The 57671-nt window shown below is 72.7% G+C and carries 43 protein-coding genes, 6 tRNA genes and 1 riboswitch (1 of these 50 running past the window's edge); of the genes, 18 read left to right on the forward strand and 31 right to left on the reverse strand.

Annotated features, from left to right (window positions below):
- Positions 1 to 443 precede the first annotated feature (443 nt).
- Positions 444 to 989, reverse strand: a complete 546-nt coding sequence (locus ACF07V_RS33530; protein WP_392159463.1) for a MarR family winged helix-turn-helix transcriptional regulator — start codon at positions 987 to 989, stop codon at positions 444 to 446.
- Positions 990 to 1143: 154 nt separating this feature from the next.
- Here ACF07V_RS33530 and ACF07V_RS33535 point away from each other — a divergent pair, with 154 nt between their 5' ends.
- Entirely contained in the window at positions 1144 to 2418 is a 1275-nt protein-coding gene (locus ACF07V_RS33535; RefSeq protein WP_392159464.1) for an MFS transporter, read from the forward strand.
- 16 nt (positions 2419 to 2434) lie between these two features.
- Here the strand turns inward: ACF07V_RS33535 and ACF07V_RS33540 are convergent, their stop codons facing one another.
- The gene (locus tag ACF07V_RS33540; RefSeq protein WP_392159465.1) at positions 2435 to 4075 is read right to left on the reverse strand and encodes a SpoIIE family protein phosphatase; all 1641 of its coding nucleotides are present in this window, start codon (positions 4073 to 4075) and stop codon (positions 2435 to 2437) included.
- A 106-nt stretch (positions 4076 to 4181) separates the two neighbouring features.
- Positions 4182 to 5546, reverse strand: coding sequence for an NAD(P)/FAD-dependent oxidoreductase (locus ACF07V_RS33545; RefSeq protein WP_392159466.1), 1365 nt, complete (start codon positions 5544 to 5546; stop codon positions 4182 to 4184).
- Between the two features lie 356 nt (positions 5547 to 5902).
- On the opposite strand from ACF07V_RS33545, the gene ACF07V_RS33550 reads away from it, so the two are divergent.
- Both ACF07V_RS33550 and ACF07V_RS33555 read left to right on the forward strand, forming a co-directional pair.
- Complete coding sequence (locus tag ACF07V_RS33550; RefSeq protein WP_392159467.1) at positions 5903 to 6685, forward strand: TetR/AcrR family transcriptional regulator; 783 nt, start codon at positions 5903 to 5905, stop codon at positions 6683 to 6685.
- Positions 6686 to 6893: 208 nt separating this feature from the next.
- Entirely contained in the window at positions 6894 to 8975 is a 2082-nt protein-coding gene (locus ACF07V_RS33555) for a sigma-70 family RNA polymerase sigma factor (RefSeq protein ID WP_392159468.1), read from the forward strand.
- Here the strand turns inward: ACF07V_RS33555 and ACF07V_RS33560 are convergent.
- Together ACF07V_RS33560 and ACF07V_RS33565 are read right to left on the reverse strand one after the other, a co-directional pair.
- The gene (locus ACF07V_RS33560; protein ID WP_392159469.1) at positions 8962 to 12321 is read right to left on the reverse strand and encodes an ATP-binding protein; all 3360 of its coding nucleotides are present in this window, start codon (positions 12319 to 12321) and stop codon (positions 8962 to 8964) included. The genes ACF07V_RS33555 and ACF07V_RS33560 overlap by 14 nt on opposite strands.
- Before the next feature lie 365 nt (positions 12322 to 12686).
- Positions 12687 to 14870, reverse strand: a complete 2184-nt coding sequence (locus ACF07V_RS33565) for an asparagine synthase-related protein (RefSeq protein ID WP_392159605.1) — start codon at positions 14868 to 14870, stop codon at positions 12687 to 12689.
- A gap of 573 nt (positions 14871 to 15443) precedes the next feature.
- Between ACF07V_RS33565 and ACF07V_RS33570 the strand changes: the two genes are divergently transcribed.
- From ACF07V_RS33570 to ACF07V_RS33585, 4 genes are all read left to right on the forward strand, one after another.
- On the forward strand, positions 15444 to 16886 hold the full coding sequence (locus ACF07V_RS33570; RefSeq protein ID WP_392159470.1) for an MFS transporter: 1443 nt from the start codon (positions 15444 to 15446) through the stop codon (positions 16884 to 16886).
- A gap of 220 nt (positions 16887 to 17106) precedes the next feature.
- Complete coding sequence (gene lhgO / locus ACF07V_RS33575; RefSeq protein ID WP_392159471.1) at positions 17107 to 18291, forward strand: L-2-hydroxyglutarate oxidase; 1185 nt, start codon at positions 17107 to 17109, stop codon at positions 18289 to 18291.
- 217 nt (positions 18292 to 18508) lie between these two features.
- Positions 18509 to 19228 (forward strand): tRNA (guanosine(46)-N7)-methyltransferase TrmB, encoded by a 720-nt coding sequence (gene trmB / locus ACF07V_RS33580; RefSeq protein WP_392159606.1) that lies wholly within the window; start codon positions 18509 to 18511, stop codon positions 19226 to 19228.
- A 24-nt stretch (positions 19229 to 19252) separates the two neighbouring features.
- Positions 19253 to 20611: a PrsW family intramembrane metalloprotease gene (locus ACF07V_RS33585; protein WP_392159472.1), complete on the forward strand. Its 1359-nt coding sequence runs from the start codon at positions 19253 to 19255 to the stop codon at positions 20609 to 20611.
- 32 nt (positions 20612 to 20643) lie between these two features.
- On the opposite strand, the gene ACF07V_RS33590 is transcribed toward ACF07V_RS33585, so the two are convergent.
- The 9 genes from ACF07V_RS33590 to ACF07V_RS33630 form a co-directional block, all read right to left on the reverse strand.
- Complete coding sequence (locus ACF07V_RS33590; RefSeq protein ID WP_392159473.1) at positions 20644 to 21591, reverse strand: aldo/keto reductase; 948 nt, start codon at positions 21589 to 21591, stop codon at positions 20644 to 20646.
- Positions 21592 to 21638: 47 nt separating this feature from the next.
- Positions 21639 to 22736, reverse strand: a complete 1098-nt coding sequence (locus tag ACF07V_RS33595) for a M23 family metallopeptidase (protein WP_392159474.1) — start codon at positions 22734 to 22736, stop codon at positions 21639 to 21641.
- Positions 22737 to 22747: 11 nt separating this feature from the next.
- Positions 22748 to 22895, reverse strand: a riboswitch (cyclic di-AMP (ydaO/yuaA leader).
- Between the two features lie 201 nt (positions 22896 to 23096).
- Positions 23097 to 24311: a PP2C family protein-serine/threonine phosphatase gene (locus tag ACF07V_RS33600; RefSeq protein WP_392159475.1), complete on the reverse strand. Its 1215-nt coding sequence runs from the start codon at positions 24309 to 24311 to the stop codon at positions 23097 to 23099.
- Between the two features lie 136 nt (positions 24312 to 24447).
- Positions 24448 to 25650 carry an MFS transporter gene (locus tag ACF07V_RS33605; protein ID WP_392159476.1) on the reverse strand — a complete coding sequence of 401 codons (1203 nt, stop codon included), beginning with the start codon at positions 25648 to 25650 and terminating at the stop codon, positions 24448 to 24450.
- Positions 25647 to 26678 (reverse strand): PLP-dependent cysteine synthase family protein, encoded by a 1032-nt coding sequence (locus ACF07V_RS33610; protein ID WP_392159477.1) that lies wholly within the window; start codon positions 26676 to 26678, stop codon positions 25647 to 25649. The genes ACF07V_RS33605 and ACF07V_RS33610 overlap by 4 nt, the downstream gene beginning before the upstream one ends.
- Before the next feature lie 63 nt (positions 26679 to 26741).
- On the reverse strand, positions 26742 to 27119 hold the full coding sequence (locus ACF07V_RS33615) for a hypothetical protein (protein ID WP_392159478.1): 378 nt from the start codon (positions 27117 to 27119) through the stop codon (positions 26742 to 26744).
- Between the two features lie 86 nt (positions 27120 to 27205).
- Positions 27206 to 27946 (reverse strand): MerR family transcriptional regulator, encoded by a 741-nt coding sequence (locus ACF07V_RS33620; protein ID WP_392159479.1) that lies wholly within the window; start codon positions 27944 to 27946, stop codon positions 27206 to 27208.
- 107 nt (positions 27947 to 28053) lie between these two features.
- A tRNA-Met gene (locus ACF07V_RS33625) sits at positions 28054 to 28127 on the reverse strand.
- 65 nt (positions 28128 to 28192) lie between these two features.
- Entirely contained in the window at positions 28193 to 28687 is a 495-nt protein-coding gene (locus ACF07V_RS33630) for a rhodanese-like domain-containing protein (protein WP_351185415.1), read from the reverse strand.
- Positions 28688 to 28861: 174 nt separating this feature from the next.
- Between ACF07V_RS33630 and ACF07V_RS33635 the strand changes: the two genes are divergently transcribed.
- Both ACF07V_RS33635 and ACF07V_RS33640 read left to right on the forward strand, forming a co-directional pair.
- Positions 28862 to 29815, forward strand: a complete 954-nt coding sequence (locus ACF07V_RS33635) for a sigma-70 family RNA polymerase sigma factor (RefSeq protein WP_392159480.1) — start codon at positions 28862 to 28864, stop codon at positions 29813 to 29815.
- 80 nt (positions 29816 to 29895) lie between these two features.
- Entirely contained in the window at positions 29896 to 31206 is a 1311-nt protein-coding gene (locus ACF07V_RS33640; protein ID WP_392159481.1) for a DUF1254 domain-containing protein, read from the forward strand.
- A gap of 7 nt (positions 31207 to 31213) precedes the next feature.
- On the opposite strand, the gene ACF07V_RS33645 is transcribed toward ACF07V_RS33640, so the two are convergent.
- From ACF07V_RS33645 to ACF07V_RS33675, 7 genes are all read right to left on the reverse strand, one after another.
- Positions 31214 to 31795 carry a phosphatase PAP2 family protein gene (locus ACF07V_RS33645; protein ID WP_392159482.1) on the reverse strand — a complete coding sequence of 194 codons (582 nt, stop codon included), beginning with the start codon at positions 31793 to 31795 and terminating at the stop codon, positions 31214 to 31216.
- A gap of 29 nt (positions 31796 to 31824) precedes the next feature.
- The gene (locus tag ACF07V_RS33650) at positions 31825 to 33201 is read right to left on the reverse strand and encodes a diacylglycerol kinase family protein (RefSeq protein WP_392159483.1); all 1377 of its coding nucleotides are present in this window, start codon (positions 33199 to 33201) and stop codon (positions 31825 to 31827) included.
- A gap of 325 nt (positions 33202 to 33526) precedes the next feature.
- Positions 33527 to 33599: transfer RNA gene (locus tag ACF07V_RS33655), tRNA-Lys, on the reverse strand.
- 136 nt (positions 33600 to 33735) lie between these two features.
- Positions 33736 to 35925, reverse strand: a complete 2190-nt coding sequence (locus tag ACF07V_RS33660; RefSeq protein WP_392159484.1) for an FG-GAP repeat domain-containing protein — start codon at positions 35923 to 35925, stop codon at positions 33736 to 33738.
- 229 nt (positions 35926 to 36154) lie between these two features.
- Complete coding sequence (locus ACF07V_RS33665) at positions 36155 to 38446, reverse strand: DEAD/DEAH box helicase (protein WP_392159485.1); 2292 nt, start codon at positions 38444 to 38446, stop codon at positions 36155 to 36157.
- 197 nt (positions 38447 to 38643) lie between these two features.
- Entirely contained in the window at positions 38644 to 39318 is a 675-nt protein-coding gene (locus tag ACF07V_RS33670) for a hypothetical protein (protein ID WP_392159486.1), read from the reverse strand.
- A gap of 96 nt (positions 39319 to 39414) precedes the next feature.
- Positions 39415 to 39765 carry a metallopeptidase family protein gene (locus ACF07V_RS33675; RefSeq protein ID WP_369145485.1) on the reverse strand — a complete coding sequence of 117 codons (351 nt, stop codon included), beginning with the start codon at positions 39763 to 39765 and terminating at the stop codon, positions 39415 to 39417.
- Positions 39766 to 39869: 104 nt separating this feature from the next.
- On the opposite strand from ACF07V_RS33675, the gene ACF07V_RS33680 reads away from it, so the two are divergent.
- The 3 genes from ACF07V_RS33680 (at position 39870) to ACF07V_RS33690 (ending at position 40152) form a co-directional block, all read left to right on the forward strand.
- Positions 39870 to 39942, forward strand: a tRNA-Glu gene (locus ACF07V_RS33680).
- A gap of 40 nt (positions 39943 to 39982) precedes the next feature.
- Positions 39983 to 40056 (forward strand) — tRNA-Asp (locus tag ACF07V_RS33685).
- A gap of 22 nt (positions 40057 to 40078) precedes the next feature.
- A tRNA-Phe gene (locus ACF07V_RS33690) sits at positions 40079 to 40152 on the forward strand.
- A gap of 119 nt (positions 40153 to 40271) precedes the next feature.
- Here ACF07V_RS33690 and ACF07V_RS33695 read toward each other — a convergent pair.
- From ACF07V_RS33695 to ACF07V_RS33705, 3 genes are read right to left on the reverse strand one after another with little or no spacing between them, the layout of a single operon-like run.
- Positions 40272 to 41105, reverse strand: a complete 834-nt coding sequence (locus tag ACF07V_RS33695) for a cytochrome c biogenesis CcdA family protein (protein WP_392159487.1) — start codon at positions 41103 to 41105, stop codon at positions 40272 to 40274.
- Positions 41102 to 41878 carry a DsbA family protein gene (locus tag ACF07V_RS33700; RefSeq protein ID WP_392159488.1) on the reverse strand — a complete coding sequence of 259 codons (777 nt, stop codon included), beginning with the start codon at positions 41876 to 41878 and terminating at the stop codon, positions 41102 to 41104. Before ACF07V_RS33700 ends, ACF07V_RS33695 begins: the two co-directional genes overlap by 4 nt.
- Positions 41879 to 41933: 55 nt before the next feature.
- Complete coding sequence (locus ACF07V_RS33705; protein ID WP_392159489.1) at positions 41934 to 42299, reverse strand: hypothetical protein; 366 nt, start codon at positions 42297 to 42299, stop codon at positions 41934 to 41936.
- A 124-nt stretch (positions 42300 to 42423) separates the two neighbouring features.
- Between ACF07V_RS33705 and hrpA the strand changes: the two genes are divergently transcribed.
- The 3 genes from hrpA to ACF07V_RS33720 all read left to right on the forward strand — a co-directional run bounded on the left by hrpA (position 42424) and on the right by ACF07V_RS33720 (position 46953).
- Complete coding sequence (hrpA, locus tag ACF07V_RS33710; protein ID WP_392159490.1) at positions 42424 to 46392, forward strand: ATP-dependent RNA helicase HrpA; 3969 nt, start codon at positions 42424 to 42426, stop codon at positions 46390 to 46392.
- Between the two features lie 98 nt (positions 46393 to 46490).
- Positions 46491 to 46564: transfer RNA gene (locus tag ACF07V_RS33715), tRNA-Asp, on the forward strand.
- Between the two features lie 125 nt (positions 46565 to 46689).
- Positions 46690 to 46953: a DUF6274 family protein gene (locus ACF07V_RS33720; protein WP_392159491.1), complete on the forward strand. Its 264-nt coding sequence runs from the start codon at positions 46690 to 46692 to the stop codon at positions 46951 to 46953.
- A 342-nt stretch (positions 46954 to 47295) separates the two neighbouring features.
- Here ACF07V_RS33720 and bldC read toward each other — a convergent pair whose 3' ends face one another.
- Positions 47296 to 47502, reverse strand: coding sequence for a developmental transcriptional regulator BldC (bldC, locus tag ACF07V_RS33725; protein ID WP_003949541.1), 207 nt, complete (start codon positions 47500 to 47502; stop codon positions 47296 to 47298).
- A gap of 559 nt (positions 47503 to 48061) precedes the next feature.
- A complete protein-coding gene (locus tag ACF07V_RS33730; protein WP_392159492.1) occupies positions 48062 to 48922 on the reverse strand; it encodes a hypothetical protein in 861 nt (286 codons plus the stop codon).
- Positions 48923 to 49077: 155 nt separating this feature from the next.
- Between ACF07V_RS33730 and ACF07V_RS33735 the strand changes: the two genes are divergently transcribed.
- Together ACF07V_RS33735 and ACF07V_RS33740 are read left to right on the forward strand one after the other, a co-directional pair.
- Entirely contained in the window at positions 49078 to 50169 is a 1092-nt protein-coding gene (locus ACF07V_RS33735; protein ID WP_392159493.1) for a Leu/Phe/Val dehydrogenase, read from the forward strand.
- A gap of 288 nt (positions 50170 to 50457) precedes the next feature.
- Positions 50458 to 50712: a DUF3073 domain-containing protein gene (locus tag ACF07V_RS33740; RefSeq protein ID WP_225804330.1), complete on the forward strand. Its 255-nt coding sequence runs from the start codon at positions 50458 to 50460 to the stop codon at positions 50710 to 50712.
- A 153-nt stretch (positions 50713 to 50865) separates the two neighbouring features.
- Here the strand turns inward: ACF07V_RS33740 and purM are convergent, their stop codons facing one another.
- From purM to ACF07V_RS33760, 4 genes are all read right to left on the reverse strand, one after another.
- On the reverse strand, positions 50866 to 51933 hold the full coding sequence (gene purM, locus ACF07V_RS33745; RefSeq protein ID WP_392159494.1) for a phosphoribosylformylglycinamidine cyclo-ligase: 1068 nt from the start codon (positions 51931 to 51933) through the stop codon (positions 50866 to 50868).
- A gap of 43 nt (positions 51934 to 51976) precedes the next feature.
- Positions 51977 to 53503 (reverse strand): amidophosphoribosyltransferase, encoded by a 1527-nt coding sequence (purF, locus tag ACF07V_RS33750; protein WP_376591743.1) that lies wholly within the window; start codon positions 53501 to 53503, stop codon positions 51977 to 51979.
- 216 nt (positions 53504 to 53719) lie between these two features.
- Positions 53720 to 54526 (reverse strand): META domain-containing protein, encoded by an 807-nt coding sequence (locus tag ACF07V_RS33755; protein ID WP_392159495.1) that lies wholly within the window; start codon positions 54524 to 54526, stop codon positions 53720 to 53722.
- A gap of 39 nt (positions 54527 to 54565) precedes the next feature.
- Entirely contained in the window at positions 54566 to 55354 is a 789-nt protein-coding gene (locus ACF07V_RS33760) for a sterol carrier family protein (RefSeq protein WP_392159496.1), read from the reverse strand.
- A 68-nt stretch (positions 55355 to 55422) separates the two neighbouring features.
- On the opposite strand from ACF07V_RS33760, the gene ACF07V_RS33765 reads away from it, so the two are divergent.
- Positions 55423 to 55833 (forward strand): nuclear transport factor 2 family protein, encoded by a 411-nt coding sequence (locus tag ACF07V_RS33765; protein WP_392159497.1) that lies wholly within the window; start codon positions 55423 to 55425, stop codon positions 55831 to 55833.
- An 85-nt stretch (positions 55834 to 55918) separates the two neighbouring features.
- On the opposite strand, the gene purL is transcribed toward ACF07V_RS33765, so the two are convergent.
- Positions 55919 to 57671 carry the 3' portion of a phosphoribosylformylglycinamidine synthase subunit PurL gene (purL, locus tag ACF07V_RS33770; protein ID WP_392159498.1) on the reverse strand. The gene runs 497 nt beyond the window's last position, so the window shows 1753 of its 2250 coding nt (coding positions 498-2250); its start codon lies beyond the right edge, outside the window; its stop codon occupies positions 55919 to 55921.

Raw genomic sequence — 57671 nt, forward strand, 5'->3', positions numbered from 1 at the left:
CCTGTTTCCAGGCCCTCCGGGCGCTTCCTTCGTTTCCGACTCTATCAGATCTTTCCGATCCGATTTCCTCGGTGCTTTCCGGTCCCTTTCGCTTTCGCTCCGGGCCCTTCCGGCGTTTCCGACTCTATCAGATCCTTTCGGCGTCTGATTCCCAGTCAGGGGGGTTTGTCTTTCCGGCTGTTGGGCCGTTCCGACGTCTCAAACTCTAGCGGGTTTCCCCGGCGACTCATAATCGAGTCATTCGAAATGAATTTCGGCATGCCGAAATTCATCCCGGTGGGGAGTTCGTGCTGAGTAGAGGTGCCGCATCTGCGGCGGGATTGGTCGTCGAAGAACCGTTCCGGCTCCGTGACAACTCGGAGAACACTACGCATCCAGGAGGGGCGTGTCAACCCCCGCCCGGCGCCTGTCCGGCGCCCTGTCGGGCGCCTCTTCAGGTGGCGTCAGTCCAGGTCCGTCAGGCGGCCGCCGGCGTCCGGCTGGGTGAGCTCCACCCGGCGGAGGAGGCGGATGAGGACGTCACCGAGGACGCCCTTCTCCTCCGTCGTGAGGTCCTGGAGGAGGTCCTCCTCGAAGTAGGTGGCCATGCGCATGGCCTCCAGCCACTTCGAGCGGCCCTCGTCGGTGAGCTCGACGATCACGCGGACGCGGTTGTTCTCGTCGCGGTCGCGGGTGACCAGGCCCTCGCCGGCCATGCGGTCGATGCGGTGGGTCATCGCGGCCGGGGTGAGGCCCAGACGCTTGGCGAGCTCGCCGGGGCCCAGCCGGTAGGGCTCCCCGGAGAGGACCAGGGTCTTGAGGACCTCCCATTCGGCGTTGCTGATGCCGAGGTCGGCGAGCTGGCGGCCGTACGCCACGTTCATCCGGCGGTTCAGCCGGCCGAGCGCGGAGACGACCTTCTCCACCTGCGGGTCGAGGTCGCGGTACTCGCGCTGATAAGCGGCGATCTGCTCGTCGAGGCTCGGCTCCTGGGGAGCGGTGTCGGACATGCGGCGAGTATCCCACGGGCCTCGTTGGCGTTGAAGTCCTTCGGTGTGTACTGTTAAGAGGTTAACTTTAGTGTTGAAGTCTTCAGGGTTCAGGCGTACAGCTCTGAACCCGCGACCGAAGTGGGTGAGTGTGACCAAGGCGAGGGGCGCAGCGATGCGCCGCATCCAGGCAGGCAGCGCGCTGAGCGCGTTCGGACTCGGCTTCACCGTGCCGTACCTCTATGTGTACGTGGCGCAGGTGCGGGATCTGGGCGCTGCGACGGCGGGCATCGTGCTGGCCGTCTTCGCCATGGCCGCACTGGTGGTGCTGCCCTTCAGCGGGCGGGCCATCGACCGGCGCGGGCCGGTGCCCGTGCTTCTGGTGGCCTCGGTCGTCGCCGCCGTGGGTGCGGTGGGGATGGGCTTCGCCTCCAGCGTGCCGGCGGCCGTGGGGGCCGCGGCGCTGCTCGGTGCGGGTACGGCCGTGCTCCAGCCGGCCCTCGCCACGATGATCGTCTGGTGCTCGTCGCCCTCCGGTCGTACGCGTGCCTTCGCGATGCAGTTCTTCCTGCAGAACCTGGGTCTCGGTATCGGTGGTCTGATCGGCGGTCTGCTGGTGGACACGAGCCGGCCGGGCAGCTTCATCCTGCTGTTCTCGATCGAGGCGGCGATGTTCCTGGTGCTGGCCGCGATCGTCGGGACCGTCCGGATGCCGGGCTCGCCGGCGCTCCAGGGCGCCCGTCCGTCCGAGGGCGGGAAGCGCGGCGGTGTCCGCGCGCTGCTCGGGCACAAGGCGATGGTGCAGCTGTGCGTCCTGGGCTTCGTGCTGTTCTTCGCCTGCTACGGGCAGTTCGAGTCGGGCCTCGCGGCGTACGGCACGGAGGCCGCCGGCATCCAGCCGTCGACGCTCGGCATCGCCCTCGCGGCCAACACGGCGGTGATCGTGGTCGCCCAGTTCCTGGTGCTGCGGTTCGTGGAGCGCCGGAAGCGGACCCGGGTGATCGCGGCCGTGGGGCTGATCTGGACCGTGGCGTGGCTCATCGCCGGGTACGCGGGCCTCGGGCACGGCAGCCAGGCCATGGCGACGGCGGCGTTCGTCTCCACGTACGCCCTCTTCGGGCTCGGTGAGGCGATGCTGTCGCCGACCGTGGCCCCGCTGGTGGCGGATCTGGCGCCGGAGTCGATGGTCGGGCAGTACAACTCGGCCTTCGCCCTGGTGAAGCAGCTGGCGCTGGCCGTCGGTCCGGCCGTGGGCGGGCCCATGGGGGCCGCGCTGCACGGTCCGTACATCGCGACCTTCGTGCTGTTCTCGCTCGGGATCACGTTCCTGGCGATCCGGCTCGGCAGGCAGCTGACCCCCGAGCAGGACCAGCCTTCGCAGGCCCTCAAGCCGTCGAAGGTGGTCGTCCGGCACGAGCCCGTGCGTGAGAGCGAGACCGCCGCCGCCTAGTCCGGATCAGTCGGGATCAGTCCGGCAGGGCGAACTCGCACCAGACCGCTTTGCCGCCGCCCGGCGTGCGGCGGCTTCCCCAGGACGAGGCGATCGTCGCGATGATCGAGATTCCGCGACCCGCCTCGTCCTCCGTTTCCGCCCTGCGGCGGCGCGGCAGGTGGTCGTCGCCGTCCGTGACCTCGATGATCAGGCGGCGGTCGGTGCGGCGCAGCCGCAGGCGCATGGGCGGGGTGCCGTGCTGGAGGGAGTTCGCCACGAGCTCGCTGGTGGCGAGGACGCCCAGGTCGCGGAGCTCGACCGGGAACCGCCAGGAGGAGAGGACGCCGGACGCGAACGCACGCGCGCGCGGTGCGGCCTCCACCCCGCCGAGCAGTTCCAGGGCGGCGTTGTGGAAGAGCTCGGCGTCCGCGCCCTTGCGGGAGGGGTGCTGGACGACCAGGACGGCGACGTCGTCGTCGTGCTCGGCGGTGACGCCGAGGGAACGCAGGATCCGGTCGCAGACCACCTGCGGGGTGCCGCTGGCGCCGGAGAGGGCGCGGGCCAGGGCGGCGACGCCCTCGTCGATGTCCTCGCGGCGGCGCTCGACCAGGCCGTCCGTGTAGAGGACGGCGGTGGAGCCGGGCGGCAGGGCGATGGAGCCGGAGGCGTGCAGCCAGCCGCCGGTGCCGAGCGGCGGGCCCGTCGGGTCCTCGGCGCGGCGGACGGTGCCGTCCTCGTCCCGTACGAGGATCGGGAGGTGGCCTGCGGAGGCGTACACCAGCTTGCCCTCGTTGGGGTCGTGGATCGCGTACACACAGGTGGCGATCTGGCTGGCGTCGATCTCGGCGGCGAGGCCGTCGAGGAGCTGGAGGACCTCGTGCGGGGGCAGGTCCAGGCGCGCGTAGGCCCGGACGGCGGTGCGGAGCTGGCCCATGACGGCGGCGGCGCGGACGCCCCGGCCCATGACGTCGCCGATGACGAGCGCGGTGCGGCCGGCCCCGAGGGTGATCACGTCGTACCAGTCGCCGCCGACGGCCGCGTCCGCGACGCCGGGCTGGTAGGTGGCGGCGATCCGGAGGTCGTCGGGCTGCTCCAGTTCCTGCGGGAGCAGGGAGCGCTGGAGGGTGACGGCGGTCTCCCGGTGCCTGCGCTCGCTGGCGCGGAGCCGCTCGGCGGCCTCGGCGTGGTCGGTGACGTCGGCGGCGTGGACGAGGACGCCGCCGCCGTCGAGGCGGGGGCTGTCGACGGGCAGGCAGGTGACCGTGTACGAGCCGCCGTCCTTGGTGCGGCGGGACTTCACGGTGCGGGGCTTTCCGCTGCGCAGCACCTGGTCCATGAGGGGCAGCAGGCCCAGCTCCTCGGCCTCAGGGCAGGTGTCGGCGACGGTGGCGCCGGCGGGGCGGGGGCCGAAGGCGGCGGCGTACGCGTCGTTCACGTACGCGATGCGGTGCTCCGGGCCGTACGCGAGGGCGACGAGGCCGGGGAGGCGGCCGAGCAGCTCCCGTACGGAGAAGTCCTCCAGGGCGGGGACGTCGGCGGCCTCGGCAGCGCTGTCGGTGGGCTGCTCCCACTGCTGACCGTACTCACCGCGGGCGGCGGGCACGGAGCCTTCGGTCCCCCGCGCCGCGCGGCGCTGCGTGCCGGGGAGCCGGGCGCTCCAACGGGTGAAGTTCACGGATCTGTATGCCTCGTGGTGTCGGTGCCGTGCAGAGTCACGCTGTGCAGGTGTGAGCCCACCTATGGTCACACGTCCAGTGTGGACGAGTGCACTGACAGTGATGTCAGGACTGCGGCTTGTCGTCGTCGCCGGGGGGTGGTGAGGCGGCGAGTTCGAATTCGGCCCTGGGGTGTTCCAGTGAGCCGAGGGAGACGATCTCCCGTTTGAACAGGCCGGACAGGGTCCATTCGGCGAGGACGCGGGCCTTTCGGTTGAAGGTCGGGACGCGGCTGAGGTGGTAGGCGCGGTGCATGAACCAGGCCGGATATCCCTTGAGCTTGCGTCCGTAGACGTGGGCGACTCCCTTGTGGAGGCCGAGGGAGGCGACGGAGCCCACGTACGCGTGCGCGTACTCCTTGAGCGGCTGTCCGCGCAGGGAGGCCGCGATGTTCTCGGCGAGGACCTTGGCCTGGCGGAGGGCGTGCTGGGCGTTGGGCGCGCACTCCTTGCCGGGTTCCGCGGCCGTGATGTCGGGGACGGCGGCGGCGTCGCCGGCCGCCCAGGCGTGCGGGGCGCCCTCGACGGCGAGCTGGGGGGTGCAGCGGAGCCTTCCGCGTTCGTTCAGGGGCAGGTCGGTGGCGGCGAGGACGGGCGCGGGCTTCACGCCGGCGGTCCAGACGACGGTGCGGGTGGGCAGGCGGGTGCCGTCGCTGAGGACGGCGATCCGGTCCTCGCAGGACTCGAGCCGGGTCTCCAGGCGCACGTCGATGTTCCGGCCGCGCAGCTCGCGGACGGCGTACCGGCCCATCTCCTCGCCCACCTCGGGGAGGATCCGGTCGGAGGCCTCGACGAGGACCCAGCGCAGGTCCTCGGGCTTGACGTTGTGGTAGTACCGCGCGGTGTAGCGGGCCATGTCCTCCAGCTCGGCGAGGGCCTCCACGCCGGCGTAGCCGCCGCCGACGAAGACGAAGGTGAGGGCGGCGTCGCGGAGGGCGGGGTCGCGGGTGGAGGAGGCGATGTCCATCTGCTCGATGACGTGGTTGCGCAGGCCGATGGCCTCCTCGACGGTCTTGAAGCCGATGCCGTGGTCGAGCAGGCCGGGGACCGGGAGGGTGCGGGAGACGGAGCCGGGCGCGACGACCAGCTCGTCGTACGTCATGTCGACGGGGCCGGTGGCCTCCTCCGCGGTGGCGAGGGTGGCGAGGGTCGCGGTGCGTTTGGCGTGGTCGATGCTCTGGACCTCGCCGATGACGACGCGGCAGCGGTCGAGGACGCGGCGGAGCGGCACGACGACGTGGCGCGGGGAGATGGAGCCGGCCGCGGCCTCCGGCAGGAACGGCTGGTACGTCATGTACGGCTCGGGGGTGACCACCACGATCTCGGCGGTGCCGGCTCTGAGCTCGGCCCCGAGCTGCCGCTGAAGGCGCAGCGCGGTGTACATGCCGACGTAGCCACCGCCGACCACGAGAATGCGCGCAGGTTCGGTCACTGTCCCATGACGCACCCCCGTCCGTGGTTTGTCCACAGGCTCGGCAAATTGTGTGACCGGAGGGGTACGGAGGCGCGGGGTGGCGCGCAAGCGGGGCGCGGAGGGATCCGCGCAGGTCACACCGGGTGGGGCGGGTTCGGAGAGGGGTCGGAATCGGGAGTCTTCCGGGCCTTGCTCCGATCGGGGGGCGCACCGTACGGAACTCCCCCTTCTGAATTGACCCCGACTCAACTATGTTCGTACTTCGTCGGGGTGTCGGATCGGGCGCGCGTGGACCGAAAGCGCTCGTCCGCCGGAGGCCCCGTATTCAGGGCGGGGAGTCTCCGGGGGGAGACATCATGAGCGGGGGAACGCTTATGCAGATTCAGGATTCACGGTGGCAGTCGGGCGCCGGAACGGCGACCGTCGACGGGCATGCCCCGGGGACGGCGGAGGCGCGCAACGGCGTGCCGGTGGCGGGCGGCAGGTCCGCTCCGCTGCGGGTGGACGCCCAGCGCAATCTGGAGCACGTGCTGCGTGCCGCGCGCGAGGTGTTCGGCGAGCTCGGCTACGGGGCTCCGATGGAGGACGTGGCGCGCCGCGCCCGTGTCGGGGTCGGCACCGTCTACCGCCGCTTCCCCAGCAAGGACGTGCTGGTGCGGCGGATAGCCGAGGAGGAGACCTCCCGGCTGACCGAGCAGGCGCGGGCCGCGCTGGGCCAGGAGGAGGAGCCGTGGTCGGCGCTCTCCCGGTTCCTGCGGACCTCGGTGGCCTCGGGTGCGGGGCGTCTCCTGCCGCCGCAGGTGCTGCGGGTGGGCGTGGACGAGTCCGGGGTGCCGCTCGGGGCGGACGACGCTGACGAGGCGGCGCGGGTGCCGTACCAGCGGGGTGTCGCCGAGCAGGGCGACGCGCGTGTGGTGGCGCCGCGCGGTGTGCCGGCCGAGGAGCGGGACGACGCGGGGGCCTCGGAGCTCCTGGAGGTCGTCGGCCGGCTGGTCGACCGGGCGCGTGAGGCGGGTGAGCTGCGGACGGACGTGACCGTGGCGGACGTCCTCCTCGTCATCGCCACCGCCGCCCCGGCGCTGCCGGACGCGGCGCAGCAGGCGGCCGCCTCGGCCCGGCTCCTCGACATCCTTCTCGAGGGGCTGCGCTCCCGGTAGGAAGCCCGCGCTTCCTTCTTCATCACGGCCGCGGTTTTCGTGGTCCGGGCGGACCAACGAGCATGACACGAACGTGTGAGCGGTTACGCCCGGATACATGAAGTCGCCCCGGACGAGTGGTAAGTGGACTGGGCGCTTCGGCATGCCCGCGCTCTGTGGCAGGCTTGGCCAATATTCTGGTCTGGGCGTGCTTACGGGGGCTTCCGCGATGAGCGGTGACGGTCGGGACGATCCGCTGGGCAGCGGCGGCGGCGCGGAGACCGGGGACCTTCCCTCCGGGCAGGTTCCGAGCCAGGGCGGGCCGGGAGGCCTTTCCGGCACGTCGGCCGTACAGAGCGACCCGTTCGACCCGAGTGTGCCGCAGCAGCGCGAGGGCAGGCCCGGCGGACCGGGTGTCCGCGCCGCGGCCGTCGCGGGGGCGGCCGCCGGACCGGGAACCAGCGGACCGGGCGCGGGCGAGGACCGCGACGCGGACGCCGACCTCGACGAGCGGGAGTCCGCGCACGAGCCCGGGCACGAGCCCGAGGGCGTCCTCCCACCGCCGCTCGAACTGCCGCCCTCCGACGCCGAGCTCGTCCAGCTCATGCGGGACGGCGACGACTCCGCGTACGAGGAGCTCTTCCGCCGCCACTCCGACCCCGTCCGCCGCTACGCCAGGACCTGCTGCCGGGACGCGCACACCGCCGACGACCTCACCGCCGAGGTCTTCGCCCGCACCCTCCAGGCGGTCCGCGGCGGAGCCGGGCCCGAACAGGCCGTGCGCGCCTACCTCATGACCACCGTCCGGCGGGTCGCCGCCAACTGGGCCAGGACCCAGAAGCGCGAGCACCTCGTCGAGGACTTCGCGGTGTTCGCCGCGGACGCCGCCCGCTCCTCCGAGGTCTCCGACCAGGACACCCTCGACCTCGGCGCGGACGTCCGCGCCATGCACGAGGCCGAGCAGTCCCTCGCCATGCAGGCCTTCCGCTCGCTGCCCGAGCGCTGGCAGGCCGTGCTGTGGCACACCACCGTCGAGGAGGAGTCCCCGAGCGAGGTCGCCCCGCTCTTCGGACTGACCGCCAACGCCACGGCCGTGCTCGCCAGCCGGGCCCGCGAGGGCCTCAAGCAGGCCTACCTCCAGGCGCACGTCAGCCAGTCCCTCACCGCGGGCGGCGACTGCGCCCGCTACGCGGACCGGCTCGGCGCCTACGCGCGCGGCGGACTGCGGATGCGGGCCGAGCGCGGACTGCGCAAGCACCTGGACGAATGCGCCAAGTGCCGGCTCGCCGCCGGTGAGCTGGCCCATGTGAACGCCGGGATCCCCGCGCTCCTGCCGGTCGCCGTCATCGGCTGGTTCGCCGCCGGGTACTCGCTCAAGGCCGCCGGCGTCGTCGCCGGCGGCACCGCCGCCGCGGCCGGGGCGGGCGCCGCGGCCGCGGCCTCCGGCTCCTCCGGGGGCGCCGCCTCGGGCGGTGCGGCCGCCGAGGGACTCGGCGCGCCCGCGAAGGCCGGTATCGCGGCGGCCATAGCGGTCGCCGCGGCCGCCGGTCTCGTCTGGGCGATGGCCGGGGACCCGCAGCCCGTGGCCGCGCCCAGGCCCGCACAGCCGGTCGTCACCCCGCTCGCGCCGGAGCCCGCGCCCCCGGCTAAGCCCTCCCCGAAGCCCGCGCCCCCCGCCCCGGCCGTCACCTCCGAGCCGACGCCCCCGCCGCCCCCGGAACCCAGTCCCGAGCCGACGCCTCCGCCGAAGCCCACGCCCAGGCCGACGACGCCGCCGCCGTCCCCGAAGCCCAGCCCGAAGACCACGCCGACGCCGACACCGCCCCCCGCGAAGCCCGCGCCGAAGCCGACGGCCCCGCCGCCCGCGCCGCCGTCCGTCTACCAGGTCAACGAGCTGCAGTACGGGATCTTCGGCGACGGCACCAAGCCCGAGGTGTCCCTCTCGGACAGCAGCTGGATGTGGCAGCGCAACGGCCTGTCCATCGGCGGCACCCAGTACGCGCACGGGGTCAGCGTCCATGCGCCGTCCTCGCTGCTCATCGACCTCAACCGGCAGTGCACGAGTTACGACGCGGTCGTCGGCATCGACGACCTGAGCGCCCAGCTCGGCGTCGGCGGCGTCCGCTTCTCCGTCTACGGGGACGGGGAGCGGCTCTGGCGCTCCGACGTCGTCCGCGCGGACGACCCGCCCCTCCCCGTGCACGTCGACATCTCGGGCCGCTCCACGATCCGGCTCGTGGTGGAGGACCACACGCCGTTCGGCCGGGCCGCGGTCGCCGACTGGGCGGAGTCCCGGATCAGCTGCTCCTGACGGCCTTTACGGTGTTGTCGGCGTTTTCGGCCTTTTCGGCGCCGTCGGCCTTTTCGGGGTCCGGCAGGGCCGGGGCGAAGGCGGCGACGAGGTCGAGGACCTCGTCGATCCCCAGGCCCGTGCCGGCCGCGCGGGCCCTGGCCATGGCGGACGCGTCGAGCTGTGCGAGCGCCCGGGCCGTCACGGACTCGCTGTCCTGCAGCTCGGGGACCGAGCGGGGCGTGTCCCGGCGCCAGTGGTCGACGGCGGCCAGGACCCGTACCGCGAGATCGGCCTCGTCCGCCTCGGCCAGGGTGACGGCGAGCACCTCCCCCAGGCCCGTGGTGACGAAGTCCGCGCACTGCGCGTCCCGCGCGGTGCGGAGCGCGGTGATGGCCGTGGCGACGGCGGCCGCGCCCTTCCCCTCGTACGCCTCGACGCGGGCGGCGATTCCGGTCACCGCCGCCTCGAAGTGCGGGGGCGGGGTGCCGATGGCGACCGTCCGGCCCGCCTCCTCCAGCTGGGCGCGGGCCTCGGCGACGTCCCGGCGGTGGAGGGCGAAGGCGGCGCGGAGGAAGCAGACGTACGTCTGGGAGTCCCGTACGCGGTAGCGGTCGGCCTCCCGGGCGGCCTCGTCGAGGGTCCGCTCGGCGGTCTCCAGGTCGCCGGTGCGGTAGGACAGTTCGGCCAGGCGGGCGAGGAGGAACGGGGCCTCCGCGTGGGCGCCGACCTCGCGGGCGAGCCGGAGGGCCTCCTCGTACGCCTCGCCCGCGTCCGCGTGCCGGCCCCGCATCGTGTGGGCCTCGCCCGCCGCGCTCTCGATCTGGGCCCCCATCCAGCGGTCTCCGACGCGCCGGGCGAGGGCGCGGAGTTCGGCCAGGGCCTCGTCGACGCCGGGCATGCCGCCGGGCATGTCGACGATCATGTGCGTGCGGAACATGAGGCTGACGCCGAGCTCCCAGTCGCCGCCGTGGCGGCGGCAGTTGTCGACGGCGGTGTCGAGGAGGCCGCGGATCGTGGCCGGATCCTCGGTGAGGACCGCGGTGAACGGCCAGAGCAGGCCGGGGAAGCGGGCCGACTCGGGGCCGGGGTCCGTGCCGAACGCCTCGCGGACGCGCTTGACGACCGCGAGGATCTCCGGCTGCTTGAACTCCCCCATCGTGCTGTTCTCGACCGCGAGGAAGAAGTGCAGCATGCGCAGGTGCAAGCGGGGCCAGTAGCGGGGGTCGGCGGGGTCGTCCGGGTCCTCGCCCAGCGCGAGCGCGCGCTCCACCCAGGCCAGGCCCTCGGGGCGGTAGTTGCGCAGCCACCAGAACCAGCCCACGGCGAAGACGATCCGGAGCGCGGCGGCTTCGTCGGGAGCCGAGACCAGGGTGCGGTGCAGGGCGGCGCGGATGTTGTCGAGGTCGCGCTCCAGACGGTCGATCCACGGCAGCTGCTCCGCCGAACGGAGCCGGGGCTCGGCGGTCTCGGCGAGGGCGGTGAAGTGGGCGGTGTGGGCGGCCTCGGCGGCGGCGAGCAGCTCCGGTTCCTCGGCGGCCCGCTCGGTCGCGTACTCGTGGATGGTTTCCAGGAGCCGGTAGCGCATCTCGCCGCCGTCGGTGGGGGTGGCGACGACGAGGGACTTGTCGACCAGGGCGCCCAGGGCGTCGGCGGCGTACGGGGAGAGGGCCTCGGCGGCGGCGAGGTCCCAGCCTCCGGCGAAGACGGACACCTGGCGGAGCAGGGTGCGCTCGGCCGGGTCCAGCAGGTCCCAGGACCAGTCGACGACGGCGCGGAGGGTCTGCTGGCGGGGCAGGACGGTCCGCGAGCCGGAGGTGAGGAGGAGGAAGCGGTCGTCGAGGCGGTCGGCTATCTGGCGCGGGGTGAGGAGGCGCAGCCGGGCGGCGGCCAGTTCGATGGCGAGCGGCAGGCCGTCGAGGCGGCGGCAGATCTCGTCGACGGCCTCGCCGCCGTCCCTGGCGAGGTCGAAGGAGGGGCGCACGGTGCGGGCCCGCTCGGCGAAGAGGCGGTGGGCGGGGTCGGGCGGGAGGGGTTCGACGGGGCGGACCGCCTCGCCGGGGACTCCGAGGGGTTCACGGCTGGTGGCGAGGATGCGGAGCCGCGGGCAGTGGGTGAGGAGGGTCTCGGCGAGGGCGGCGGCCGCGTCGATCACGTGCTCGCAGTTGTCGAGGACCAGGAGGAGCGGTCGGCGGGCCAGGTGCTCGACGAGGTGGGCGGTGGGGTCGTCCTGGAGCGGCACCCCGTCGCGGGTGATCAGGTTGATCTCGCGGAGGCGGAGCGCGGAGAGGACGGCGCCGGGGAGGGCGTCGGGGTCGTCGAGGGGGGCGAGTTCGGCGATCCAGGCGGCGGGGCCGACGGCCCGGAGGGCGGCCTCCTCGGCGAGCCGTGTCTTGCCGGAGCCGCCGGGGCCGGTGAGCGTGACGAGCCGGGAGCGGTTCAGGTCGGCGTGGAGGGCGGTGAGCTCGGGCTCACGGCCGACGAAGGAGGTGAGCCGGGGGCGGATGTTGCCGGCTTCGGGGGCGGGTCGCTCGTCCGCGGGCGCCGGTGTCGACGGCGGGGCGGGCGGGTCCGTACGGCTCGGGGCGGGGTCCGTCGCGGGCGGGCGGGCCGGCGCGGAGGGGTGCGTCGGCGCGGGCGGGTGCGGGGGCGCGCCGGTGAGGAGTTCCTGGTGGAGGGCGGTGAGTTCCGGTCCCGGGTCGGCGCCGAGGGCGTCGGCGAGGGTGCGGCGGGCCGACTCGTACGCGGTGAGGGCGTCGGCGTGGCGGCCCTCGGCCCGCAGGGCGCGGATGAGCTGGGCGCGGAAGGCCTCGTCGTACGGGTACGTGGTGGTGAGCTCGGTCAGCTCCGGTACGAGTCCGTCGGTGGCGCCCCGGCGCAGATCGGCCTCGACGCGCTGCCGGAGCGCCGCGAGCCGCTGGGCCTCGGGGCGGACGCCCGCCGGGTCGGGCAGGTCGGCGAGGGCGGGGCCCCGGAAGAGGCCGAGGGCCTCGCGGAGGAGGGCGGCGGCGGTGTCGGGGTCGCCGGCGTCGAGGCGGGCGGCGCCTTCCCTGACCCGGCGCTGGAAGACGTACAGGTCGATGTCGTCGGGACCGGCGGCGAGCCGGTAGCCGGGACCGGGGGTGGAGTCGACGGCCTCCCGGCCGAGGATCCGGCGGAGGCGGCCGACCAGGGCCTGGAGGGCGGCGGGGGCGTCCTGCGGCGGGTCGTCCCCGTAGACGTCGTCGGCGAGCTCGCCGACGGAGACGGCGCGTCCGCCGCGCAGCGCGAGGGCGGCGAGCAGGGCGCGCAGCCGGGCGCCGCCGAGGGGAAGCGGGGTGCCGTCGGGACGAAGGGCCTCGGTGGTGCCGAGGATGAGATACCGCACCGGCCCATTGTGTCGGGTGGGCACGGGGTACGCCTCGGGGTTTACCCCGGTGGGTCCCCTAGAAGGCGCCGGTGTCCGGGTCGAAGCCGAGGGGCGCGGGCAGCGGGACGGCTGTCCCCAGCTTGTGGAGGGACTTGTGGCCGTAGTCGTCGCCCGAGGGACCGGAACGGACGACGGCCTCGCCGGCCTCGCGGTCGATGAGCAGGTAGATCGGGATGTCCGCGCGCGCGTAGGCGCGGATCTTCTGGACTCGGTCGCCCTTCGCTCGGGTGCGACGGTTTCAGCTTAGGTCCGGGCTCGGGTCGAAGTCCGGAACGCGTTCGCTCGAACGAGCGTGCTGTGACGCTCCATCCGCTCGGCGGACCTCAGGCCGGCAGGGATCTCGTCGTGCGGACCAGGGGGAGGGGGACCTGGACCGCGCGGTGGGCCCGGGGTTCTGTCGTGTTGGTCCAGCAGGAGCCGCGGCGGGCGAGGAGGCGGCGGAGCCAGAGTTCGGTGGAGACGAGGTCGGCGAGGCCGTCGAGGGGGACGGGGGCGCCGTCGGCCGCCGCGCGGAGGGCCTCGCGGACCACGCGGGCCTCGATCAGGCCCGCGTCCGCGAGGAGCGGCGCGTCGAAGAGGGCGAGGAGCTCGGGGAGCGCGGCGCGCAGGCCCGTGCGCGTGGCGGCGGCCGGGACGGCCGGGTGGGGGGCGCCCCAGCCCGGGGGGAGGTCGTGGACGCCGGCGCCGGACAGGACGGTGCGCAGGACGCCGGCCCGGGCGTCGGGCTGGACCCGGAGCGATTCCGGGAGGTCTCGGCAGGCCCGTACGACCTGGTTGTCGAGGAACGGGGCGTGGAGGCGCTGGCCCCGGATCTCCGCCGCCTGCTCCAGGACCCGGTGGTCGGCCGCCGCGCGGGCGAGGGCCGCACGCGCGCGTGCCTCGCCGGGGCGCTGGACGGACGTCGGGAGCGTCGCCGCCCGGTTCAGACGAACCGATACTTCAGCAAGGGCCTCGCCCGTCAGCCAGCGCGCCGCCGGCCCCGGACGCGACCACGCGAGCGCGGAGAGCGAGGCCTCCAGGGGGCCGAAGCCGTCCGGGGCCGTGCGGTTCGCCTCCAGGACCCGGCGGGCCGCCGCCTCCAGACCCGTCCGGTACGGGGTACGGGCCAGCTTCCGCGCCGCCCGGTAGACGGTCAGCGGCACCAGGAGCGACCCCGCCGACGGGCCCGAGGCCTTCGCCAGTGCCGTCACCGGCCGCACCAGGGAGCGGCGCCTGCGGTCCATCAACAGGTCGGCCAGGCGCGCCGGGTGCGCGTCCAGGACCTGCTTCGCGCCCATGCCGGTGAAGTGGTCGGCGCTGCCGCCGGCGAGGCGCCTGCGGTGCCGTTCCGCCGTGACGAGGGCGGGGCCCGGCTCGTCCGTGAGCGGCCCGTCCAGCGCCGCGTACGGCAGGGCCTCCTCGCCGCCCGCGACGACCACGTGGTGCAGCCGCGGGTCCGCGGCGAGCGCACGGGCCCGCTCCAGCTCCGCCGTGCGCCGCGCACCGGCCCTCGTCGCCAGGTCGTTGAAGGTGACGGCGAGCAGCCGCTCCCCCGCGCCCGTGCCGAGCCCGATGATCGTGCCCGGAACCCCCGGGAGACCCGCCGCGAGCAGGGCCAGCGTGCCGGAGGCGCTGCCGCCGGACAGGTCGGCGCCGATGCCGGGCGCCGGGCCCGCGCCCCGGGCCGCGCGCCGGTCGGCCGGACCCATGCCGGGGACCGGGCCGGGGTCGGGGAGCGGCATCTCGGGCGCGTGCCGGGGCGCGGTGAGCCGGGCCCGTACGGCCTCGACGAGGGCGTCCCGTACCCCTTCGACGGCCTGCCGCGGGTCGGCCTCGGGGGCCGCGACGGCGAGCGAGGCCACCTGCTCGTAGCCGGTGATCTCGCGCGAGCCCTCCCGCAGGATCAGCGCGTGACCGGGCGGAACCCGGCGGACCCCTTCGTACGGGGTGGAGTCGCGCAGCGCCTCGGGGGTCTCGGGGCAGGCGAGCAGGGCCGCGAGATGGCCGATGTCGAGCTGGGCCTCGACGAGGTCGGCGAGCGGCAGGGCGGCGGTGGCGTACGCGGTGCCGCCCGCCCACGGGGTGTGGAACACCGGCCGGGCGCCCGCGAGGTCACCGGTGACGGTGACGCGGCGGCCGGTCTTCACGACGGCGGTGTAGCTGCCGGGCCAGGCGGTCAGATGCCGCAACGCGCCCCCGCGCGCGGTGAGCAGGCCGATCCGCAGCTCCTCGTCGCTCGCGGCGCAGCAGCCGAGGACGGCGAGGCGGGTGTGGTCGTCGACGGCCACGACGCGGACCTCGTCGGGGCGCCAGTCGCCGACCGCCCAGAGCGGGTCGGGGTCGCCCCAGAGGAGCTGTGCGCCCACCGGCTGCACCGTGCGCCCCTCGGCGGCGCGGTCGGGTCCCGGGTCGTATCCGGGGTCGTACGGGGAGGACGAGCCGTAGGCGCCGTTCGCCGCTCCCGCCCGGCCCGCCGCGGTCGTTGCGAAGCTCGCCGCGACACTGCTCCAGCCCACCAGCCATCGCATCGGCGCCTCCACATCCGTTTCGGTGGAGGACATGCTGCCACGACAACGGCGCACGGGGCGGTGTCCGGGCGCACGCGCGCGAAAGCCGAATGCGCCCCTGGCATGGGCCAGTTGGCGAGCGCGGGTACACCGGCTTCACACCGGCGTCATTCGGCCAAATATCGATGCCCGTCGGAGGTTTCGGCGGGCGTCCGGGCGGAACGCCGGTCCTCGGCAGCCCGGGAGGCGCTCCCGCCTCCCGGCGCCGTCCGCCGCCCGCGGGGAATGGGGCGGCGGTGTCCCCCAGCCCACTGATCCGGGACTCCGCTCCCGGCCGAGCGGGCCGACCCACGCGCTACTCATGGAAGCGCTCCCCCACCCGGCGGACGAGAGCGCACGGCCGGGCGCACGGCCACACGGCCGGAGCACGAGCCGCTCCGCCGGGCCCGTCCGTCGCACGTTCACACAACAATCTCGCCATACGGAACACCGCCCCTTAACGGTGGGGATGCGGCGAACTACGCTGTGTTTACGAATGCCGCACGCCTATGCCCGGCGTCGTGGCGGCCGTCTGGGTTGTCGAGGGGTGGCGTCATGTCCAGGGAGCAACGCGGGCCGAACGAAAAGCTCGGCACGGTTCTCGCCCTCGCGGGAATCAGCAACGCCGGGCTCGCCCGGCGCGTCAACGACCTCGGTGCGCAACGGGGACTGACGCTTCGTTACGACAAGACCTCGGTCGCCCGGTGGGTGTCCAAGGGCATGGTGCCGCAGGGCGCCGCCCCGCATCTGATCGCCGCCGCGATCGGGCAGAAGCTGGGCCGGCCCGTGCCGCTGCACGAGATCGGGCTCGCGGACGCCGACCCGGCGCCCGAGGTGGGGCTCGCGTTCCCGCGCGACGTGGGCGAGGCGGTCCGCTCGGCCACCGACCTGTACCGGCTGGATCTCGCCGGACGGCGGGCCGGCGGGGGCGGCATCTGGCAGTCGCTCGCCGGGTCCTTCGCCGTCAGCGCGTACGCGACGCCCGCGTCCCGCTGGCTGATAACCCCCGCCGACCCCTCGGTGGAGCGCGAGGCCCCGCGCCCCGGCGCGGGCACGGGCACCGCGGCGGCCTCGGAGCACGCGCGCGTGGGCCACAGCGACGTCGCCAAGCTCCGCGAGGCCGCCGAGGACGCGCGCCGCTGGGACTCCAAGTACGGCGGCGGCGACTGGCGTTCGTCGATGGTGCCCGAGTGCTTACGAGTGGACGCGGCGCCGCTGCTGCTCGGCTCGTACTCGGACGAGGTCGGCCGGAACCTGTTCGGTGCGACGGCCGAGCTCACCCGGCTCGCCGGCTGGATGGCCTTCGACACCGGTCAGCAGGAGGCCGCCCAGCGCTACTACATCCAGGCCCTGCGGCTCGCCCGCGCCGCCGCGGACGTGCCCCTAGGCGGGTACGTCCTCGCCTCCATGTCCCTCCAGGCCACCTACCGGGGCTTCGCCGACGAGGGCGTCGACCTCGCCCAGGCCGCCCTCGAACGGAACCGGGGGCTCGCCACCGCCCGCACCATGTCCTTCTTCCGGCTCGTCGAGGCACGCGCGCACGCCAAGGCCGGCGACGGGCCGGCCGCGGCGGCCGCGCTCAAGTCCGCCGAGGGCTGGCTGGAGCGGTCCCGGGAGGGCGACGCCGACCCGACGTGGCTCGGCTTCTACTCGTACGACCGGTTCTGCGCCGACGCCGCCGAGTGCTACCGGGACCTGCGGATGCCGGGCGAGGTGCGGCGCTTCACCGAGCAGGCGCTGTCCCGGCCGACGGAGGAGTTCGTCCGCTCGCACGGGCTGCGGCTCGTGGTGTCGGCGGTGGCCGAGCTGGAGTCGGGCAACCTGGACGCGGCCTGCGCGGCGGGCACGCGCGCGGTGGAGGTGGCGGGGCGGATCTCCTCGGCGCGGACCACCGAGTACGTGCGGGACCTGCTGCACCGGCTCGAACCGTACGGGGACGAGCCGCGCGTCGTGGAGCTGCGGGAACGGGCCCGGCCGCTGCTCGTCGCCCCGGCGTGAGACGCGGCCCCGGCGTGGGACGCGGCCCCGGCGTGGGACGTCACCGCGGCGTGAGACGCGGCCCCGGCGTGAGACGCGGCCCCGGCGTGAGATGTCGCCCCGCCGTGACACCTCGACCCGGCGCACGGCGGCGCACGGAAGTGACACGCGTCCCACGGTGCGGGCGTTTAGCGGCATTGTCAGTGGGCCAGTGCACTATCGGGGGTGGGAGGTGGCGCTGGTGTTTGACTGTGACGTGCTGGTGATCGGCGGCGGGATCGTCGGTCTGTCGACGGCGTACGCGCTGACGCGTGCCGCCCCGGGCACCCGGGTCACGGTCCTGGAGAAGGAGCACGCCCTCGCGCGCCACCAGACCGGGCGCAACAGCGGGGTGATCCACAGCGGGATCTACTACCGTCCCGGGTCGCTCAAGGCACGGTTCGCGGTCGAGGGCGCGGCCGAGATGGTCAAGTTCTGCGCGGAGTGGGACATCCCGCACGAGGTGACGGGGAAGCTCATCGTCGCCACCACGCGCGAGGAGCTGCCCCGGCTGCACGCGCTCGTGCAGCGCGGCCGGGAGAACGGCATCCCTGTGCGCGAGCTCGGCCCGGCGCAGATCAGCGAGTACGAGCCGCGGGTGCGGGGGCTCGCCGCGATCCACGTCGGCACGACCGGGATCTGCGACTACGGGGCGGTCTCGGAGCGGCTCGCCTCGGCCTCCGGGGCGCGGATCCTGTACGGCGCGGAGGTCACCGTCATCGACCGCCGTCCCTGGGGCGTCGCCGTGCGCACGGCGGACGGCCGGGTGGTGCGGGCGAAGGTCCTGGTGAACTGCGCGGGGCTGCACTGCGACCGGATCGCCAGGCTCGCGGGTGACGACCCCGGGATGCGGATAGTCCCGTTCCGCGGGGAGTACTACGAGCTCGCGGATCCCTCGCTGGTCCGGGGCCTGGTCTACCCGGTGCCGGACCCGGCGTTCCCGTTCCTCGGGGTGCACCTGACCCGGGGCATCGACGGCGGTGTCCACATCGGGCCGAACGCGGTCCCGGCGCTGGCGAAGGAGGGGTACGGCTGGTCGGTCGTCCGCCCGCGCGAGCTGGGCGCCACGCTGGCGTGGCCCGGCTCCTGGGCGATCGCCCGCGCGCACTGGCGGTACGGCGCCGGCGAGCTGCACCGGTCGGTCTCGAAGCGGGCGTTCACGGAGGCGGTGCGGCGGCTGCTGCCGGTCGTCGAGGAGTCCGACCTGCGGCGGGCGGCGCCGGGGGTGCGGGCGCAGGCGGTGCTGCGGGACGGGACGCTGGTCGACGACTTCCTGATCCGCGAGGCGGAGCGGACGGTCCACGTCCTGAACGCCCCGTCGCCCGCGGCGACGGCGTCCCTCCCGATCGGCCGCGAGGTCGCGACCCGGGCCCTGGCCCGGCTGTAGCCCCGCGCGATGCGGACCGCCCGATGCGGACCGCCCGATGCGGACCGCGCCATGCGGACCGCCCGATGCGGACCGCGCGATGCGGACCGCGCGATGCGGGCCGCGCGGTCGGGCGAGGGGCCGCCGTAGAATTGGGCGCATTGTGTCTGAGCAGATTGAGAACGCCCCGCAGCCCGTCGCCGACCCCGCACCGTCCGTCGCGCGTCGCGGCAGTCGGATGTTCGCCCCCGGCGAGGGGCCCATGCCCGATCCCGCCGGGGCCCATCACGAGCGGCGGATCCGGAGCTTCCAGCCGCGCCGCAGCCGTGTCACGTACGGGCAGGCCGAGGCCATGCTGAAGCGGTGGCCCGACTGGGGCCTCGACATCGACGGCAAGCGGGCCCTCGATCTCGAAGAGATGTTCGAGGGACTGCCGGTCGTTCTCGAGATCGGGTTCGGCATGGGCGAGGCGACCGCCCAGATGGCCGCCGCCGATCCCGGCACCGGGATCCTCGCCGTGGACGTGCACACCCCCGGCCAGGGCAACCTCCTCGGTCTCGCCGACCGCAACGGCCTCACCAACGTCCGGGTCGCCAACGGCGACGCGATCATCCTGCTCCGCGAGATGCTCGGCGACGCGACCCTCGACGGCTGCCGGGTCTACTTCCCGGACCCCTGGCCCAAGGCCCGCCACCACAAGCGCCGGCTCATCCAGCCCGAGTTCCTCAGCCTCCTCGCGCCCCGGATGAAGCCCGGCGCCGTGCTCCACTGCGCCACGGACTGGGAGGAGTACGCCGTCCAGATGCTGGAGGTGCTCTCCGCGCATCCGGACTACGAGAACACCCAGGCCGACGGCGGCTACGCGCCCCGCCCCGACTTCCGTCCCCTCACCCGCTTCGAGGGCCAGGGACTCGACAAGGGCCACGTCGTCCACGATCTGCTCTTCCGGAGGAAGTGACAGAGAAGGTAACTCCTTCGCCCCATGTCGGTGGGGGTCGTTAGGGTCGCTCACGTGTCGAACCCCGCCCCCGCCGGAACCGAGGCCGCTCCCGTCCCGCACCGGGACACCGAGGAGCCGTCCTTCCCCGCCGCCGCCGACCGAACCCAGTGGCGCTACCGGCCGCGCCGGTCCTTCTGGCGCAGCCGGCTGGTCCGCGCGATCGCCCTCGTGACGCTGCTCGCGCTCTGCGCCCTCGTCATCCTGGCGCTGGTCCGCGAGCAGACCGGCACGCAGGGCTTCCTCGTCGGCCTGGGCCTCGCCGTGCTTCCCGTACCGCTGCTCATGTCGGCGTTCCGCTGGCTCGACCGGGTCGAGCCGAGCCCCTGGAAGAACATGCTGTTCGCGTTCGCCTGGGGCGCCTTCGCCGCCGCCCTCGTCGCGATCCTGGCGAACTCCTTCGCGGTCCGCTGGATCGCCACCGCCACGGCCGATCCGGACTCCGCCGACACGCTCGGGGCCACCGTCATCGCTCCGGTGGTGGAGGAGAGCGCGAAGGCCGCCGCGATCCTGCTGCTGTTCCTCTTCCGCAGGAAGGACTTCGGCGGTCTCGTCGACGGCGTCGTGGTCGCCGGTTTCACCGCGACCGGCTTCGCCTTCACCGAGAACATCCTCTATCTCGGCAACGCCTTCGGCGAGGACCAGGAGTTCGGCTCCTCCGGTCTCGGTTCGGTGACCGCAGCGACCTTCTTCGTACGGGTGGTGATGTCGCCGTTCGCGCACCCCCTCTTCACCGTGCTCACCGGCATAGGCTTCGGCTTCGCCGCCCTCGCGCCGCGCGGCAAGCGGCTGCGCCGGGTGCTGCTGCCGCTCGCCGGGCTCCTGCTCGCCATGAGCCTGCACGCCGCCTGGAACGGCTCGGCCACCTTCGGCGGCCCGCTGGCCTTCTACGCGGTGTACGGGGCGCTCATGGTCCCGGCCTTCGGCCTGCTGACCTGGCTGGCGGTGTGGAGCCGGCAGCGCGAGCTGCGCACGATATCCGGGGAGCTCCCGGCGTACGCCGCGGCCGGCTGGCTCGCCCCCACCGAGCCGCTCGCGCTGTCCTCGATGCGCGCCCGGCAGATGGCCCGCTCGTTCGCCGCCCGCACGTACGGCGGGCCGGCCGCGCGGACGGTCGGCGAGTACGAGTCCTTCGCGACGACCCTGGCGTTCCTGCGGGACCGGGCCCGGCGCGGCACGGCGGGACCCGACTTCCCGGCCCGGGAGCAGGAGCTGCTGCACCACCTCTGGCAGCGCCGCGCGGTCGCCTCCCCGGCCCTCACGTACGCGGCGCGGGCGACGGGCCGGGCCTGGGCGCCGCCGCAGTACCTGGACTACGACGGCTACAACCCGTACCGGAGTTAGGGGCTGTCCGGCGGGTCAGGGCCGGATGGGTTCTAGGCCTCCGAGGCCTCGGTCAGCAGCTTCAGCTCGGCCTCCGTCAGCTTCAGGTCGGCCGCCGCGACGAGGGCCGGGAGCTGTTCGACCGTGCGGGCCGAGGCGATCGGCGCGGCGACGGTCGGCCGGGCGGCGAGCCAGGCGAGGGCGACGGTGGCGAGCTCCGCCTCGTGCGCCTCGGCGACGGTGTCGAGGGCGGAGAGGACGGCCCGGCCGCGCTCGGTGTCCAGGTGCTTGGCGGCGCCCGCGGCACGGACGCTGTCGATGTCGGCACCGGGGCGGTACTTGCCGGTGAGGAAGCCGGCCGCGAGCCCGTAGTACGGGACGGCCGCGAGCCCGGCCTGCTCGACGGTCTCCAGGAGCGGGCCCTCGTAGGTGTCGCGGGAGACCAGGTTGTAGTGCGGCTGGAGGGCGACGTAGCGGGTGAGGCCCTCGGCCTCGGCGAAGTCGAGGGAGGCGCGCAGCCGCTCCGGGGAGATGTTGGAGGCGGCGACGGCCCGCACCTTGCCGTCCTTCACCAGCTGGTCGAGGGCGGTGACGATCTCCTCGACCGGGACGGACTCGTCGTCGAAGTGCGTGTAGTACATGTCGATGTGGTCGGTGCCGAGGCGGCGCAGGGACTCCTCCGCGCCCGCCTTGATGGTGGGGGCGGAGAGGCCCTTGAAGCGGGGGTGGGCGCCGACCTTGGTGGCGACGACGATGTCGGAGCGGTTGCCCCGGGAGGCGAGCCAGCGGCCGATGACGGTCTCGGACTCGCCGCCCTCGTTGCCCTCGGCCCACGCGGAGTAGACGTCGGCGGAGTCGACGAAGTTGCCGCCCGCGGCGGCGTAGGCGTCGAGGACGGCGAAGGACTCGGCCTCGTCGGCGGTCCAGCCGAAGACGTTGCCGCCCAGGGCCACGGGGAAGACGTGCAGGTCGGAGTCGCCCAGCGTGCGGAGAGAAGTCATGCGTGGATCAACCACGCCCGCCGCTGGGCCTATTCCGTGCGGGTGCCTCAGAGGCTGAGGCCCTTGGAGCGGAGCCAGGCCGCCGGGTCGATGCCGTCGCCGCCGGCGGTGTGGACCTCCATGTGGAGGTGGGCGCCGGTGACGTTGCCGGTGGCGCCGACGCGGCCGATGGTCTCGCCGGTGCTCACGGTCTGGCCGGCGCTGACCAGCATGGACGAGAGGTGGCAGTACCAGACCTCGGTGCCGTCCTCCAGCTCCAGGACGATCCGGTAGCCGTAGGAGCCGGACCAGCCGGCCGACTTGACGGTGGCGCCGTGGACCGCCTTGAGCGGGGTGCCCGTGGGGGCGGCGAAGTCGAGGCCGGTGTGGTAGCCGGAGGACCACATCGAGCCGGCCTGCATGTAGGTGGCGGTGAGGGTGTACGAGGAGACGGGCAGCGAGTAGCTGGCGGCGAGCTGGGCGAGGCGCTCGGCCTCGGCCGCCGCTTCCGCCTTCGCCCTGGCCTCCGCCTCGGCCTTCGCCTTGGCTTCCGCCTCGGCCTTCGCCTTCGCGTCGGCGGCCGCCTTCTCCGCGGCCGCTTCCTTGGCCGCGGCCTCCGCGGCGGCCTTCTCGGCGGCCGCCTTCTCCGCGGCGGCGAGCTCGGCGGCGTCGGCGGAGGCCTGCTGCTGCTCGGCCTGCTGGAGGATGCGGGCCCGCAGGGCCTCGCCCGCGGCGGGGGCGGCGGCCTGCTCGGTGCCCTCGTCGGCCGCGGTGGTGTACGTGGCGGAGGTGAGCGGGTTCGGGTTGGCGCGGTCCGCGCTGACGGGCGCGCTCTCCTCGGGGAGGAGGTCGCCGACGCCGGGGAGGTCGTGGGCGTCCGGCAGGTCAAGGTCGGGGAGGTCCGGCAGCGATATCGCCACCGGGGGCTTCTCCTGCGCGGTGGCGAGGCCGCCCGCGCCGACGGCGGCGATCACGCCGACGCCGAGGACGGTGGAGGAGCGGGCGAAGTTGGAGCGCTGCTTGACGACCCGGTGCCGGCCGCCGGAGCGGCTCTCGGCGCGCAGGGAGCCCTCGGTGGGGTTCCACTCGGTGCCCGGGGCGGCGGGACCCGCACCACCACCGAAGGCATCGAAGGGGGCTTCGGGTGCGGGGGTGTTGGACGCCACGGGGGCGCGCTCCTTTCCTTCCGTCTCGCCTACCGGGTTAGCTGACGGGTTCGGAGCGGGAAGGTCTCCTACGGGCACGCTCGCACGAGTGCGAAGGGGCCCGATTCACCCCAAGTGGTGGTTCCCCGGTTCCTTTTCAGGATTCGGCGCGTGCGCACGGTGCCGCCTCTTGCGACGGCTGGGACGACCGCGCTGCGTTATCGAACGTTAATAGACAGGGGGTCCCGATTCCAAGCCGTTGCCCTTGATCATTCGTTGAATTGAGAGGTAATGGCCCGACTTGACCCCCCTTCAGAGCGAGCCCGTCAAACACTCGCGATCTGACGTTATGTCAATTGTTATCGCAGTGACACCCTTCGACTACGCCTGGTGACCGGACCCGTCCGGCGGCACCACCGGCATCGTCCGGCGCCGCTCGGGCTGCCCCGTCGCCGGGCGGCTCACCGCGAGCAGCGCCATGTCGTCGGTCGCCCCGCCGCCCGTGTGCAGCCGTACGTCGTCCACGAGCGCGTCGAGCAGCTCCTCGGGCCCCGGGAAGATCCGCCCGGCCAGCCGCGCGGCCGGATCGTAGAAGACGCCCTGCGCGTTCCGCGCCTCCGAGAGGCCGTCCGTGTAGAAGAGCAGCGTCGCGCCCGGCGGGAACGGCCGTCCCTCGGCCCGGTCCGGCCACGGCGCCAGGTCGCCCATCCCGAGCGGCAGCGCCGCCTCGCCCGGCTCCAGGGACTCCAGCCGCCCGTCCGCGTGCAGCATCAGCGGAGGCGGGTGCCCGCGGTTGACGACCCGGACGAAGCCGTCGAAGGTCCCGGCTCCGTCGGAGCGCGGGATCTCGGCGAGCACCGCCGTGGTGAACCCCTCGAAGGCGTCGAGCCCGTCCCGGCGGGTGCCCTCCCGGGCCAGCGCCCGTTCGAGCCGCTGCGCCACGCCCTCCAGGGTCCGCTCCTGCTCCGCCGCCTCCCGGAAGGCCCCGATGACGACGGCGACGGCCTCCACGGCGTCCATCCCCTTGCCCCGGACGTCCCCGACCACGAGCCGCACCCCGTGCGGGGTGTCCTGGACGGCGAAGAGGTCCCCGCCGATGAACGCGTCGGCCTGCGCCGCCTCGTACCGCGCCGCGCACTGCAGCCCGCCGATCCGCTCGGCGGGCATCGGCAGCACCGCCTTCTGCGCGGTCTCCGCGATGACCCGCGCCGAGGCGAGCCGCTCGCCGCTGCGGCGCACGACCCGGTTGATGAGGAGCGCGAGCGCGGAGACGGTGACGACGGTCAGGGTCTCGGTGAGGGCGGGGATCTCGTCGACGGTGCCGTTGTAGACGTGCAGCCCGATCGAGGCGAGGACGGCGGCGATCCCGGTGAGCAGGGTGGTCAGCAGGGAGAAGAAGGGTGCGGCGATCAGCGGGGCGGCGGAGAAGAGCGGCGCCGCCGTGTACTCGGGCGGTGTCGCCAGGTCGAAGACGACACCGCCCAGGATGACCAGCGGGGGCAGCGCGCGGATGAACCGCCGGGCGCCGCCGTACGCGGGGCGGCCGCTCTCACCGCCCCGCCGCCCTCCGCCCGCCGCTCCTAGGGGGTGCCCCACCTGTGCTCTCCTGCCCGGTCCGACCGGCCGCGGTCCGCACCGCGCCCTCCCAGGGTGGCCGCCGCCGGACGGGGCGGCGACTCCCACGGGGCCGAGTGGCGTACGGGGGCGGCCGGCCGCCCCACCCCCGACGGCCTCAGTCGGCGTCCAGCCGCCCACTCCGGCCGAGCAGCGCCATCGCCGCCGCGCACACCAGGCCCACCGCGCACAGCACCAGCCACGGCAGCGCCGACCAGCCGGTGACGTCGAGGAGTGCGCCCGTCCCCAGGTTCCCGAGGGTGATCCCGACCCCGCACACGGTGTTGTAGAGCCCGTAATGGGTGGCCACCCAGCGGCCCCGGGACAGCGCGACCACGGTGTCCATCTCGTACGGGTAGAGCACCGCGTTCGCGACGGCCAGGACCGCCGCGCACAGCAGCAGCCCCACCAGGCCGCGCCCCAGGACGGCCGGGACCAGGAACGCCCCGCCCATCAGGGCGAGCCCGAGGACGAGACACCGCTCCCGGCTGAGGCGGCGCCGGCACCAGGCCGTGATCCGCAGCTGCCCGGCGAGCGCGACGAGCGCCGAGACGGCGAACAGCGCGGTCGTCGCGCCCGTGCCGCCCGCCGCGAGGGGCAGCGCCAGATAGACCTGGAAGGACAGCACGTACGAGCCGGTCATGGCGAGCGAGAACAGCCAGAAGGTCCGGTGGGCGAGAACCGTACGGAACTGCCCCCGCTGCTCCCGCGGCGCTTCGGAGATCCGTACGGGCAGATGCCGGAGCTGTACGAGGGTCAGGCCGGCGAACAGCACGGCCGCGACCACGCACGTCAGCCGGAACGACACCCCCGTCAGGGCCACCCCGACGAGCGGCCCGAGCAGGATGCCCGCCTGGTAGTAGGTGTTGAACAGGGCGAAGGCCTCCACCCGGCGCTCCTCCCCCGCCTCCGCCGCGAGACAGGCCCGCACGGCGGGGTTGAAGAGCGCCCCCGCGAGGCCCGTCGCGAGCGAGGCGGCGATCAGCATCGGCAGCGATTGCGCGAAGGCGAGCGCCCCGAAGCCGACCGTCCGCAGCGCGCAGCCGGCCACGATGAGCGGCTTGAAGCCGAGCCGGTCGGCGAGCGCCCCGCCGACCAGGAACATGCCCTGCTGGGAGAGGTTCCGGGCGCCGAGGACGAGCCCGACGGCCCAGGCGGCCATGCCGAGCCCGTCCGCCAGGTGCGCGGCCAGGTACGGCATGAGCATGTAGAAGCCGAGGTTGATGGTGAGCTGGTTGAGGAAGAGCAGCCGGACGGCCGGATCGAAGGTGCGGCTCTGCTTCCAGATGCCCCCCTTGGAGGGCGCGGTCGCGAGGGTCACTTGGCGCGCTCCAGGACCCGCCGGGTCCAGCCGCTGACGGACGTGTCGGAGACGTACGCGGCGGGCTCCTCCGGTACGGGCCCGTCGAGCAGCCCGTGCGCCGCGCAGAACTCGTCGTTGAAGACGGTGTCGAAGTACCGCTGCGGCCCGTCGGGGAAGACGGCCGCGATGCGGGTCCCGCGCGGCCGGGTGCGGGCCAGCCAGCCGGCGACGAGCGCGACCGCGCCGACGCTCCAGCCGCCGGTCGCGAAGTGCCGCGAGGCCAGTCGGCGGGCCGTCCGGACCGCCTCCGCGGGGCCCACCCAGTGGACCTCGTCGAAGGCCCCGTGGTCCACGTTCCCCGGGTGGATGGAGGAGCCGAGGCCGCGCATCAGCCGTTCGCCGGCGGGCAGGCCGAAGACGGTGGAGTTCACGGAGTCCACGCCGACCAGCTCCAGGGCCGGGCTGCTGGTGGCGCGCAGCGCCCGGGAGATCCCGGCGGAGTGGCCGCCGGTGCCGACCGCGCAGACGAGGACGTCGATCCGGTCGAGCTGCGCGGACAGTTCGGCGGCCAGCCCGGCGTACGCGTCGCAGTTGTCGGGGTTCCCGTACTGGTTCGGCCACCAGGCCCCGTCGAGGCTCAGGAGCAGTTCGGCGACCCGGTCCATCCGGGCCTGCTGCCAGCCGCCCCGCGGGCTGGGCTCGGGGACGACGTGGACCCGGGCGCCGTGGGCGACGAGCATCCGCTCGACGATCGGTTCGAGACCGGGGTCGGTGACGACGTGCACGGGGTGGCCGTGGAGCACGCCCGCGAGGGCGAGGCCGAGACCGAGCGTGCCGGAGGTGGACTCGACGATCGGGGCGCCGGGCCGCAGCTCCCCGCGGCGGCGGGCCTGCTCGACCATGTAGAGGGCGGCGCGGTCCTTGATGCCGCCGAAGTTGAAGCCTTCGAGCTTGGCCCAGTAGCCGTCGTCCGTCCACAGGACGGGGGTGTTGCCGACGGTCTTCCCGTCGAGGGGAAGCACGGGAAGCATCAGTGGTGCGGTCATGGGAGTACGTCCTTGGGGTGGGTACGCGAAAGGGAACCTGGTCACGCGAGTGCGGGACCCGGCTCAGTTCCGGTCCACCCCGAGGGCGATGAGCAGTCGGCCCGGCTCGGGTCCCGGGCCCGCCCGGTCGCGGACGCAGCGCGCGCGGGGGTCGTCGCGGAGGTCCGCCGCGTACGGCAGGACGGTGGCTCCTCCGGCGTCGGGCGCGGCGAGCGGGGCGGCGGCGGCCTGGGCGGGGAGGTGCGCGTCGAAGGTCCAGGCGTCCCCGGAGCTCTCGCAGCCGTGCGGGAGCGCGGGGGCGGAGAGGGTCGCGGTGCCGGCGTTCGGCAGTGCGTGCCCGTGGGGGCCGTGGCAGACGCTCGCGAGGAGGGTGAGGAGTGCGAGCAGGACGAGCACGGCGGGCGCCCGCCGGCTCACTTCGCTCACACGCTGGTCACTCATGGTGCGCGTGAGACTACGGTGGGGTGTGGCGCGCCTGCAAAGAGGCGGGCACGCTTTTGGCCACCGTTTACTTCAGACAGGTCCGATCAGAGGTTCCGCTCGGCGTAGACCTTCATCGCGTCGCGGACGAGGACCGCGGTGCCCTCGCCGTGCTTGTCGTAGTTCGCGGTGAACCGCGGGTCGTCGACGTACATCTGCCCGAGTCCGATCACGTACTCCCTGCTCGGCGTCGTGGTCGTCGACAGCCAGGCGATCTGGCGCCGCGTGATGGCCTGCACCTCCTCGCTGTCGGCGGCGAGGCCGTCCCGTGCCGCCCGCCCGAAGTCGCGGGCGATGCCGGCCTGCTCGTCCATGAACGCCTTCTTCTGGGCGTCGCCGAGCGAGCGCCACCAGCGGTCGCCCTTCTCGTAGGCGTCGCGGCCCCAGCGCTCGGTGACCTCCTCCTCGTACACCGTGTGGTCGAAACCGTCGAACACTTCCTCGGCCATGAGCTCTTCTCCCTTCTCGGTCTTGTGGAGAGTGGTCCGCACCGACGCGATCTGGCGTCCGATGCGCTCGCGCTCCTGCTCCAGGAGGGCGAGATGGGTGCGCAGGGCGGCGGACGTGTCCCGCTGCCCGGCGAGGACCTCGGCGATGGCGGGCAGCGAGAGCCCCAGCTCGCGCAGCAGCAGGATCCGCTGCAGCCGCACGAGCGCCGCCTGGTCGTAGTACCGGTAACCGTTCACGCCGATCCGGCTCGGTTCCAGCAGTCCGCGCTCGCCGTAGTGGCGGAGGGTGCGGCTGGTGGTGCCGGCCTTCTTGGCGATCTCCTGGATCGACCACTCCATGCCGAGAACGCTAAATCTTGACGTTGCGTCAAGGTCAAGCGAAGAGCGTCGGGGAACGACGAAGGCCCGGATCCAGTGAATGGATCCGGGCCTTCGTTGCTACTGAGTAGCGGGGACAGGATTTGAACCTGCGACCTCTGGGTTATGAGCCCAGCGAGCTACCGAGCTGCTCCACCCCGCGTCGGTGAACATGACTCTACGGCATGACCGGGGCGATCACGAAATCGGTTTTCCGTCGGCTCGGCGTCAGCAGCCGCAGTCGTCGGAGTCGACCGGCGCCGTCAGCGGGTCGGCGGCCTTCTCCGCGGGCCCCTCCCAGGTCTCGTACGCGAAGCCCTCGCGCACCCAGTACTCGAAGCCGCCGAGCATCTCCTTCACCTGGAAGCCCAGCTCGGCGAGGGCGAGAGCGGCGCGCGTGGCGCCGTTGCAGCCGGGGCCCCAGCAGTAGGTGACGACCGGCACGGACCGGTCGAGCAGCTGCTCGGCCTGCTCGGGGATGAGCGCGGTCGGCAGGTGGATCGCGCCGGGGACGTGCCCCTGGTCCCAGGAGGCGGTGGAGCGGGAGTCGATCACGACGAAGCCCGGGTCGGTGCCCTCGGCGGCGGCGGTGGCGAGCGCGGAGGCCACGTCGGAGACGTCGGCGTGGAAGGCGAGGCTGGCCGAGAAGTAGGCGGCCGCGGCGGCGGGAGAGGCCGGCGGGGTGCGGAGTACGGGGTTGACCTGCGTCGTTGTCGTCGTCATGGTGATCAATCTACGGACGAAGATCACCGTGCTGAAGTGGGGATTCACGGTGGTCGGGGGCTTCGGCCGGGGAATCCCGGGCGTTCGCCACGAGACGGCGGGGATCTCACGTACCGGGACCCGTCGTGCTCGCCTCCGGTGTCACATCTGCGGATTCTGATCCGTCATGACGGCATGACGGGACGCGAACGGGGAGATCGACGAGTGGACCACGAGACCCAGGACCAGACGCTCGACAAGGAAGCCCTGGCCCGGCGCTTCGACGCCGACCGCGGCCATCTGCGGGCGGTGGCCTACCGCATGCTGGGCTCGCTCAGCGAGGCCGAGGACGCCGTCCAGGAGGCCTGGTTCAAGCTCAGCCGCAGCGACGTCAGCGGCGTGGAGAACCTCAGCGGCTGGCTGACGACGGTCGTCGGCCGCGTCTGCCTCGACATGCTGCGCTCGCGCGGCTCGCGCCGCGAGGACCCGCTCGAGTACTACGTCCCCGATCCGGTGGTCCGGGTCGCCGACACCACCGACCCGGAGCACGCGGCCGAGCTCACCGAGTCCGTCGGGCTCGCGCTCCTCGTCGTCCTCGACACCCTGGGGCCGGCCGAACGGCTCGCGTTCGTGCTGCACGACATGTTCGCCGTCTCCTTCGACGACATCGCGAAGATCGTCGACCGCACCCCGGCCGCCACCCGCCAGCTCGCCAGCCGCGCCCGCCGCCGGGTGCAGGACGCCACCCCGGCCCCCGGTCCGGACGCGCGCCGCCAGCGGGAGATCGCCGACGCCTTCCTCGCCGCGGCGCACGGCGGCGACTTCGAGGGGCTGCTCGCCGTCCTCGACCCGGACGTGGTGCTGCGCGCGGACGGCGGCATGACCCTCGCGGCCGTCTCCAAGGTCGTCCGGGGCGCCGAGGCGGTCATCGCGCAGGCGCTCACGTACGCGAAGTTCCGTACGGGCGCGCTGCGGGTCGTGGCCAACGGCCAGCCCGCGGTGGTGTCGGTCGTCAAGGGCCGCCCGGGCTCGATCATGACCTTCACGATCGTCGAGGACCGGATCGTCGAGCTGCACATCCTGGCGGACCCGGAGCGGATGGCCACGCTCGGCCTCACGGAGGAGGACCTGGCCCGCGCGGAGTACTGACCCCGGCCGGCATGCGGGAGGGAACCGTTCGTGCGAGTTTGTACGGGTTGGTTCCCTCTCGTGCGCGAAGGCGGTCCCCCGTGCCGATCACTCCCGAGGAGGCCCGCCGGACGGCGGCCGACGCCTGGATCTGGGGCTACCCGATCCTGGACAACTACCGCACGATGTACGCGCAGGCGATCGACTCCGACGATCCCCGGTACACGGGCGGCTTCGGCCGTTTCCGGCACTACTCGGAGCCGTTCACCCCGGAGAACACCGACGTCGTCACCCCGAACAACGACACCCCGTACTCCTGGGCCTGGCTGGACCTGCGCGCCGAGCCGTACGTGATCTCGGTCCCGGCCCTCGACCGGTACTACGTGCTCCCGCCGCACGACCTCGACACCGCGTACGTCGGCTACGTCGGCGCCCGGACCACCGGCCCGGCTCCGGGCGACCACCTGATCGCCGGCCCCGGCTGGAACGGCCCGGTCCCCGAGGGCATCGCGAGCGTCCTGCGCGCCGACACCTTCCTCGTCGGGATCGTCGGCCGGACCTACCTGGCCGGCCCGGAGGACGTCCCCGCCCTGCGCGCGGTCCAGGAGCGGTACGCGCTCCGCCCCCTCTCCACGTACACGGACACGGCCGCCCCGCACCCCGCCGACGAACCGGTGTGGCCCGTCTGGCGCGAGGAGGACCTCGGGACGATCGAGTTCTTCACGCTCCTCGACTTCCTGCTCCGGTTCTTCCCCGTCCTGGAGGCGGAGCGCGGGGTGCGCGACCGTCTCGCGGCCCTCGGGGTGTCCGGCACGGGCGAGTTCGAACCGGCCGCGCTCTCCCCGGAGCTCCGGGCGGCCGTCGAACAGGGCGTCGCCGACGGCCGGGCCCGCCTGGAGAAGGCCGTGGCGGCCGCCACCGTCTCCACGGACCTCTTCGGCACCCGCGCGGAACTCGGCGACGACTACATCGGCCGGGCGGTCGCCGCCGACGTCGGGCTCTACGGCCTCCCGGCGGCCGAGGCCTGGTACGGCGGCTGGTCGGCCGACGACCACGGCGAGCACCCCCCGAACGGGCACGACCACGACCACGTCGTCCACTTCCCGCCCGGACAGCTCCCCCCGGCCCGCTTCTTCTGGTCCGTCACCCTCTACCGCCTGCCCGAACGGCTGCTCGTCGCCAACGAGATCGACCGGTACTCGATCGGCGACCGCACCCCGGGGCTCGTCTACGACGACGACGGCGGCCTCACCCTCCACGTACGGAAGGACCGCCCGGCCGACCCGAAGCAGGCGGCGAACTGGCTGCCCGCCCCCGACGGCCCCTTCAGCCTCGTCGTCCGGCTCTACGGCCCCGAGCCCTCGGTCCTCGACGGCACCTGGCGGCTCCCGTCCCTCACCGTCGCCGACTGACCCCCGGTCACTTCGCCCGGGCGGCCCACCAGCTCCCCGCCGCCAGCGAGACACCGGCACTCGCGACACCGAGGAGGGCGCCCGCGGCGACGTCGCCCGGGTAGTGGACCCCGGTGTGGACCCGGGAGTAGCCCACGGTCCAGGCCAGGACGGCGAGGGGCACCGCGGCCGGCGGAAGCACCGAGCCCACGGCGGTGGCGAAGGCGACCGCCGACGCGGTGTGCCCGGACGGGAACGACGCCGAGGCCGGCATGGGGACATGACGGCCCACCACGACCCGGGCCGCCTCCCGGTCCGGCCTCGCCCGGTGGACGAGACGCTTGCCCAGCAGGTTCGCCGAGGCCGAGGCCACCGCGATCGCCCCGGCACCGGCGAGCGCGGCCCGCCGCGGCCGGCCCGGCACGAGCGCGAGCGCCGCCGCGATCGTGAACGAGATCTTGGAGTGGTCGGCCGCCGCGGAGAGCCGGCGGAACGCCGTGTCGAGCGTGGGCGTCGGGGTCGCGGCCACCGCCGCGTACACGGCCCCGTCGACGGCCCGGACGTCGTGCAGGACCGCCCGGAAGGTCCCGGTCTTCGTGTCGTCGGTCATGCGCCGCTCCTAGTCAGGGGTACTCGGGTTCAAGGGGTACGGGTGTCCCACGGGCCGCTGCCGGGGACGGGCTGCTCGGGGAAGGCCAGCCGGGTGAGCCGCCGCCAGTCCAGGGGCGGCGGGGGCACCGGCGAGCCCGGCCGGTCGCGGGGCACGAGGACCCGCAGGGCGAGCGGACGCAGGGTGCAGACGACGGGCGTCGGCAGGGTCAGGGCCTCGCCGTCCACGGCGACGGAGATGACGGCGCCCGCACCGGGACCGCCCCCGACCTCCACCCTACGGGCCGTCAGGACGTTCAGGCCGGTCGCCTGGGTGCCCAGGACGGCCAGCTCGGCGGCCTGCGCCGCGCCGTCCACGCGGATGCCGATCACCCCGAGCGCGCCGCTGTCGAGACGCGTCCTGCGGGCGGCGACCGCACCGAACGGATCGGGTGTCGCGTACGGGTTGTTGCTGACGAGGAGCGCCTGCTGCCCGGTGAGCGAGGTGGAGTCGGCGATCGCGTCGAGACGGTCGCCCTCACCTCCCTGGAGCAGATCGGGCAGGACGTCGATCGCGGTGCCGGCCTTGTCGTCGCGGTACTCGGGGCGCTGGACCACGTCCGCGTACACCCCGAAGGAGACCGTGTTGACGAAGGGCCGGCCGGCGACGTCGCCGAGGTCGATCCGGAGCTCCTCGCCGTCGCGCAGCGCGTCGAGACAGCGGGACGGGTCGGTGCGGTCGAGGCCCAGGTCCATCGCGAAGTGGTTGCGGGTGCCGGCCGAGACGACCAGGAACGGCAGGTCGTGCTCGGCGGCGACCTCGGCCACCAGGGCCTGCGTGCCGTCGCCGCCCGCCACCCCGAGGAGATCGGCGCCCTCGGCGACGGCCTTCCGGGCGAGCCCGGCGACATCGGCCGGAGCGGACGGATCGAGCAGGATCACCCGGGCGCCGAGCGCCTCCGCCCGCGCGACGAGACCGAACCGGCCGACCTTCCCGCCACCGGACTTCGGATTCATGATCAGCACGGGCCGGCGGGGCGCGGGGACCGACGCGCCCCGCATCAGCGCGGCCCGCTCCTCCTCCGGGCGGCGCAGCGCGGCCCGCGCGCAGGACAGCGCGACGGCCCAGAGCCCCAGGGCCACGAGGGCGTTCACCCAGACGCCCCCGGCGACGTACAGACCCAGCGTGACGAGGGGCGCGGCCACCGCGAGCAGCCCGCCGAACACCCGGACCGGCCCCCGGTGCGCGAGGAACCACCAGACACCCGCCGCGGTCGCGGCGAACCCGAGGATCCCGCTCAACAGGATCAGCATCCCGCTGCCGAGCGCGGTCAGCAGGGCGACGGCCGCACCACCCGTCGCGAGCAGCGCCCACCGGGCCAGCTCCGTGGCCTCCCCCGCCGGATCACCGGAACCTCTCGCCGCCACCGACCCCACCTCCACACTCCGCGTCCACGTTTCCCCACGTTCCCCGGCGCCGCCCCCAGTACAGAGCCGTTCGGACGAACGGAGTTCCGAGAGACAGGACGGCGAATCCGCACGGAAGGTTCTCCGGAAAGCATGCCGTCCCGACGCCCGACGCACCCGAATTCCCGTACGGCACAACGAAGAAGCCGGAGGTGCCCGTGATCCGCCTCCCGCCCGGCCCGTCCGCTCACGCACGAGCCCCCGAACGACGAAGCGCCCCGCCCGGTGGAAACCAGGTGGGGCGCTCCGTAGCAGGTCGGAGGGGTACTCCCTCGCCTGCCTCGCGTAGGCCGTGTGGGACTCGAACCCACAACCAATGGATTAAAAGTCCACTGCTCTGCCAATTGAGCTAACGGCCCGTGGACGAACACACCCGTGCAGCATAGCCCGAGAGGGCCCGGGAACCGATCGGGTATCCGACACCGGCCGCGCCGCGGTCCGACCGTCGTGGTCGGGGCCGCGGCGCGGGGCGGAGGGATCGGAAGGGGTGGGGCGTCAGGACAGCGTCTTGTACATCTGCCAGCCGGCACCGATCTTCACGCGGCCGGCGAAGAGGCCCGTACCGGTGCCGGCGTACCGCCACAGCACGCCGGCCGTGTCCCGGGCCACCAGGTCCGCCTTGCCGTCGCCGGTGAAGTCGCCGACGCCCACGACGGAGTTGTAGACCTGCCAGCCGCCGCCGACCTTCACCCGGGCGGCCAGGGTGCCCCTGCCGGTCCCGTAGTAGCGCCACAGCACTCCGGCCGTGTCCCGGGCGAGCAGGTCGCCGGCCTTGTCGCCGTTGAGGTCGCCGACGCCGACGACCGTGTTGTAGATCTGGTAGCCGAAGCCGATCTTCACGCGCGGCTTGAACTTGCCCGCACCGTTGTCGGCGTACAGCCACAGCTCGCCGGCCGGCGTGCGGGCGAGGAGGTCCGTGCGGCCGTCGCCCGTCAGGTCGCCGGGCGCGGTGAGGCTGTTGTAGATCTGCCAGCCGCCACCGATCGTCAGCTTCGGCCCACCCGGCGCGAACGCCTTGCCGCAGCCGCCGTCGTACCGGGTCAGCATGCCCGCGGCGTCCCGCACGAGCAGGTCGTTGCACCGGTCGCCGGAGAGGTCCCCGAAGGGGACGACCGTCGAGGAGGCCGGCCAGCCCGTCGCCGAGGCGCCGGTACCGAGACCGCCGGTGCCCGTGCCCGTCCGCACGGTCAGCGTCCCGGTCGGGGTGAGACCGATCAGGTCGCCCTTGCCGTCACCGCTGAGGTCACGCCACGTGGGCAGCGGCTTCTCGGGCACGACGGGCGCGGGGGCGGTGGTCGCGGTGCGCAGCTGGAAGCGGGAGCCGGCGGTTTCGCCCCAGACGGCGACCGGCCGCCCGGCCGCGTCCGCGGTCACCTGTCCGAGGGCGTAGCCGCTGGTGTTGGTGGACAGCGGCGTCGGCTTCGCGGACCAGACGCCGTCGATCCGGGAGGAGGTCATCACCTTGCGGTAGCTGCCGACGTCCTGCGTCCAGACGGCGTGCGCGCTGCCGTCGGGGCCGACCGTGAGATCGAACTGGTCGTCCGGGACGTAGTCCGTGGAGAGGATCTTGACGGGGGACCAGGTTCCGGTCGCCGCCGAACGGGTGGTGGTCTGGGCGCTCCACCCGGAGCCCTCGACGGCGTCGACCCCGAGGAGGGTGACATCCCCTTCGGGGCCGATGGCCACCTCGCGCCAGGCACCGGTCGAGAACCCGTTGGCCGGCTCCTCGGCTCCCCACGTCAGGCTTCCGGCCGGGCGCTGGGCGAGCTTCTGGGTCCCCTCACCACCGCTGGGGGATTCCCGGTCGGCCCAGGCCAGGGCGGCGCGGCCGTCGGCGCCGATCGCGAGGGTGATGCCGGTCGCGTAGCGGGCCGGGTCGGACACGGTGACCGGCTTGGTCCAGCCGGTCCCGTCGGCGAGCCGGTCGGTGACCTTGACCCGGCCGGTCACGGGGCCGTTCTCCGTGTAGGCGACGGTCGCCGTGCCCTGGTCGGAGACGATGAGCTGGGCGCCGGAGCCGAGCCCCGCGTCCGGCAGGACCTCGTTCAGGCGGACCGGCTCGGACCAGGCCGCACCGGGGGCCGTACGGACCGACGAGTACAGGGCGGCCCTGCCGTCCGCGACCTGCGTCCACACCGCGACCAGCAGCCCGGACGGGGAACCGGCGAGCTTGCCGCCGAAGGTGTTGCCCGCCGTCACCAGGTCGGAGGCGGCGGACCAGGTCGTGGTCCCGGCGTCGAGTGCGGCCATCCGGATGTCGTTGCCCTGCGTCCAGGTCGCCAGGACGGAACCGTCGGCGGCGACCGCCAGCTCGGCGTCCTGGGGATAGCTGCTGGTCGTGGAGAGAACCTGCGGCGGCCCCCAGACGGTGCTGCCGGCCGGCCGCACCTTCGAGCCGAGCTCGTACGTGTCGGTGTCGCCGCTCCTGCGGAGGATGAGGGCGACGACCGTGCCGTTCCTGGCCGTCTTGAGGTCGAGGACGTCGTCGAACGCCGTGCCGTCCGTCAGCGGCACGGACGGCGCCCACGGGTCGAGGGCCACGGGCGCGGCGGCGGTCAGCGCGGTGGGCGCGGCGAAGGCGGCCGGGGCGGTGGTCGCCGCGATCCCGAGGCCGACGACGGGTATGAGCGCGGTGCCGAGAACACGGCGAAGAGTGGCCCTCCGGGGCCGGGCGTGCTGGTTCACGTCGTCTCCATGCGTGCGAGTGGGCGCACGGAGGAGACGCGGCACCCTGTGCCGCGGTCGGCAACGCTCGATCGCGTGCCCCGTCCTTGCGAACCCCCCGTGCAAGTAGCGCGAGCGTAACAGCGGTTCCAGGGAGGGCGGTAGCGAATTCCGAACCCGTTCAAAAAACGAGCAGGGCCCGTGCGACACCGAGGTGTCGTACGGGCCCTGCTCAGCGTTCTACGCGAGGTCAGCCGTTGCGCTTCCAGCGCGGCTTGTCGTCGCGGCGGCCGAAGGAGCCACCGGTCGAGCCGGTGCTGCCGCGGTGGTCGTCACGACGGCCGTACGGGCGGTCGCCGCCCGAGCGGAAGCCGCCGGCGGGGCGGTCGTCGCGGCGGTCGCGGTTGAACGGACGGTCGCTGCCACGGTGGCCGCCGGAGGGGCGGTCGTCGCGGCGCTCGAAGGAACGGCCGCCACGGTCGTCGCGGTTGAAGCCACCCGACGGACGGTCGTCACGGCGGAAGCCACCGGCCGGACGGTCGTCGCGACGGAAGCCACCACGGTCGCCGCCACGGTCGTCACGGTTGAAGCCGCCCGACGGACGGTCGTCGCGACGGAAGCCGCCGGACGGACGGTCGTTGTCGCGGCGCTCGAAGGAACGGCCGCCACGGTCGTCACGGTTGAAGCCGCCCGACGGACGGTCGTCACGGCGGAAGCCACCGGCCGGACGGTCGTCGCGACGGAAGCCACCACGGTCGCCACCGCGGTCGTCACGGTTGAAGCCGCCCGAGGGACGGTCGTCACGGCGGAAGCCACCGGACGGACGGTCGTTGTCGCGACGGAAGCCGCCACGGTCGTTGTCCCGGCGGAAGCCGCCACGGTCGCCACCGCGGTCGTCACGGTTGAAGCCACCGCGGTCGCGGCGCTCGAAGTTGCCCCGCTCGTCGCGGAAGGTCGAACGCTCCTCGCGGCGCTCCTCGGCCTTCGCGGCGCGCTCGGCCTCGACGGCGGCGGCAGCGACCTCGGCCTCGGCGGCCTCGGTCACCTCGGCGACGGCGGCCTCCGGGTCCTCGCCGCGCTCGCGGGCGGCACGGGCCACCAGGCGGTCGGCCTCCTCGCGGAGCTCGACGGCACGGCGCTGCAGGCGCTCCAGCTGCTTGGTGAGGTCGACGACCTCGCGCTCGGCCTGCTTGGCCGAGTTGTTCGCGGAGTCGGCCTGGACCTCGGTCAGCGAACGGGCGCCGGTGATCTCGGCGACCTCCGGGTCGAAGGCGCCGGCGCCGCCGACGATGTGACGCGAGGCGTCGACGCCCGCGTCCTCCATCAGGCGGAAGATCTGGCGGCGCTGGTGCGGCAGGGCCAGGGAGACCACGACACCGGAGCGGCCGGCGCGGGCGGTGCGGCCCGAGCGGTGCAGGTAGTCCTTGTGGTCGCCGGCCGGGTCCACGTTCAGGACCAGGTCGATGCCGTCGACGTGGATGCCTCGGGCGGCGACGTCGGTCGCGACGAGCGCGTTGACGTAGCCGTCCTTGAAGTCGGCCAGGGTGCGGGTACGGGCGCCCTGGGTCATGCCGCCGTGCAGGGCGTCGGCCTTCACACCGGCGTCGCGGAGCTGCTCGGCGATGCGGTCGGCGCCCAGCTGGGTGCGGACGAAGATGATCGTGCGGCCCTTGCGCGCGGCGATGGCGGCGGTGACCGGGGCCTTGTCCTTCGGCTTCACGACGAGGACGTGGTGGGTCATCGTGGTGACGGCACCGGCGGACGGGTCGACCTCGTGCGTGATCGGGTTGACCAGGTAGCGCTTGACGAGGGTGTCGATCTCGTTCTCCAGGGTGGCGGAGAAGAGGAGACGCTGGCCGCCCTCGGGGACCTGGTCGAGCAGCTCGGTGACCTCGGGCAGGAAGCCCAGGTCGGCCATCTGGTCGGCCTCGTCGAGGACGGCGACCTGGACCTGCTCCAGGGAGCAGGCGCCGCGGTTGATGATGTCGCGGAGGCGACCCGGGGTGGCGACGAGGATGTCGACGCCGCGCTCCAGGGCGTAGATCTGGTTGCCCATGGACGTACCGCCGCAGACGACCTTCATCTTGAGGCCGAGCACGTCGCCGTAGGGCTGGAGGGCGTCCGCGACCTGCATCGCGAGCTCACGGGTCGGGGTGAGGATGACGCCGCGGGGCTTCTTCTTCTCGGTGTGGCCGTCCGCCAGGGTGGCGAGCAGCGGCAGACCGAAGGAGAGGGTCTTGCCGGAGCCGGTGCGGCCGCGGCCGAGGATGTCCTTGCCGGCCAGGGCGTCCGGGATGGTCGCCGCCTGGATCGGGAAGGGGGTGGTGACGCCGTTCTGCGCGAGCTTGCGCACGACGCCCTCGGGGAGACCGAGGTCGCCGAAGGTGATGGTGGGCTCGTCGGAGACGGTCTCCTCGACGACCGCCTCGGCGGTGTCGTCGGCCTCGATCTCGACGATCTCGACGATCTCGGTGGCCTCTACGGCCTCGACGATCTCGTCGTTCTCGGGCATGACGGCGTGGTCAGAACTGAAAATGGACATGCGAAATGCGAAACCTTCCGGAGTCTCGGCACGCGCCCGTCAACTCCGTGATTTCGCAAACGACCGCCTCAATGCGGTCAGCCACGGCTAGGGAGAGTACGCGCCACGCGGCGCTCTTCTGTGTCGGCGCCGGGCAATAGGATCAAGCGATCTACCACCATACGGACTCTCCCCCGCCTATAGCAAATCGGACTACGTCACACCGGTCCGACCTGCGGGGATGCCGCCGGCTCCGGGGGTGCCCCCGGCCCGTCCGCCGCCCGCATCGCGCCCATCTGCGTGTCGGCGCCCGACGGCGGCGGATCGGTGGGGTTCGAGGTCGGTTCCGGGGTCGGCTCGGGCGTCGGGTTCGAGGTCGGCTCGGGCGTCGGCTCCGGGCTCGGCGCGGTCTGCTGCGGCGTGGGCGTGGACCCGCCGTCCGAGCCGCCGGCACCGCCACCGCTGCCGCCGCTCCCCCCGCTGCCGCCGCTCCCGCCACCGCCGGAGCCGCCGCCCGGGACCTCCTGGCCGCCGCCGGCCGGCTGCGGCTTCGACGGCCCTCCGGACCCGCCCGGGCCCTCCACCGGCAGGACGGCGCCCGGCGAGGGCTTCGCCGTGCCGGACGGGGAGCCGCTCGGGACCGGGGACTCCTTGCCCGCACCGGCCGCGGCGGGACCGCCCTTCTCCGGCCGGCCGTTCCACGACCCGCCGCCCCCGCCCTGGGCTCCGCCGCCGCCGTCGGCCTCGGCCGCCACGCCCCGCTTCCCCCCGGACGCGCCGGGCGTCGGCTTCGCCCCCTCGTCGCTCACACTCATACAGCCGCTCAGACCGGCACAGGCCGCGACGGCCAGCGCGGTGGCGGCCCATCTCACCGGGGTGGGCAAATGGCGCACGGGGGCACCTCCAGGACACAACAGGCAGGAACGGAACGCGTCGCCCTGCCCAACTCCCTTGGCCCCGCAAGGGACACGCGCGAAGCGCGCCGAGCCTCAGCCGTAGCCGAGCGCGTGCAGCCGCTCGTCGTCGATGCCGAAGTGGTGGGCGATCTCGTGGACGACGGTGATCTCGGTCTCCGCGACCACGTCCTCGCGCGACTCGCACATCCGCAGCGTCGGCCCCCGGTAGATCGTGATCCGGTCGGGCAGCACCCCGGCGTACCACTCGCCGCGCTCGGTCAGGGGCGTCCCCTCGTAGAGCCCGAGCAGCTCGGGATCGTCCGCGGAGGGCTCGTCCTCCACGAACACGGCGACGTTGTCCATCAGCCGGGTCAGCTCCGGCGGGATCCGGTCCAGGGCCTCGGCGACAAGCTCCTCGAACTCCTCGCGCGTCATCTCCAGCACGGGCCCATTCTCCCCCCGCCGGAAACCGTTTTGGCGATAGCGGCCGACATCCCATATGCTTCTCACGTCCCCGACGCACTGAGAAGTGCGCAGGTGAGCCTCTAGCCCTCATCGTCTAGTGGCCCAGGACGCCGCCCTTTCAAGGCGGTAGCACGGGTTCGAATCCCGTTGGGGGCACGCATTACCGTGTGCGAGACTAGTGATCACACACAAGCTTGGCTCTGTGGAGCAGTTGGTTAGCTCGCCACCCTGTCAAGGTGGAGGTCGCGGGTTCAAGTCCCGTCAGAGTCGCTGAAGCTGGAAACAGCTTCGTGGCTGGGTAGCTCAGTTGGTACGAGCGATCGCCTGAAAAGCGATAGGTCGCCGGTTCGACCCCGGCCCCAGCCACAGAGAGAAGGCCCCGTTCGAGAGAACGGGGCCTTCTTCGTGCGCCCGGAAGGCAGGCCGTACGGGGAAGGGGCCCGCGGCCGTACGGGGGAGGGACCTCGCCCCCTCCCCCGTACGGCTCAGACCTCCTCGCGCCGCCGCGTCCTGCGGCCCCGCACCGCGAGCGCCACCGCGACCGCCGCCACGACCGCGGCGAGCAGCGCCCAGTCCGGCACCGAACGGCCCAGCGAGGCCACCCGCTCCTCCACGGCGAAGGACTCGTCCACCGACAGCAGGCCCGGCAGCCCGGTCGTCCCGTCGAAGACCAGGAACAGGGTGCCGAGGGCGATGAAGAAGAGGCCCGAGAGCAGCGAGGTGGAGTGGACCTCGAAGCGGCCGACACGGAGCGGGCGGCCCCGCAGCCAGCGCCGCCGGCCCAGGTCGTAGCGGTCCCAGAGCAACGCCAGGACGAACAGCGGGACGGCCATGCCGAGCGCGTACACCGCGAGGAGCAGTCCGCCGTACGCCGGGCTGCCGCTCAGCGCGGCCACCGTCAGGACGCTGCCGAGGATCGGGCCCGCGCAGAAACCGGCGAGGCCGTAGACCAGGCCGAGGGCGTAGACGGAGAGCGCCGACGTCGGGCGGATGCGGCCGCTCGCCTCGGCGATCCGGCGGGAGGTGAAGCCCAGGCCGAGGATCTGGAGGACGCCGAGCCCGATGATCAGCCAGCCCCCGGCGGTGACGAGCAGGTCCCGGTGGCCGTAGAAGAACCGGCCGGCGAGGGAGCCTGCCGCGCCGAGCGGGACGAGGGTCGTCGCCAGACCCGCGTAGAGGATGCCGGTCCTGGCCACGAGCTTCGCGCGCGTGTCGATCGAATACGCGAAGAAGGCGGGAAGGAGCAGGGCGCTGCACGGACTGAGCAGGGCGAGGAGGCCGCCGAGGAAGGCGGCGAAGTACCCGATGCCGGAGGTCACTGCCCGGCCTTCTTCGAGGCCTTCGGGGCCTTCGGAGCCGCCTTCGCGGCCGCCTCGATGGCCTCGGTGAAGGTCTCCAGGGGCTGGGCGCCGGCGATCGGCCGGCCGTTGATCAGGAAGGAGGGGGTGGAGGTGGCGCCGAGCGCGTACCCCTGCTCCTGGTCCTTGCGCACGGCCTCGCGGGCCGCCGCGCTGTCGCTGTCCTTGGCGAACCGGGCGAGGTCGGGCACGCCGGCCTCGGTCGCGAGGGCGGTCAGCCGCTCCTTGCCGAAGCCCTTCTCCTTGGCCCCCTCGGCGTAGGCGGCCTTGTGGAACTCCCAGAACCGGCCCTGCCGGCCGGCCGCCCAGGAGGCGCGGGCGATGCCCTCCGACTCCTCGCCGAAGATCGGGAAGTTCCGCCACTCGATGCGCAGGGTGCCGTCCTCGACGTACTTCTTCACGAGGGCGGGCTCGGTGTCGCGGGCGAACTTCCCGCAGTAGCCGCACTTGAAGTCGGCGTACTCGATGAGCACGACGGGCGCGTCGGCGCGGCCGAGGGCGAGCTTGTCGGCGGGGTCGCGGCGGGCGTACGCCTCCAGTTCGGCGTAGACGCCGGCGGAGGGGTCGGCGGAGACCTCGGCGACGGACGAGGAGCCGGAGGCGCCCGGGGACGTGGGCTTGGTGGCGGTGTACGAGACGAGGCCGAACAGCACGGCGGCGACCGCCACGCCGGAGACGATCAGGATCGGCTTGGCCTTGGCCGTGGACTTGGACGTGGACTTGGACGTGGACATGCGGAAGCGCTCCTGGAGGAGGGGAAGGGAAGGACGGCGGAGGCGGACCGTCCGTCTACACCCTGAGGACCTTCAGCTCCACGGGAGACAGGGGTACGCGCGCGGGTGGCTCCCGGCCCGGTGACGCGGCCGGGTCGCCCGGGGCCGGCTGCCGGAGCCCGGGGGCCACCCGGTCGGCGGCCGGCGCCGGCAGCAGCTCGGCGAAGCCGTGCGCACGCGGCGGTACGACGGGGCCCGAGGCCCCTCCTCCGACGGGATGGCCGGGGTCGCAGCCGGGCACGGCGGCGGCCGCCACGACAGGGGCCGCCACGACGGGGGCCGTCCCCGCAGACGCACTCGAGGAAACGCCGCAGACCAGGAGCCCGAGCACCAGACCCAGCAGCGCGGCGAACGCCGCCGTCGCGCGGGTGGTGCAGAACATGCGAAACCTCTCCGGTCCGGTCGGCGTGCCCGAAATAGTACGCACCCCGCGCGCGTGGCCCCGGGGAAGCCGCTCGTAAATCGGTTCGCCGCTTCTCGTCCGCAGGTGCGATCCTGGATCCCGTATGTCTACTTCCTTCGCCGCCCTCCAGTCCGTCCTGGCCGGGGTCTCGCTGCGGGACTCCCACCGGCTCGGCCGCCGTCTCGAAGGCGCCCGCCGCATCCGCAAGCCCGAGGCCCGCGCGGCCGTCCTGGACGAGATCGCCGCCGAGGCGGCCAAGGCCAAGGAGCGCGTCGACGGGCGTGCCTCCCGCGTGCCCGCGGTCACGTACCCCGAGCAGCTGCCCGTCTCGCAGAAGAAGGACGAGATCCTGGAGGCGATACGCGACCACCAGGTCGTGATCGTCGCCGGTGAGACGGGCTCCGGAAAGACCACCCAGATCCCGAAGATCTGTCTGGAGCTGGGCCGGGGCGTCCGGGGCATGATCGGGCACACCCAGCCCCGCCGGATCGCCGCCCGCACGGTCGCCGAGCGCGTCGCCGAGGAGCTGCGGACCCCCCTCGGGGAGGCCGTCGGCTGGAAGGTCCGCTTCACCGACCAGGTGAACCCCGACGCGACCTTCGTGAAGCTGATGACGGACGGCATCCTGCTCGCCGAGATCCAGACGGACCGGGAGCTGCGCGCGTACGACACGATCATCATCGACGAGGCCCACGAGCGGTCCCTCAACATCGACTTCCTGCTCGGCTATCTGGCCCAGCTGCTGCCGAAGCGCCCCGACCTCAAGGTCGTGATCACCTCCGCGACGATCGACCCGGAGCGCTTCTCCCGCCACTTCGGGGACGCCCCGATCGTCGAGGTCAGCGGCCGTACGTATCCGGTCGAGGTCCGCTACCGCCCGCTCCTCGAAGAGGACAGCGAGGAGTCGGACCGGGACCAGATCACCGCGATCTGCGACGCCGTCGACGAGCTCCAGAAGGAGGGCCCGGGCGATGTCCTGGTCTTCCTGTCCGGCGAACGGGAGATCCGCGACACCGCGGACGCGCTGCTCAAGAAGAAGCTCTTCAGCACCGAGATCCTCCCGCTGTACGCGCGCCTGTCGCACGCCGAGCAGCACCGGGTCTTCCAGGCGCACTCGGGCCGCCGGATCGTCCTCGCGACGAACGTCGCCGAGACCTCCCTGACCGTCCCCGGCATCAAGTACGTGATCGATCCGGGCACCGCCCGCATCTCGCGCTACTCGCACCGGACCAAGGTGCAGCGGCTGCCGATCGAGCCCGTCAGCCAGGCCAGCGCCAACCAGCGCAAGGGCCGCTGCGGCCGTACGTCGGACGGCATCTGCATCCGCCTCTACTCCGAGGACGACTTCCTCACCCGTCCGGAGTTCACGGACGCCGAGATCCTCCGTACGAACCTGGCCTCCGTCATCCTCCAGATGACCGCGGCCGGCCTCGGCGACATCGAGAAGTTCCCCTTCATCGACCCGCCGGACCACCGGAACATCCGGGACGGCGTGCAGCTCCTCCAGGAGCTCGGCGCGATCGACCCCGCCGAGAAGGACCCGAAGAAGCGGCTCACGCAGCAGGGCCGGAAGCTGTCCCAGCTGCCCGTGGACCCGCGCCTCGCCCGGATGGTCCTGGAGGCCGACAAGAACGGCTGTGTCCGCGAGGTCATGGTGATCGCGGCGGCGCTGTCCATCCAGGACCCGCGCGAGCGGCCTTCGGAGAAGCAGGCACAGGCCGATCAGCAGCACGCCCGGTTCAAGGACGAGACCAGCGACTTCCTCGCCTTCCTCAACCTGTGGCGGTACGTCCGCGAGCAGCAGAAGGAGCGCGGATCCAGCTCCTTCCGCCGGATGTGCAAGCAGGAGTACCTGAACTTCCTGCGCATCCGGGAGTGGCAGGACATCTACGCCCAGCTGCGGACGGTCGCGAAGCAGATGGGCATCCATCTGAACGAGGAGGACGCGCCGGAGCAGTCCGTGCACGTCTCCCTGCTCTCCGGCCTGCTCTCCCACGTCGGTCTGAAGGACGTGAAGGAGAACAAGGAGAGCCGGGACCCGAAGCGCGAGGGCACCCGGAACGAGTACCTGGGCGCGCGGAACGCCAAGTTCGCGATCTTCCCCGGTTCCGCGCTCTTCAAGAAGCCCCCGCGGTTCGTGATGTCCGCCGAGCTGGTGGAGACCTCGCGGCTCTGGGCCCGGGTCAACGCCCGGATCGAGCCCGAGTGGATCGAGCCGCTCGCGCAGCACCTGGTGAAGAAGACGTACAGCGAGCCGCACTGGGAGAAGGACCAGGCGGCCGTGATGGCCTTCGAGAAGGTGACGCTGTACGGCGTCCCGATCGTCGCCGACCGCAAGGTGAACTACGGGCGGATCGACCCGGAGGTCTCCCGCGACCTGTTCATCCGGAACGCGCTCGTCGAGGGCGACTGGCGCACCCACCACAAGTTCTTCGCCGACAACCGCAAGCTCCTCACCGAGGTCGAGGAGCTCGAACACCGGGCCAGGCGCCGGGACATCCTCGTCGACGACGAGACGCTCTTCGACTTCTACGACAAGCGCGTCCCCGAACACGTCGTGTCCGGCGCCCACTTCGACTCCTGGTGGAAGCACAAGCGCCACGAGGAACCGGAGTTCCTCGACTTCGAGCGCGAGATGCTCATCAACGAGAAGGCCGGGGCGGTCACCAAGGACGACTACCCGGACTCCTGGCGCCAGGGTGCGCTGAAGTTCCGGGTGACGTACCAGTTCGAGCCGGGCGCGGACGCGGACGGCGTGACCGTCCACGTACCGCTCCAGGTGCTCAACCAGGTGACGGACGAGGGCTTCGAGTGGCAGATCCCGGGTCTGCGCGCGGAGGTCGTCACGGAGCTGATCCGGTCCCTGCCGAAGCCGATCCGGCGCCACTACGTGCCCGCGCCGAACTTCGCGACCCGCTTCCTGGACACGGTCGTGCCCGTCCAGGAGCCGCTGACGGGCGCGCTCGCCCGCGAGCTCCAGCGGATGGTCGGCGTCCCGGTCACGGACGCGGACTTCGACTGGGCGAAGGTCCCCGAGCACCTCAAGGTGACCTTCCGGATCGTCGACGAGCGGCGCCGGAAGCTCGCCGAGGACAAGGACCTGGAGACCCTGCGGCTCAAGCTGCGCCCCAAGGCCCGTCAGGCGCTGTCCAAGGCCGCCGCGGCGGCGACGGGCGGCCCGGACGGCTCCGGGCCCTCCCTGGAGCGCACGGGCCTCAAGGACTGGACGATCGGGACGCTCACGAAGGTCTTCGAGACCCGGCGGGCGGGCCAGCCGGTCAAGGCCTTCCCGGCGCTCGTCGACGAGGGCGACTCGGTGGCCGTGCGGCTCTTCGACTCGGAGGCCGAGCAGGCGCAGGCGATGTGGCGGGGCACCCGGAAGCTGATCATGCTGAACATCCCGGTGAACCCGGCGAAGTTCGCCTCGGACAAGCTGACCAACCAGCAGAAGCTGGCCCTGTCGTCGAACCCGCACGGCTCGATCCAGGCCCTCTTCGACGACTGCGCCACCGCCGCCGCCGACCGGCTGATCGCGGACCACGGCGGTCCGGCGTGGGACGAGGAGTCCTTCCGGAAGCTGTACGACAAGGTCCGCGCGGACCTCGTCGAGCTGACCGTCCGCACCGTGGGCCAGGTCCAGCAGGTCCTGGCGGCCTGGCAGGCGTGCGAGCGCCGGCTGAAGTCCACGAACAGCCTGGCCCTGATCAACAACCTCACCGACGTGCGCACGCAGCTCGCCTGGCTCATGCCGGCCGGCTTCGTCACCCGTACGGGCCTGAAGCGGCTCCCGGACCTGATGCGCTACCTGGTGGCGGTGGACCGGCGGCTCCAGCAGATGCCCACGGGGGTCCAGCGGGACACCACCCGGATGGAGAAGGTCCAGGAGATGCAGGACGAGTACGCCTGGCTCCTGGAACAGCTCCCGAAGGGCCGCCCGGTGCCGTCCGAGGTCACCGACATCCGCTGGATGATCGAGGAGCTGCGGGTGAGCTACTTCGCGCACGCGCTGGGCACGGCGTACGCGATCTCGGACAAGCGGATCGTGAAGGCGATCGACGCGGCGGCCCCGTAGGGATCCGTAAGCGGGACCTCGCCGTCGGTGAGTTCGACCAGACCCCCTGACCTGCTGTACAGTCTTGCTCGCAGCCGCTTACGAGGGGCTGCGAGCAAGGCTCTGTGGAGCAGTTGGTTAGCTCGCCACCCTGTCAAGGTGGAGGTCGCGGGTTCAAGTCCCGTCAGAGTCGCTTTCACGAAGGCCCGCATCGCGAGATGCGGGCCTTCGTTGTGTTCCCGTGTCTTGACGGGGCCGCGCAGCCGCCGGTACCCCGGACTTCAGGGAATCGGGGGCCCACACCGGAGGTGGTCGCGCATGGCCGCGGCGTCCACAGCACGGCACGACACACGAGCGCTGCTGCGCGCCCATCTGGCGGCCGCGTCGCGGTACGGACACCTCACCCGCCACTGTGTGGTCTGCCATCGCCTCCTGCGGCTCGCCATGGAGCTCCCCGAGCCGGAGGAGTTGGAGGGGCCGGAGGGGCCGGAGGGGCCTGAGGGGCCGGACGAGCCGGACGAGCCGGCGGCGGTGACCGCGGTGACGGAGAGCACCGGGGACGAAAGTCCCACCGACCCATGACCAACGGCGGGTTGGGGGCGATCCCCGAGGTGGCAGGCTGTTCCTTGGCAAGGCTTCCGCAGTGTGACGGGTGTCACTGAAACCGTTTCAGAAACGACCACACTTACACCCTCCCTACACCACCCCGATTTAATATGTGCAATTGCACGACCCTGGAGAGGGTGTGGCGCGGGGCACAAAAAAGATCGCGCTGGACCCGGCGGAGTCCAGCGCGATCGTTGACGAAGACCTGTTGGGGCAGGAGTCCGTCGGCAGTACTAGGGGTGGGCGACCGGATTGGGGGATCCGGACAGGCCCGGTGTTACGGGGTGTTGCAGGGTTCTTGCGGGGTTCTGCGCGACCTCAGGCCTCGCTGCGCTGCTGCGGAATACCCGCCAGCAGTGCGCGAACCTCGGCCTCGCGGTACCGGCGGTGCCCACCCAGGGTGCGGATGGACGTGAGCTTGCCGGCCTTGGCCCAACGGGTCACCGTCTTCGGGTCCACGCGGAACATCGTGGCAACCTCGGCGGGGGTCAGCAGCGGCTCGGCATCAGGGGTGCGAGCGGTCATGAGCGGCCTCCTCGGGAGAACCGAACCAATCTCGGTTCTTTCCTCTAAATTCTGCACCTTGACCCGCCATGCCCGAAATGGCAGAAGCGGGTCGAGTCGGTTATAGGACGAACGGCTTGTCCTCGGCACTACAACTACACCATCCGTCCAGCCGCGTCGGCCAAACCGATGGAATTGCCCTCGCAGGTGTTCATCAGCGGCGGAAGTCGACTGACCATGCCATAACGGACAGTCACGCCACTGTGACGATCAGTCACAGGGCGATCAGGAGTCCTCAGACCCCCCATAGAGTGCAATGCTGAGCGTTCCGCCCGAACTTGGACGGAAGGAACCCTCCCCGGACTCCTTGTCCTATTTTGGCACGAGGGTGGGTGATGGGCGCAAGGGTGCGTTACGTGCTGTCCGTCACGCTTGAGCCAAAGGCCCGGATCGGGACCAACGTCCTCACCCCATCGGTGCGAAAGACCCGGCCATCGGAAACCGGCCAGACCTTCAAGATCATTTACACCCGCCGGACATGTCTTGTCGATACCTACCTGACGAACTTGTCCGGCTGATGTCAGTTCGCGAAACGCAGGTCCCTGACCGTCCGCCAGCGCTCCGCGAGCCGCCCGTACACCTCGCTCGCCGCCTCGCCGTCCCCGGCCCGCAGCGCCGCGATCCCCTCCGCCAGCTGCGCCGCCGACCGGTCCTCCGCCAGCCACCGGGCCGGCATCGCGTGCACCAGACCGCCGAAGTCCAGCTCCACCAGCGCCCGCGGATGGAACTCCTCCAGCCAGCGCCCCACCTCGACCAGGCCCTGCGTCATCGGCCCCTCGTCGATCGACTCCCGCAACGCCTTCAGCGCCCGCGCCAGCCGCCGCCGCGCCTGCGCCATCGTCGTCCGGTAGCGCAGCACCGGCGCCCGGCCCGCCTCCGTGCTCCCGGGGTCCCCCGGCTCGTACTCCCGGTCCTCGTCCCCGAAGAGCGCGAACCAGCGCAGCGGCACCTGCCAGACCCCCGTACGGATCCACGGCCGCGCGTCCGGGTTCCGCAGCAACCACCGCTCGTAGTCGCTCGCCACCTGGACGCGCACCACCGGCGGCAGCATCGCGTCGAGCACCGGCGCCGGATACCCCTCCGCCACCAGCTCCCGGATCGCCAGCCAGCCCCGCAGCCGGGTCCGCCACGGGCAGATCACCACCACCCCGTCCAGATGCGCGACGAACGCCTCCCCGCTCTCGTGGACCGGCACCGGCACCGGAGGCGTCGGCAGCAGATCGGCCAGCGAACGGCGCAGCTCCTCCTGCGCCCCCGGGGTGCCGGGCCGGCGCGCGTACCGGGCCCAGTGGGACCGCTCCGGCTCGGGAAACGCGGCCAGCGGCTCGTACACCCGCAGATAGGACGCGTAGGGAACGGGGACCGTGGAGGCGACCGACATGTCGCAAATCCTTCCACGGAGGTACTCCGGGAGGGGGTGATCCTCAGCACTGCGGCCGATCTACGCCCAGGTAGGACTTACCCTCTTGCCGAACTGGTCCTCCCCCACCCGTAGGGAGGGCCGCAACCGCCGCTTCGTTCTTGGGAGTCACCACCGTGACCGATGTGACCGGCGTTCCTGCTGACGTACTGCACACTCTGTTCCACTCGGAGCAGGGTGGCCACGAGCAAGTCGTGCTCTGCCAGGACCGCGCCACCGGCCTCAAGGCCGTCATCGCCCTCCACTCCACCGCCCTGGGCCCCGCCCTCGGCGGCACCCGTTTCTACCCGTACGCCACCGAGGCCGAGGCGATCGCGGACGCGCTCAACCTCTCCCGCGGCATGTCGTACAAGAACGCCATGGCCGGCCTCGACCACGGCGGCGGCAAGGCCGTCATCATCGGCGACCCGGAGCAGATCAAGAGCGAGGAGCTCCTCCTCGCCTACGGCCGCTTCGTCGCCTCCCTCGGCGGCCGGTACGTCACGGCCTGCGACGTCGGCACCTACGTCGCCGACATGGACGTCGTCGCCCGCACCAACCAGTGGACGACCGGCCGCTCCCCCGAGAACGGCGGCGCCGGCGACTCCTCCGTCCTCACCGCCTTCGGCGTCTTCCAGGGCATGCGCGCCGCCGCCCAGACCGTGTGGGGCGACCCGACGCTGCGCGGCCGCAAGGTCGGCGTCGCGGGCGTCGGCAAGGTCGGCCACTACCTCGTCGAGCACCTCCTGGAGGACGGCGCCGAGGTCGTCATCACCGATGTGCGCGAGGAGTCGGTGCGCCGGATCACCGACAAGCACCCGCAGGTCACCGTGGTCGCCGACACCGACGCCCTGATCCGTGTCGAGGGCCTCGACATCTACGCCCCCTGCGCGCTGGGCGGCGCCCTGAACGACGCGACCGTGCCGGTCCTCACCGCGAAGATCGTCTGCGGCGCGGCCAACAACCAGCTCGCCCACCCCGGCGTCGAGAAGGACCTCGCGGACCGCGGCATCCTCTACGCGCCCGACTACGTGGTCAACGCCGGTGGCGTGATCCAGGTCGCCGACGAGCTGCACGGCTTCGACTTCGACCGCTGCAAGGCCAAGGCGACGAAGATCTTCGACACCACCCTGGAGATCTTCGCACGTGCGAAGGCGGACGGCATTCCGCCGGCCGCGGCGGCCGACCGGATCGCCGAGCAGCGGATGGCGGAAGCCCGCCGCGCCTGAGCCTCACCGGGCCGGCCCGCCGAAACGGGGGCGTCAGCGAGACTTCGCTCACGCCCCTCGGCGGGTCGGCCCTCAAGAAGAGGTTAAAATCGCGATTGACCAGCGAGGAGAGGGCACCTCGAAGGTTCTGTACCGGGGTATGTGATGCGCGCGGCGTACCGTAGACCCACGGAAACAGGTACCGTTGAAGCCCTACGGACCGGTCTCTCTACCGAGAGTCCGTTCCGAATCATGAACGCGTGTCAAGACTCTGGGGCCGACGAGCCCCGTCACCGAGGGGGTCGAGCCATGGGGCGCGGCCGGGCAAAGGCCAAGCAGACCAAGGTCGCCCGCCAGCTGAAGTACAGCAGCGGCGGGACAGACCTGACGCGTCTGGCCAATGAGCTGGGCGCTTCGACTTCGAGCCAGCCGCCGAATGGCGAGCCGTTCGAGGACGACGACGAGGAAGACGACCCGTACGCCCAGTACGCGGATCTCTACAACACGGACGACGAGGACGAGGACGACGAGTCCGGTCCGAGCACGTCCCCGCGTCGCGCTTGACCTTCTGAATCACCGAAACCCGGACCGGGGTCACCCGGCCGGGTTTCTGTGCTGTCCGCACGCCGACGGCAGCTGTCCGCACGCCGACGGCACCGGGAGCGGATACACCGACGGGGCGCCCCACAGGGGCGCCCCGCCTCGTACAGCCGACTCCTACTTCGCGTAGTCCCCGACCAGCTCGGCGCCGGTCGTGTGCGCCCCGCGCTCGGTGATCTCGCCCGCGACCCAGGCCTCGACCCCGCGGTCCTCCAGGGTCGCCAGGGCCACGTCCACGGACTCGGCCGGGACGACGGCCATCATGCCGACGCCCATGTTGAGGGTCTTCTCCAGCTCCAGGCGCTCCACCTGGCCCGCCTTGCCGACCAGGTCGAAGATCGCGCCCGGCGCCCAGGTCGAACGGTCGACCGTGGCGTGCAGCCCGTCCGGGATCACCCGCGCCAGGTTGGCGGCGAGGCCGCCGCCCGTGATGTGGCTGAAGGCGTGGACGTCCGTGGTCCGGGTGAGGGCCAGGCAGTCCAGCGAGTAGATCTTCGTGGGCTCCAGGAGCTCCTCGCCCAGCGTCCGGCCGAGCTCCTCGACCCGCTGGTCGAGGGTCATGCCGGCGCGGTCGAAGACCACGTGCCGGACGAGCGAGTACCCGTTGGAGTGAAGGCCCGAGGAGGCCATGGCGATGACCGCGTCCCCCGTACGGATGCGGTCCGCGCCGAGCAGCCGGTCGTACTCCACGACACCCGTGCCCGCGCCGGCGACGTCGAAGTCGTCCGGGCCGAGGAGGCCCGGGTGCTCCGCCGTCTCGCCGCCGACCAGGGCGCAGCCGGCGAGGACACAGCCCTCGGCGATGCCCTTGACGATGGCGGCGACCCGCTCGGGGTGGACCTTGCCGACGCAGATGTAGTCGGTCATGAAGAGCGGCTCGGCGCCGCAGACGACGATGTCGTCCATGACCATCGCGACCAGGTCGTGGCCGATCGTGTCGTACACGCCCATCTGGCGGGCGATGTCGACCTTCGTGCCGACGCCGTCGGTCGCCGAGGCGAGCAGCGGACGCTCGTAGCGCTTGAGGGCGGAGGCGTCGAAGAGGCCGGCGAAACCGCCGAGGCCGCCGAGGACCTCGGGGCGCTGCGTCTTCTTCACCCACTCCTTCATGAGCTCGACAGCGCGGTCGCCCGCTTCGATGTCGACGCCCGCACTCGCGTAGCTGGCACCGGTGGTCTCAGACATGGGTTGAGAACTTTCGTGTCGTACTGCGGGTCGCAGCGGGGTCTTACGGGCGACGGAGGGCGTCGGAGGCCGCGGTGGCGGCCGGCCCGGCGGCCAGCTCGGTCTCCAGGAGCTGCTTGCCGAGCAGCTCGGGGTCCGGCAGCTCCATCGGGTACTCGCCGTCGAAGCAGGCACGGCAGAGGTTCGGCTTCTGGATCGTGGTCGCCTCGATCATCCCCTCCAGGGAGATGTACGAGAGCGAGTCCGCGCCCAGCGACTTGCCGATCTCGTCGACCGACATCCCGTTGGCGATCAGCTCCGCGCGGGTCGCGAAGTCGATGCCGAAGAAGCAGGGCCACTTGACCGGCGGCGAGGAGATCCGGATGTGGACCTCGGCCGCACCGGCCTCGCGGAGCATCCGGACCAGGGCGCGCTGGGTGTTGCCGCGGACGATCGAGTCGTCGACGACCACGAGCTTCTTCCCCTTGATGACTTCCTTGAGGGGGTTCAGCTTCAGCCGGATGCCCAGCTGGCGGATGGTCTGGGAGGGCTGGATGAAGGTGCGCCCGACGTAGGCGTTCTTCACCAGGCCGGCGCCGAAGGGGATGCCCGAGGCCTCGGCGTAGCCGATGGCGGCCGGGGTGCCGGACTCCGGCGTCGCTATCACCAGGTCGGCCTCGACCGGCGCCTCCTTGGCGAGGCGGCGGCCCATCTCGACGCGGGAGAGGTACACGTTCCGGCCGGCGATGTCGGTGTCCGGGCGGGCCAGGTACACGTACTCGAAGACGCAGCCCTTGGGCTTCGCTTCCGCGAATCGCGAGGTACGGATGCCGTTCTCGTCGATCGCGATCATCTCGCCCGGCTCGACCTCGCGGACGAAGCTGGCGCCGCAGATGTCGAGGGCGGCGGACTCGGAGGCGACGACCCAGCCGCGCTCCAGACGGCCGAGGACCAGCGGGCGGATGCCCTGCGGGTCACGGGCCGCGTAGAGCGTGTGCTCGTCCATGAAGACGAGGGAGAAGGCGCCCCGGACCTCGGGGAGGACCTTCGCGGCCGCCTGCTCGATGGTGAGCGGCGTGCCGTCCTCGTCCACCTGGCCCGCGAGGAGCGCGGTGACCAGGTCGGTGTCGTTGGTGGCGGCGACCTGGGTGGCGCGGCCTTCCCGCTTGGGGAGGTCGGCGACCATCTCGGCGAGCTGCGCCGTGTTCACCAGGTTGCCGTTGTGGCCGAGCGCGATCGAGCCGTGGGCGGTCGCCCGGAACGTCGGCTGCGCGTTCTCCCACACGGACGCACCAGTGGTCGAGTAGCGGGCGTGACCGACCGCGATATGACCCTGGAGTGAACCGAGAGAAGTCTCGTCGAAGACCTGGGAGACAAGTCCCATGTCCTTGAAGACGAGGATCTGGGAGCCGTTGCTTACCGCGATTCCCGCGGATTCCTGACCCCGATGCTGGAGGGCGTAGAGCCCGAAGTACGTGAGCTTTGCGACCTCTTCACCCGGAGCCCAGACACCGAAGACGCCACAAGCGTCCTGGGGGCCTTTCTCACCGGGGAGCAGATCGTGATTGAGTCGACCGTCTCCGCGTGGCACGTTTCCGAGTGTAGACGGGCTCGACCACTGGTCCGAATTGAGGAAAACCAGGGGTGCCCGCACTCGTGCGATCGCACAAAATGATCAATTGCGGCTTGGAGGGGCCCACGAAGCAGGCGGGGTAAGGGATTCCGACCCCCGGGCCCCGGCGAGCGGACGCTCGTACCAGGCCCGGGGCGGTCCCGCGATGTGACGGACGCCGCAGTCCTCGTCCGCTCAGCGGGCGGCCGCGGTCGCCGTGAACCCCTCCCCGGAGGCGTCGGTGAGGGTCAGGCTTCGGTGGTTCAGCCGATACGTGAGCGGGCCGTCGAGGAGCTCGTACAGCCGCGTCTCCAGGTCCATCTGCGGGGGCGTGCAGATCATCCGGGTCGTCGCCGCCGGGCCCTCGACGGTGAGGGTCCGGGCCTTCTCGTCGAGGCGGGCGTGCGCGGAGAAGTTGTTGCAGCCCAGGTTGCCGGTGACCCGGCCGTCGGCGCCGACGACGAACCGCGCCTTGTCGCCGCTGCCGGCGGGCAGGGAGGACGCCGTCTCCTTCGAGACCAGCCCGTCGATCTTCCAGGTGGTGCCGCGCAGCGGGACGGCCCCCTCGGCGGTCAGCTCCACGCTGTTGCGCCCGTCGGACGAGGCGAGGCGCAGGTCGTCGCCCTTCAACGTCCCCTTCAACGGGCCCGAGAAGGCCTTCAGGAGCTCCTTCTCGAAGCGCTCCCGGTCGCCGGGGCAGCCGATCTCGGTCACCTCGTCCTGGCTGACGGTGAGGGTGTCGCCCTTGAGCACCACACCGGCGCCGAAGGTGTTGCAGCCGGTGTTCCCCCGGGCCCGGCCGTCCTCGAAGTCGACGCGCGCGCCGTCGGGCGCGGCCGACCTGCGGCCGTCGACCGTGACGGCGTTCACCGTCCAGTGCGTGCCGGCGACCGGCAGGTCGGGCGAGAGGGTGTCCGCGCCGCTCCCCGCCCCTCCCTCCGTACCGCAGGCGGTGAGCAGCAGGAGGGGGACCAGGACGACGAGTGCGCGTGGCTTCGGCATGCCGGTGGGACGGAACGAGCCGCCGTACGGTTCCGGCGGTTACCCCATCAGGGGCAGCAGGTCCTTCAGGTCCGCCCGCTCCCCGCTCGCGCTGATGTGCGCCGCGTCCAGCTCCGCCGCCCACTCCGTACGGCCCGTCGCGAGCCGGATCCAGGTCAGCGGGTCCGTCTCCACCACGTTCGGCGGGGTGCCCCGGGTGTGCCGGGGGCCCTCCACGCACTGCACCACCGCGTACGGCGGGATCCGCACCTCCACCGCCCCGCCCGGCGCCTTCACCGCGAGCGTGTCGGCGAGGAGCCGGGTGCAGGCGGCGAGGGCCCGGCGGTCGTACGGGACGCCGGCGCCGGTCGCCGCGTTCAGGTCGTCGGTGTGGACGACGAGTTCGACGGTGCGGGTGACGAGGAAGTCCCCGAGGGTCATGGCACCGAAACGGGCCGGGACCAGCCGCTCGTCGGAGGCGGAGGCCACCAGCTCCTCGTAACGGGCGGCGGTCCGCGCGAGGAGCCCCACCGGGTCGCCGGTGTCCACCGCCCGGGTGTCCGCGTCGATACGGGCCGCCGCGGCGACCGTGGCCGGGGGCCAGTCGAGGAGGGCCAGTTCCCGCGCCGCGGGCTCCGGCGCCTCCAGGTACCGCACGACCGAGCCGAGCACCATCGAGAAGTGCCCCACCAGGTCCCGTACCGTCCACTCCCCCAGCCGGGTCGGACCGTCCAACTGCTCGGGCGTCAGCGCGGCCACCGCCTCCCGTACGTGCCCGAACTGGGCCAGGACCGCGGCCCGGGTCTTCGCGGAGTCGTAGCTGCGGGTGCGCTTCTTGGCAGGTGGCATGGGCAGAGGCTAGCCCCGAGACTGGAGGGAGGGGGGCAGGTCCTTCGCGAAAGGCAGTGACCGGGACCATGACCCATCACGAGCACCCCGACGCCGCCGCCGTGCGGCAGGGCTACGAAGCGTTCGGCAAGGGCGACATGGAGGCACTGGGCGCCCTGCTGACCAGTGACTGCACCCACCACTCGCCCGGCAGCACCCGGTTCGGCGGGCACTTCAAGGGCCGGGACAACATCCTCGCGCACTACGGGGACATCTTCGAGTACACCGGCGGCACCATGCGCATCGAGCTCGACGGCGTCTTCGTCGACGGGCGAGGGCATGTGATCACGACCCACAAGTGGCACGCCGACCACGGCGACCGAGGGATCTCGATGAGAGGCGGCCTCTTCTTCACCCTCATCGGCGGCAAGGCCACCGACATCGACGAGTGCGTCGAGGACATCGAGGAGGCGGACGCCTTCCTCTCCCTGGACGACTGACCGGCTCCCTGGACGACTGACCGGCAGAGCGAAGCCCCCGCCCTGGGCCAGGGCGGGGGCTTCTGCCGTACTCGTCAGGGACCGATCAGGCCAGCAGGCCCGGGATCGTCGCCTCGTGCGCCTCGCGCAGCTCCGTGAGGGAGAGCGCGAACTCGCCCTGCACGTCCACCGCGTCGCCGTCGACGACACCGATCCGGGTCGCCGGCAGACCCCGCGCACCGCACATGTCGGTGAAGCGGAGCTCCTCGCTGCGCGGGACGGCGACGACCGCACGGCCCGCCGACTCGCTGAAGAGGAACGTGAAGGCGTCCAGGCCCTCCGGGACGACCAGACGCGCGCCGTTCCCGCCGCGCAGGCAGGACTCGACGACCGCCTGCACGAGACCGCCGTCGGACAGGTCGTGCGCCGCGTCGATCATGCCGTCGCGCGAGGCCGAGATCAGGATCTCGCCGAGCAGCTTCTCCCGGTCGAGGTCCACGGCCGGCGGCATGCCGCCGAGGTGCTGGTGGATCACCTCGGACCAGGCCGAGCCGCCGAACTCCTCACGCGTGTCGCCGAGCAGGTAGAGGAGCTGGCCCTCTTCCGCGAAGGCGATCGGGGTGCGGCGGTTGACGTCGTCGATCACACCGAGGACGGCCACGACGGGCGTCGGGTGGATGGCGACCTCACCGGTCTGGTTGTACAGCGACACATTGCCGCCGGTGACCGGGGTGCCGAGCTGGAGGCAGCCGTCCGCGAGACCACGGGTGGCCTCGGCGAACTGCCACATCACGGCCGGGTCCTCGGGCGAACCGAAGTTCAGGCAGTCCGAGATGGCGAGCGGCTTGGCACCGGAGGCGGCGACGTTGCGGTACGCCTCCGCCAGCGCGAGCTGCGCGCCCGTGTACGGGTCGAGCTTCGCGTACCGGCCGTTGCCGTCGGTCGCCATGGCCACGCCGAGGTTGGTCTCCTCGTCGATCCGGACCATGCCCGCGTCCTCGGGCTGCGCCAGGACCGTGTTGCCCTGCACGAACCGGTCGTACTGGTCCGTGATCCAGGACTTCGAGGCCTGGTTCGGGGAGGAGACGAGCTTGAGGACCTGGTCCTTCAGCTCGGCGCCGTTCTGCGGCCGGGGCAGCTTGCCGGCGTCGTCGGCCTGGAGGGCGTCCTGCCAGTCCGGGCGCGCGAACGGCCGGTGGTAGGTCGGGCCCTCGTGGGCGACGGAACGCGGCGGCACGTCGACGATCTGCTCGCCGTGCCAGAAGATCTCCAGGCGCTCGCCCTCGGTCACCTCACCGATGACGACGGCGATGACGTCCCACTTCTCGCAGATCTCGAGGAAGCGGTCGACGTGCTGCGGCTCGACGATCGCGCACATGCGCTCCTGCGACTCGCTCATGAGGATTTCCTCGGGCGAGAGCGTGGCGTCGCGCAGGTGGACCTTCTCCAGGTCGACCCGCATGCCGCCGGAGCCCGCGGAGGCCAGCTCGGACGTGGCACAGGAGAGCCCGGCGCCGCCGAGGTCCTGGATGCCCGCGACCAGCTTCTCCTTGAAGATCTCCAGGGTGCACTCGATGAGGAGCTTCTCCTGGAAGGGGTCACCGACCTGGACGGCGGGCCGCTTGGTGGGCTTGGTGTCGTCGAAGGTCTCGGACGCGAGGACCGAGACGCCGCCGATGCCGTCGCCACCCGTGCGGGCGCCGTACAGGATGACCTTGTTGCCGGGGCCGGAGGCCTTGGCGAGGTGGATGTCCTCGTGCTTCATCACGCCGATGCAGCCGGCGTTGACCAGCGGGTTGCCCTGGTAGCAGGAGTCGAAGACGACCTCGCCGCCGATGTTCGGCAGGCCCAGGCAGTTG

Source organism: Streptomyces sp. NPDC015661 (genome assembly GCF_043077765.1).
GTDB lineage: Bacteria > Actinomycetota > Actinomycetes > Streptomycetales > Streptomycetaceae > Streptomyces.

Coding starts and splice junctions, on each gene's coding strand:
- hrpA (WP_392159490.1), top strand. CDS start 42,424: ATGTCTACTTCCTTCGCCGCCCTCCAGTCCGTCCTGGCCGGGGTCTCG.
- ACF07V_RS33665 (WP_392159485.1), bottom strand. CDS start 38,446: ATGTCCATTTTCAGTTCTGACCACGCCGTCATGCCCGAGAACGACGAG.
- ACF07V_RS33565 (WP_392159605.1), bottom strand. CDS start 14,870: ATGCGATGGCTGGTGGGCTGGAGCAGTGTCGCGGCGAGCTTCGCAACG.
- ACF07V_RS33620 (WP_392159479.1), bottom strand. CDS start 27,946: ATGGAGTGGTCGATCCAGGAGATCGCCAAGAAGGCCGGCACCACCAGC.
- purM (WP_392159494.1), bottom strand. CDS start 51,933: ATGTCTGAGACCACCGGTGCCAGCTACGCGAGTGCGGGCGTCGACATC.
- ACF07V_RS33615 (WP_392159478.1), bottom strand. CDS start 27,119: ATGAGTGACCAGCGTGTGAGCGAAGTGAGCCGGCGGGCGCCCGCCGTG.
- trmB (WP_392159606.1), top strand. CDS start 18,509: ATGTTCGCCCCCGGCGAGGGGCCCATGCCCGATCCCGCCGGGGCCCAT.
- ACF07V_RS33755 (WP_392159495.1), bottom strand. CDS start 54,526: ATGCCGAAGCCACGCGCACTCGTCGTCCTGGTCCCCCTCCTGCTGCTC.
- ACF07V_RS33645 (WP_392159482.1), bottom strand. CDS start 31,795: ATGACCGACGACACGAAGACCGGGACCTTCCGGGCGGTCCTGCACGAC.
- ACF07V_RS33740 (WP_225804330.1), top strand. CDS start 50,458: ATGGGGCGCGGCCGGGCAAAGGCCAAGCAGACCAAGGTCGCCCGCCAG.
- ACF07V_RS33590 (WP_392159473.1), bottom strand. CDS start 21,591: ATGACTTCTCTCCGCACGCTGGGCGACTCCGACCTGCACGTCTTCCCC.
- ACF07V_RS33535 (WP_392159464.1), top strand. CDS start 1,144: ATGCGCCGCATCCAGGCAGGCAGCGCGCTGAGCGCGTTCGGACTCGGC.
- ACF07V_RS33570 (WP_392159470.1), top strand. CDS start 15,444: ATGTCCAGGGAGCAACGCGGGCCGAACGAAAAGCTCGGCACGGTTCTC.
- ACF07V_RS33705 (WP_392159489.1), bottom strand. CDS start 42,299: ATGTTCTGCACCACCCGCGCGACGGCGGCGTTCGCCGCGCTGCTGGGT.
- bldC (WP_003949541.1), bottom strand. CDS start 47,502: ATGACCGCTCGCACCCCTGATGCCGAGCCGCTGCTGACCCCCGCCGAG.
- ACF07V_RS33730 (WP_392159492.1), bottom strand. CDS start 48,922: ATGTCGGTCGCCTCCACGGTCCCCGTTCCCTACGCGTCCTATCTGCGG.
- ACF07V_RS33700 (WP_392159488.1), bottom strand. CDS start 41,878: ATGTCCACGTCCAAGTCCACGTCCAAGTCCACGGCCAAGGCCAAGCCG.
- ACF07V_RS33760 (WP_392159496.1), bottom strand. CDS start 55,354: ATGCCACCTGCCAAGAAGCGCACCCGCAGCTACGACTCCGCGAAGACC.
- ACF07V_RS33585 (WP_392159472.1), top strand. CDS start 19,253: ATGTCGGTGGGGGTCGTTAGGGTCGCTCACGTGTCGAACCCCGCCCCC.
- ACF07V_RS33530 (WP_392159463.1), bottom strand. CDS start 989: ATGTCCGACACCGCTCCCCAGGAGCCGAGCCTCGACGAGCAGATCGCC.
- ACF07V_RS33610 (WP_392159477.1), bottom strand. CDS start 26,678: ATGACCGCACCACTGATGCTTCCCGTGCTTCCCCTCGACGGGAAGACC.
- ACF07V_RS33635 (WP_392159480.1), top strand. CDS start 28,862: ATGACGGGACGCGAACGGGGAGATCGACGAGTGGACCACGAGACCCAG.
- ACF07V_RS33765 (WP_392159497.1), top strand. CDS start 55,423: ATGACCCATCACGAGCACCCCGACGCCGCCGCCGTGCGGCAGGGCTAC.
- ACF07V_RS33555 (WP_392159468.1), top strand. CDS start 6,894: ATGAGCGGTGACGGTCGGGACGATCCGCTGGGCAGCGGCGGCGGCGCG.
- ACF07V_RS33630 (WP_351185415.1), bottom strand. CDS start 28,687: ATGACGACGACAACGACGCAGGTCAACCCCGTACTCCGCACCCCGCCG.
- ACF07V_RS33550 (WP_392159467.1), top strand. CDS start 5,903: ATGCAGATTCAGGATTCACGGTGGCAGTCGGGCGCCGGAACGGCGACC.
- ACF07V_RS33720 (WP_392159491.1), top strand. CDS start 46,690: ATGGCCGCGGCGTCCACAGCACGGCACGACACACGAGCGCTGCTGCGC.